Genomic DNA, 43012 nt, shown 5'->3' on the forward strand with positions numbered 1-43012 from the left:
CAGCGGACGCAACGCCGAAGAATTATACGATTACCGCTACTTCGAATTTTGATGGCAGCAAGACGGGAGAAGCCGTCATTACAGTTACCGAAGCTCCTGTCTATTCCATCGCAGCAATCGGGAATCAGACGCTAACGGCGCTTACTCAAGGTTACGTTTCAGGCACGCAGGATAGTAAATCTATCACGATTTTGAATACAGGTAACGTCGGCTTGAACAACCTGTCCGTAATGGTGAGCGGTACGAATGCCAATGATTTCATGATGACCCAGTTAGACTCTAATTCTTTAACAAGTGGCGCATCGACAAGCTTTGATATCCATGCAAGAGACGGCTTGACGGCAGGAACCTACACGGCAACGGTTACGGTAGCGGCGGATCAGATGACGCCTGTCACCTTTACCGTCACGCAATCCGTCAACTTGCCGAACGCTCCTGCCAATCCGCAAAACCTGGTTGCTGTCGGAGCCGATCGCCAGGTTAATCTCAATTGGAATACGGTAACGGGTGCGACGTATTACAATCTCTATATTGCGACGGCACCAGGCCAATATAACGAGAGCGAAGCGGTGACGGTCACGTCTGCTACCTACAGCGTTCAGAACTTGATTAACGGTACGACCTATTACTTTACGGTGAAGGCCGGCAACGCAGGCGGTTTGAGCGCAATGTCGAATGAGGCAAGCGCGACTCCGGCCAAAGTTCCGCAAGCGCCGACGAATGTGACGGCAGTTGCGGGGGACGGAAGAGCTACCGTTACGTTTACGCCTCCGACTGACGACGGCGGAAATCCGATTACAGGATACGAGGTGACGGCAGCTCCGGGAAATGTGGTCGTATACGGTTCGTCAAGTCCGATTGTCGTAACGGGTTTAAGCAACGGGACGAGCTACACCTTCACGGTAAAGGCGATTACGACAGCAGGTAAAAGCTCCTCCTCTGTAGAATCGAATTCCGTCGTACCGAGGTCGTCGTCAAGCGGAGAGAGCGGTACTTCTTCTCCCCCTGCTTCCGCGACACCGGAGACAACCAATAAGGGAGTAGACATACTGGTAAACGGTAAAGTAGAAAATGCCGGAACCGCCGCAACAAGCAAACGAAACAATCAGAGCGTCACGACGATTCTCGTCGACCAGAAGAAGCTGGAGGATAAACTTGCGGCGGAAGGGCAAGGAGCCGTTGTTACGATTCCGGTCCATACGAAGTCGGATGTCGTGATTGGCGAGCTCAACGGTCAGATGGTTAAAAGCATGGAAAATAAGCAGGCTATCGTTGCGATCAAGACGAATGAAGCGACGTATACGATTCCTGCACAACAAATTCAAATTGGCGATATCGCGGATAAACTGGGCAAATCGATCGCCCTGCAAGACATCAAGGTGCAGATCGAAATCGCCGCGCCTACCGCGGATACATCGAAGATTGTGGAGAATGCGGCAGTTAAAGGCACGTTCACGATTATGGTTCCGCCGCTGGATTTTACGATTAGAGCCATATACGGAAATACGAGCGTTGAAGTATCGAAGTTTAACGCCTATGTGGAGAGAACGATCGCCATCCCGGCCGGAGTCGACCCGAACAAGATTACGACAGGCGTCGTGGTCGATCCGGATGGAACGGTTCGCCACGTACCGACCAAGATTACGGTCATCGATGGCCAGTATTACGCGCAGATCAACAGCTTGACCAACAGCACTTACTCCGTCGTCTGGCATCCGCTCGAGTTCCTGGATGTCGCCAATCACTGGGCGAAAGCTGCCGTTAACGATATGGGATCGCGGATGGTCATTGACGGTACGGGCGGCAATCTGTTCAGTCCCGATCGCGATATCACCCGAGCCGAGTTTGCAGCCATCGTCGTACGCGGATTGGGATTGAAGCTGGAAAAGGGGCCAACGGCGTTCTCTGACGTGACAACGTCGGATTGGTTCAGCAGCGCGATTAACACGGCCTATGCGTATCAACTGATTGGAGGGTTTGAGGACGGCACGTTCCGACCGAACGACAAGCTTACTCGAGAACAGGCCATGACGATTCTCGCCAGAGCGATGACGATTACCGGACTGAAGGCCAAGCTGTCCGCTCAAGCCGAAGAGGCAACGCTTCGTCCGTTTGAAGATTCGTCCAACGTATCCGCCTGGGCACTCAGCAGCGTTGCAGACAGCGTGCAGGCCGGCCTTGTATCTGGACGAAGCGCAGCCAAGCTTGCGCCGAAAGCGCACATCACCCGTGCTGAAGTTGCAACTATTATTCAAAGACTTTTGCAAACATCGGATTTGATTTAAAAAATTTAAGATCCCTTCCTAACAAGAGCTTCGATGTTGGGAAGGGTTTTTTATTGTTAAATCGGTGTATCGGACAGAGGGATTGAAGAATCGTGGCAAGGAGGGGGCAGAGTGCCGCATCTTCTATGATTTTCGGCAAATTCCACCTATCCGTTGTTATTTAGATCGCAGATTAGCATTGCAAGATCCCGTCGACTTTCTAACAATAAGCTTTGTTGGAAGTAAAACCATCCTGCGCTCCTGTTTGGGGTTCTTAATAATCGATTGAAGCAGCTTGACGGCTTCTCCTCCCAACTCTTCTTCTTGCTGGCTAACGCATGTGGGGGGGATTCTTGATAGTGCCGATAATTCGAAATTATCAAAGAACACAACTGACAGGTCCTCAGGTACCCGAATTCCCATCTCGGTTGCGGTTTCGATAATCGACAGCCCAACAGCAGAATTTATTGCGAACAGGGCTGTCATTTCACGATTTTTTTGCAGGAACTCTTTAATTTCCAGCTTAATGGCCTCATCCACAATCCCTTGGTTGAGTATATGGTTCATTTGTTTGTTGTCGAAATGATCAAGCTGAAGTCCGCGGTCAATCGCAATTTGATGGTCGGCCAATGCCTTCTCATAGCCGCTCAGGCGGTCTTCAATGCTGGTTGTTCCGTGATAAACCGTTGAAACGAAGCCGATTCTCGTATGTCCTAAAGAAATGAGGTGGGATGTCGCTTCATGGGCACCCTCTATATTGTTTGAACAAACACAGTTTGTTTCAATTCCTCTCAAATAGCGATCAACCACGACAAGAGGGAATTCACTTAAGGTGAGTCGCAAAATCTCTTCGTTATAGGTCTCCCCCTCAACCGGAAAAATAATAATGCCTTTAACATCTTGTTGAATGACCTCTCGCAGCGTCTCCTTCTCCATTTTCAGCGAATCTTCCGTCCGGCAAAATAAAAGTCGGTAACCTTGTTTTGTAATTTCCTTCTCAACGCCGCTTAGTAATTGCGCTGTAAATAAATTGTCTAGTCGGGGCATGAGAAAAGCAATAAGTGGTTTTTTCTTATTCGTTTTCGCTGGGGAAAGATAAATGGATGGTTCACCGGAAACATCCTTAGAGACGAAGGAGCCTCTACCTTGCACTCGAAAAATCAAGCCTTCTTCAATAAGCTCCGATAAGGCATTTTTTACCGTAATTCGACTAACGCCGAATTGATTAACCAGTTCGCTTTCCGATGGGATTCTTTCACCAGGGAGCCACAGCTTTTGCTGAATCTGATCCTGGATGTATTTTCTAATTTGTGTATATAAGGGGACTCTTGGAGATGGCCTGGACATACTAAGTTCACTCCTAGTAGATATAAAGTTTATTACAAATATACAACTTTTGTCCGTTTGTGTACATAATTAATTGCAATTTTATTCGGAATTTCTTATATAAATAGCAGTTTACAAGTTGTTATAAGGATGTTATAAATATATCATGCATTTAATACCAGTTTGAATAATTAACTAGGGGGTGGTTCTAGCAACATAGAAAACGCTTTCGAATATGGATTGGGGAGTTAGAAGTAAAATAAATTTAGAGGAGCATGACAATGATTGCAAAAAAACGACAAGTAAAATGGGTCAATTTCGTATTAGTCTCGCTTTTGCTAGTTGTATTGGCTGCTTGCAGCAGCAATAATTCGAATGGCAGTCCGTCTACACAAACGCCTGAAGGAAGTGTTTCTAGCTCTGCGAACAACGACGAGCCTATTGTCATTACTTATTCAACGTATCGGGCTGAGGATGAACAGATATTTGCGGAATTAATCGCGAAGTTTCAAGACGAAAATCCTTTAATAACGGTAAAGTTTGAAACGAACAAGGATACGAACGCCTATTACCAGACGCTTAAGGCTAATCTTTCATCCGGGAAAGCGCCGGATGTGTTCGATGTACACCCCAATACAGACTACATAACCTTTGTTAAAGAGGGAATGTTAGCGGATCTTTCTAATGAAATCTTTGTAAAAAATTACCAGGAAGGCCCGAAGGCGTTAACGACAGTTGACGGAAAAATATATGGTTTTAATCATGCGATTAATTTAATCAGCATGATCTATAACAAAGAAATATTTGCGAAATATAGCCTGGAAGCACCGAAAGACTGGAACGATTTTATCCGAATTATGAAAACGCTTAAAGAGGGCGGCGAGGGCGGAATCGCCTACGCAGGAGGAGACTTGAAAGGGGTATGGATTTTCAACGCGATTGCTAATGAGCTTATGGGTCCGGAAGCTTACAAGAGCTTTATAGAAGGAATTGATAGCGGCGCGCTTACCACGATCAAGGAAGTTGACGGCGTTTATACCGCCCTCAAAACTCTTTCCGAATACAATAAACAGCAATTGTTGTTTACCAATTCCGACGGCATAGGTTATCCGCAATCACTATCGCTGCTGGCACAGGGCAAAGCACCGATGGTACTGATGGGGACATGGACATTCGGCACGAAGGAAGCGGATTACCCAGGTATCGATGTTGGCATCTTCCCAGTACCAACGCTTGATGGAACGGATATAGGCTATGCTGAGCCCGCCCAAATCTCTACCGTATTCGCAAAGTCCAAGCACATCGAAGCAGCGAAGAAATGGGTTAACTTCCTAGCATCTGCTGAGAATGCCGAGATCTATGCGAACAAGGCTAAGATGACCACCTCCGTAAAAAATGTGAATGCTGCATTTACTGGCGCAGACATCTTAGCTGCCCAAATGGAGAAGGGCGTAAATGTAATACCGATTGTTAACACGCCTAATGTAGAGATTTACCAGAAGGCCTTTGATGACTTGAAGGTCAACATCTTGTTTAAGGGCGCGGATGTTGATGCGGAAATTGCAAAATTCGAGGAAGTGTTGAAGAAGGCTGACCTGAAGAATGTGAAATAACTGCTGCCGTGTGGTGCAGGCTAATCTTATGGCCTGCATCATGCGTTTGTTGAAAGGAGTGTTGAATCTGTGCGAAGCAGGTTGAGAGGAACATTATCTGCGACTAAGTATGTGCTGATAATGCTTCCGGGGCTTATCTGTTGGTTTGTCTTGGCCGTATGGCCGCATCTTGAAGTTATTCCTATGGCCTTCTACAAGTGGAACGGTTATTCGTCCAATAAATTGTTTGTCGGGTGGCAGAACTTCGAGATGTTCTTTAACAGTACCGGGTTTAGCGAGGGGCTTAAAAACACGGTGCTTTACGTCTTCTTCCTACTGGCGGTGCAGACAGTCCTTGCCGTGCTGCTTGCGATCGCATTGAAACGAAACACGGGCCAAAATCGGTTTTTCAGGACTTTCTTTTTTCTGCCGCTGGTCTTTTCATCGGTAATGGTGGGTTTGACTTGGGGTTATATCTTCGACCCCAATCTAGGTATGCTAAACCAACTGCTAGGGGCGATGGGATTCGGCGGTTTCGAATCGTATTACTGGCTAGGAGAACCTGCAAGGGCTGTCTTCCTGGTCGTATTGGTGCACATTTGGGCAAATATCGGGTATCCTCTGACCTTGCTGACTGCTGCTTTGCAGGGCATTCCGCAGCAATTATACGAAGCTGCCCAAGTGGAAGGCGCAACTGCTGCGAAGCAGTTTAAGAGAATCACTTTTCCTTTACTTATGCCGACTTTGCTAAGGATTGGGCTGCTTACTATTCTTACCGGAGCTATGACATTTGATTATATCTTTCTTCTGGGCTCCAGTGGTTATGCAAATGATTACGACACTTGGGCAGTGAGCATATACAGAGGGCTTGCAGGTTCAAACATGGGGATTCCGTCTGCGATCGGCGTTCTTCTTGGAGCAGTCCTATTCGTGATTTTCCTGATACAGTTTGTCGTCACCAAGAAAGTGGAAGATTCGATTAGTTAAGGAGAGAACCGGGTTGAGAAAGAGACGAGTTCAAGCCAATTGGGGTTCGATAAGCGTATATATCTACGCGTTATTTCTAATTGCGCCCCTTTATTTTGTCGTTGTAACTTCTTTAAAGGGAGTCGGAGAGATATCGGTCAATCCGTTGGGATTGCCTGCAGTACCGGTGTTCAACAATTTCGTCGAAGCTTTTATACGGGGAAATATCGCTCAATACAGCTTGAACAGCATCATTGTAACAGGTTCAGCTGTTTTCCTGTCTTTACTTAATACCGTTATTGTATCATTTTGCCTCTATAAGCTGACGAATCGGTTGATCGGCACAGTCTTATATGCCGTAATTATTAGTAGCATGCTGATTCCAGGTGTAGGACTTGTAACTTTAATTCAGTTGTATCAGAAGCTTGATATTTATAACACCCTCTTGGGACCCATCCTTATGGGAGCGACGGCAAGTCTTCCATTTAACGTGTTTATCCTGCTAGGCTTTCTGAAGACGCTACCCAAGGAAATTAATGAAGCCGCGACAATAGATGGATGCAATGACAGACAGCACTTGCTCCACATCCTGCTTCCGCTAGTCAAGCCCGCTTTAGCGAGTTTGGGAATATTTGCATTTGTGAGCAATTGGAATAGCTTGCTTGGGCCGTTGATTTTACTCAAAAACAAAGAATTATATACGATCCCTATCGGGTTGTTGGAATTCCGCGGGTCTTATTCTGTGGAGTACAATTACATGTTTGCTGCTATCCTAATGACTTCAGTCCCGATTATTATCATATATCTCAAATTTCAGAAGTTCTTTGTTGAGGCATTGGCAGGAAGCGTTAAGGGGTAGAAGAGATTTATTATACCAAAGGATGTGAATAAATTGGCGAAACGGAAAAAATTTATCAGCATCGTGATTGTGGCGCTTATCTCCGGAACTTTGCAAGGCTTACTGACGCAACCCGAAAAGGCACTTGCTTCCGATTCGGACGCGATTAAAATTACTGTAAACAATTCGGTTAAAGCGGTTATTGCTGAGGGAATTGGCTGGAATGCGGAAAATATATGGTCGGGTGAAAATAAGATAGATGGGGAGGTAATTTGGAGCACTTCAGAGTGGAACCGTTATAACAATATCGTTAAATTTCTTAAACCGCAAATTATTCGATACGGAGCGGCTCTCCCTCAGTGGTCACCAAGCTATGGCACCTATGATTTTGATACAAATTGGATGAAGAACCATTATAAACAGTTAGATGCTTTTCAGGCTATGGGCGCGAATGTTATTTGGGCGAACTGGTGGGCGGCTAGCCAGAGCCCGGATAATTTTTGGTGGTCTGAGGTTACGCGTAACGGGGGAACAGATCCGGATAGTACGGAGTTTAACGACCATCCCTATGACACTGCCAAATTTGCAGAAGCTGTGGCTCATGCCATTTCTTATTTAAGGAATACAAAGAACTACACGAACATCAAGTATGTATCCTTGTGGAATGAACCGGATTGGAATTATGTTTCACCTACAGCCCGTTATCCGGAAGATGCCACAACGGGCACGAATTCGTTTTGGCCTATGTACGCGGAAACTGCGGCAGCTCTAACGAACGCGGGGGTGCGGGACGACGTAGGCATCGTAGGTCCGGAGACGAGCTGGATTGAACGGTTCGGCAATAATACTAAAACGTATGTCCTTGATCCAGTGCCGGGTACCCAGCGGTTCGGACAAGTCGTAGATCAGGTAGCTTTTCATGACTATGAAGATTGGTTCGATTACGATACGAGAACCTTCGATGACAGTAGGAATTACAATAAGTTGAGCACGGTTTTGGATACCATTAAAGATATTCGGTCGTCTGTAGAATCGACTTACAATTCTAAGGGAAAAACGGCTCCCCCTTTTTTCCTGACCGAAGTCGCTAATACGGGGTATGGCGCCGCCTATGTCGAAGATGCCTCTGCTGTGGTTGATGGTGGGCTCTATAGCGCGGAGATGACTGTAAGGGCACTGTCAGAAGGTGTGGATGGGATCATGAGGTGGAACTTAACTTCAACAACGCAGGCAACCCTGCCTTTCAACACCGTATTCAGGCCTATTATTTATGATCCGTCGGATTCTAACTTTAAAATTAATGGGGCTTCATACTATTCGGGAGCTGTGCTTTCTAGATATCTTACCCGGGGCTCCAACGTTTATGACTTTAGCGTATCGGGTGCAGGGAGCCAGCCGAGGGTATTTACGGCCCCGCTAAAAGGAACAGATGGGTTATGGACAATTTACCTGGTCAACGACGACTTTGAGGAGAAGCAGGTCGACCTTGATCTAAGCAGTCTGGGTATTGCCGACGGTACGATATTTCATGAATTTCAATGGAGTGCCTCCAACCCGGAAGGCATCCATGCAAATCAAGCGCTTGCGTATCGCGGAAGGGATCTTAATATTCCCTTGCTCCCCAGGAGTGTCATGGCATTGACGATGCGCGGGGCCGACGAGTTTACTCCTAATTCCATGTTGACGGTTAATCAGGAGACAGGCGGAATAACGACGACAACGATAGTCAACCCAATCGACAACGGTGGATTTGAGGACGGGAGCGCCACTGGCTGGACAACAAGCGGTAATGTCACCATTGACCATACGCCTTTATGGTCCAACACAGGGGACTATCTGGTCTCGTTAAACACAGCTTTTGTTGATAGCGAGATTACCCAAACGGTGTCCGGGCTATCGCCGGGAAACTATTTACTCAGGGCGCATGTGCGGACGTCAGGCAGCAATTCAGCTTATGTTGGGGTCAAGAATTTCGATGGCTTTAAGGATTACTCCCAGGAAGTCAAATCTGCAGATTATAGAACGGCATCCGTAACGTTCACGATACCGGCAGGAGTTTCAAGTGCAACGATATACTTAAAAGGGGCACATATGACGGGCACATGGGTGAATGCAGATGATTTTGAAATTGTGCGAACCCCTACTTTATTGAATGGCAGTTTTGAAGGCGAAGTTCCCGAGCACTGGGTCGGATCTGGTAGTGTAACGCGCGAAGCAACATCTACTGCGCATAGCGGCGAGCATGTAGCGACCATTAATTCATGGAATGGTGGCGGAAGCTTCTCTCAGACTCTGGCCGGACTTCTTCCAGGTAGATACAGCTTCACTGGATATGTACGCGCTGGAGGAGGAGCCGCAGGATCAATTCGGGCTTCGGGATTCGGTGGACCCGATGTCTCGGTCTCCACTTCCAATACGTATTGGACCAGATTAAAAATTGATTTTACAATACCTTCAGGAATGAGCAGCGCTACGCTGTCTTTCGAATCTGCCGCTGCAGGCTCAGGCGCATTTAGCAACGGCGATGACTTTGAGTTGCGACCGTCGGATGGTATCAATGTGCGTTTTGACATCGATTCGCTTGATAATGATACCAAGATCTTTAGCCGCAGCAGCAATTTATTTTTGGATACCACGAATACTTCTTTTTTTAGCGGAGACTGGTCGAGATTAACAAGAACAACCAATTTGCAGGAGCAACTCATCTATCACCTAGCTGGCGGCATCAATCGCTTTGTGGCATGGGGCTGGAGTTGGCCGGGCGAAGCGACGTTGAACTTCACCTTCTATACCTCGCCGGATAATGTTGTCTATACAGCTTTTACGCCTGCGAGCGAGGTTACTGCCGGGGGGACTTTTAATTGGGACAAAATCGTTTATGATAGCAGAGCCTTGCCTGCAGGAACCAAATATCTAAAGATTGTATTCCCGCTTTCATCGACTTATAGCTGGAATCCCCAGCTAGGGTTCGTTACTTTATATGATTAGACAGCTTGAATGGCCAAGGAGATGACCTTATACATGAATAATCCGGCCCAGCCGCAAAGTCCGCGAATTGAAATTAACTCAAGAGGAGAGATCGCTTTCCTCGCCGATCCAACGACCCCCAACGGCTCGAGCTATGTAGCCGGCCCATCTGAGCTCCCTTTAATTGACTCAGGCGAGAGCAATCAGGTTAACGGATATACGGCGGTTTTCATCGCATATAAGGTAATGGGAAATGACGCCTCCTACAGGGATTGGATCAGCTTTCAACCCGCTGGTATGGAAGGGGAATTTATCCATGAAGGAGAGCATCTTCGAATAGTTAAGCAAATCAAGTCCGATCGGGAACGGATTACCGTTTCAATCGAAATTCTGCATAAGGTAGAAGTATCCGAAATCGAGATAGAGGAACTCGCTCTGTCGCTGCCGGTGAACAACGATTACTCTCCATGGCGGTTTAACCAGCGCTATCTGTACGATCACAAAGTCTACGAGCATCTGTATCCAGGCGGCACGAACGGTTACCAATTAGTGGAGAAGCTGAATGGCGCGTCTCCTGTACTGTATTGCATTCCACTAGCGGGGACGAGATTTGAACATGCTTCCCGATATCCAGGGACAATTGATCTGGTTAGACCCGGAATCAAAAATCATTCTTGGCCGGGAAGCAGCTATCTGTTCCTACATGCTAAAGGTTACTTGACCCGTAACGGATTTAAGCCATTGTGGGAGAACCAGGAGATTACATCGGCTGTGCTCGCTGGCGGGCAATCTGCGTCCTATCAGATTGGACTTGGGTTTATCCCGAATAAGGAAGCCATTCGAGAAATTATGCTAGATAATAGAGAAATACTTATGGCTGCATTACCGGCCTTATCCGGACCTGCAGCTATGAGGTTCGAATTATCGGCCGTCGGGACAGGCGAACTTACGCTCACCGATCATCCGATGGTGGAAGTCTACAAGGAAGAGTCGACAGCGGATGGGAAAACTTGGAGCATATCATTCCTTGAGGCGGGAACCCATACGCTTAGAGTGGTTAACGATAACGGCAAGTCGGCTCAAATTGTATTTCGGATAACGGAAGATTTGGAAGGGCTGCTGGAGATAAGGGCAAGCTTCATTATGGATAAGCAGGTCCTGCAGCAGGACGGCCATGTCTTGAATGGAGCTATACTCCCTTATACGATTAACGGTTTTGACGATATGGCCGGAGAAGGTTTGTATGTAAAGGAAGAGAGCATCTGGGGGAACGGCTCTTATGAAGGGGGGATTACAGACGCCATATTCGCAGCAGAGAAAAACGTCAGATTTCCAAACGAGCGACAGATTCGGCAGCTAGAGGACTATATCGATCGTTATGTAAGAAGATACCTGCAAAATCCCGAAACGAACGAGGTCATATGGTGGTGTGATGGCTTTAGCACCACAAGGGCCTACAATTATATGCATGTTGCCAACCTTTATTATTCGATGTATCAGATTGGCAAGCTGTATGAACTGACCCGCAAGGCATCAGCCGAGTATTTGAAGCTTGCCTATGAAACGCTTATAAAGATGTATGAGGTTTCCCGCCCGCTGGACCTAATCGCAGGGTTAATGGGGGGGCAGCGTATCTTTGAAATCATGAACGCTCTGGGGCGTGAAGATTGGGCCGAGCCTTTTTATACGCTAATGATGAAGGTCAGGCAGCAGGGAAGCTTGCTGTTTCAGGGCGATGTTCCGTATGGTTCGGAATGTGCTTATGATAACACCGGCTATGAATGCGTGGCTTATTTTTCTCACTTTTTCAATGAAGCGACATGCTCACGGGAAATAGTCGATGTAATGTTGGCAGCACGCGGAAATCAACCGATCTGGTGGTGGAATGGAAGCGATATTCGCTGGTGGGATGCGGGAGTTGATTTTGCTGAAACCTGCCACCACTACACCAGCTCGCTAAATTCAACTGCTCTGATGCTGCACATTCGCCAGGGTACGCTGCAGCCAACACCTGCTATTTTGTCAGCGATATATGGAGGCCTTCTAGGAGCTGCCGCCAAAATTCACCCGGATGGAAGGGCGAGCATGAGTTATTGCTGGCAACAGGAGTCATCAAATTATGGAGATCATACTTGTACAGGAGATGCGGGGCTGAGTCTGTTCGGAATGCTGCTCGGCTTACGATCCTTCGCATACCTCCAATCTGATGCGCAAAATATAGGCTTCCTGTGTGAGATTGAAGGCTTAGATAGTAAGACAGTCTGGGTCATAACGCCGTATCAAGCTGTAGGACGAAATGTATCTTGGTATTGCGGCTGGAATTCAAAAATTTGCGACCTCGACCTCAACGCTGGATTTATCCGTCAAGTAAAGATCAGCCATTCGAATAAGTTGCAGATGTTGATCGTTCCTATGACTGGACTGAAGTGCGGAACGGAGCTTACCCTTCGTCTCCCAAAACGGGTAAAACAAGTGTTGGTAGACGGCTTGAGTACGAGATTTGCTAATGTCTCTGATAAAGAGTGGAGGGTTACATTGCCCACCGAAGAAAATCAACGCGAGATTTGTGTAGAGATTGAGATGGATGAATAATATGTGTACGGATAGGAAACTAGGTGGAAAAGACGGTAGTTCGAGTTCACATCATGCTAATGTCAAGACTTGAAAAGAGACCTGGAATCCAGAGATTCCAGGTCTCTTTTGCGTAGTACGCTCAGCACGGGCGCCCATTTACGAACGATTACCTGCTAATATTCGTGGCGATATACCAATGGTTTCCGAAAGGGTCCTCCACGCCTCCCGAGCGTTCCCCATAATCATGATCTTGCGGTTCGTACAAGGAACGCGCTCCCGCTTGCAAAGCCCGGTTGTACACTTCGTCCGCATCTTCCACAAAGAGATGGATCGCACTTTTCATCGGCGGAAAATCCTTATTCGTTCCTCCGCCGATCTCTATGATGGAGTCTCCGATGCGAAGCGCGGCATGTTGAATGCTTCCGTCGGGCCGGGTATGCTTCTCCAGCTCCTCGGCATCAAAGCAATTTTTAAGAAATTCAATAAATCGATCTGCTCCTGCGACGATGAAATACGGTGTAACAGTGGAATATCCTTGCGGTCTATAAGTTGTTGTCATTGCCTGTCCTCCTCAATTTTAATGAATTATCGTTTCCTAATCAGTATAGCCCTGTCCAAATCGGAACGTATTGTACAAAGTTGATCTTCATTTCGTAGAATTAGCTGGTATAATCTTGGCATCGGTATTCTTTTAAGTCTAGGAGGGGATTGCTTGAAATTTTATGCTCGCAAACCCGGACCTATTTTAGCAAAATGGATTGATAAGTTGTGGATATGCGAAGGCTACCACCCCAGCCATCGATTTGAATTGAAACTTCCCGATGCCTCTTTGGCATGGATTATTAATCTTAAAGAGGATCGGATCCGAGTGTTTGAGAGTAATCGGATGGATCGTCCTATGTTTCTGCCCGGCAGTATTATCGCTGGTCCGCGGTCGTCCTACTACTACCTGGACACGGTATGCCAAGAATCCTGTATGGGCATTCAATTCAAACCGGGAGGGGCGCAGCCTTTTCTCGGTAATCTGGTAGGCTCGCTACGGGATGTCGACATGCCTCTTGAGTATGGTTTGGGCCGATCTTCCCGAGTGGCGGACTTACGGGAAAGGCTGCAAGAGACTTCTAGGGCGGAGGAACGGTTTCAAATCGTTGAGCAATACTTGCTGCAAGGTCTGGAGAAGAAAATGAGGGATCCGAAAGGACATCCAGCCGTAGCTTATGCGCTGCAAATGTTCGAGCGTTCCCCCACGACCGCGCCTTCCATTGCCGAGATCGCCGACATGGCCAATCTGAGTACGGAACGATTTATTCGTGTGTTCAAGGAAGAGGTAGGACTGACGCCTAAAAATTATGGAAGCATTGCGCGATTCCGGCTTGCATTTCGAATGATTAGGCAAGAGCAGGTAAACCCGAGTGTGGATATGGCTCTCTCCAGCGGATACTATGATCAATCCCATATGTACCGGGAGTTCCGCAAGTATGCCAATATGACCCCGGTAGAACTGTTTCGTAATTCGGATATTTTTGAGAATCATGTTCCCCTGTTACAATAACGTGATAAGTGGCAAAACACGCCACGTTATTCCTTCCATTATGGACGGAACAACGCCGAACCGACAATCCGCCGATAATATCCTGCGGTGAGGGCGGCGAACGTGAAGTAGATGAGCGTGTAGACGGCCATGGCGACGGCGGCTGGAAAAGCGATATTTGACAATGTCAGCGCCGCGGCTGTCTTGACGGCAAAGATGGAATGGACAAGTCCGATTGCCAGCGGAATCGCGAACACGAACAGCTGCTTGCGGAGAATGCCGCCCATAATTTCACGTTCGCCGAACCCGAGCTGCCGCAGAATCGTAAAGCTTTGCTTCTCCTGCTCCGCCTCCGTCATCTGCTTGAAGTACAAGATACTGCCTGTCGCGATCAGGAAAATAAGGCCGAGAAAGCCCGCCGTAAAAATCATCAGTCCGAATTTTCGGAGCGATGCCTGGGAATAGACGTAAAAGTCGGACCCGGATTTCTCTGCCTTTATGTGCTTGGCATACAGCTCCGATGCCGCTGCGAGATCGCCCTTCTCCGCAATCCGGTACGCGTCCAGAGTGACGAATGCATCCGAGTTTAGGGGCAGTTGGCTGCGAATACTTTGCAAAGTCGCCGTCGGCACAACCAACTGACGGCCGCTCACGCTAAAGTTCATGGCATAACGATCCACGCTGCTCGCAACTTGAATGCCAAGGCCGTCTTCCAATTCGACCGTGAGCGGGAAAGCCGACTCGTCCGTCTTCTCGTCCAGCGCTTTCCGCTGTCCTTTGTACCAGATCGCTTCGCCTTGCTGCGGCATGACAACATCGACTCCGCTCTGCTGCAATCGTTCTGCTGGAAGCAGCAGGAGGCTGCTGCTTCCAGCCGCTTTCTCGTTGCCGATAACGCCTTCCAGCCGGAGCGCCTCAAGCGGGTTTTGAAGAAAGGCAATCCCCGCCTTCTCCAGATCGGCATGGAACGCACCGGCTGCTTGCACGTTATTTTCGAAGATGAAATCGTACGGCAGCATAGCTCGGGATTCTTTCTCCGCTGAATAGTAAAGCGAGTAGGCGATAGAGACCATCGTCAGCGTCATGGCGGACAGGACGGTAATCAGGGTAAGCGAATTCGCGTTCGCTTTCAACCGATGCATAATCGGGGCCAGCGCTAAGCTGTTTTTCAATCCGAGCTGTCCGTTTTTGCTCCGTCTATATCGGTCGAACAACCAGCCAATCGTCACGCGAAACAGCAAATAGGTTCCAAGAATGGTGGAGGAGAGTACGATCGCGATTTGCAGGAGCAGGCGGTCGCCGGACGGCTTGCCGGACAACCAGTAACCGGCCGCGATTAACGCTAGGCCGAGCAGTCCCATCGCGGCGGACAACGCCTGGCTTTGCTGTCGCGGATGGTCGCTTTGCCGATCCGCATTGAACAGTTCGAGCAGCGTCGCGCGATACACATGGTACAGCATTTGAAGGAGGGTAAGTCCGATCAGCGCGGCGAACACGTAGACGGTTTGAAGGGCAGCCGAGAGGGAGAAGGTAAGCGAAACAACGCCCTGGATCCCGATCAGCTTCATCAGAATGAGCAAGAAAAGCCGCGACATCAGCGCGCCGACGACTATCCCGAGCGACAGCGCCCCCAGCCCGAGTAGGATGTTCTCGCTCATAAGCAGCAGCGAGACCTTGTTGCGAGTTAAGCCTATGAGTTGGTAAAGGCCGATTTCCCTGCTGCGCCTGTTCAGAAAAATGCGGCTGGCATAGAGCATGAAGATGGCGACGATCGCAAGCAGCAACACTCCCGACGCCTGGAATAGCGAGGCAAATTGGACGTCTCCGAAGGTTGCGGCCAGGACGGACGTATCGTTCTGCAAGGCGGCAAACACGAAGTACAGAGTCGTGCTCATCATAAGCGCAAAAAAGTACAAATAGTACTGCTTCATATTTTTGCGCATGCTGCGAATGACCAGTTCAAACAACGTCAATGTGGTCACCTCCGAGCACGGCTTGAACATTCATGATGTCGTTAAAAAAAGCTTGCCGCGTTTTGCTGCCGCGATACAGCTCGGAATAAAGCAAGCCGTCCTTCAAAAATACGACGCGGCTGCAGTAGCTTGACGCGACCGGGTCATGCGTTACCATCATGATCGTAATGCGGCGATTCCGATTCAATTGCTCCATCGTGCCGAGCAGCGAGGAGGCGGCCTTCGAATCGAGCGCGCCTGTCGGCTCGTCCGCGAAGACGATAGCCGGCTTATGGATCAACGCCCGCGCCGCGGACGTTCGCTGCCGCTGGCCGCCGGAAATTTCATGCGGATACCGATGAGCGATGTCCAGAATGCCGAGCTGCGAGGCCATCTCCTGAAATGCGCCCTCCGCTGCCGCTCGGTTCGACTTGCCGAGCGAGACGGGGAGCATGACGTTTTCTTTGACTGTCAGGGTGTCCAGCAAATTGTAATCCTGAAAGATAAACCCGAGTCTGTTGCGTCGAAACCCGGCTAATTCGGTACTCTTTATCTTCGAGATATCGGAATTCTCGACGACGATTTTTCCTTCCGTCGCCTTATCGATCGTCGCCAGCACATTGATTAACGTCGATTTCCCCGAGCCGGAAGGGCCCATAATTCCGACGAATTCCCCTTCCATCACCCTTAGGTCAATGCCCTTCAGCACCTGCTGGACATTGCCTCGGTATCCGTACGATTTACGGACTTGCTGCGCATGCAGCACGGTTTTTTGAATATCGTTAGCACTCATAGATGATAACCTCCCGCTCTGATCTATCCTTCATTGTAGGGAATCGGATTGCGCCCGTCGCTCGGAACAGATGACAAGCGGGAGAGTTAAGGTGACAATCTTGTCATAATGGAGGCCGTCATGTCCGAATTTCTCCGAAGGCATGGGGCGAAGCGAAGACCATGTCCATCTCCGTACCTTCATGCAGCGCGGACCGCACCGCCAAATGAATCCCGAGCTTGCTCGCCACCGTCTGCGCCAAGTAGAGTCCGAGTCCGGTCGCGGCATTCTGCAGTCTTCCATTGTCTCCGGTAAACCCTCTATCGAAAATGCGCGGCAAGTCATGGTCGGCCATGCCCGGACCTTCGTCTTTGATCGTTAAACGAACGTGGCCGTTCGGCGAGACGGTTGTCGTCACCAGGATTATTCCCCCCTGAGGACTGTATTTAACCGCGTTGGTAAGCAATTGCCGAATGACGAACCGGCACCACTTGCGGTCGGTTGCTACGTAAGCCTCGTCTCCTTCAAACTCGACGGCTATGTTCTTTTCCATACACCAGGAGGTTAGCTCGCGGACCTCCAGGGCGACAAGCTGCTGGATGCCCGCTTTCTCCAGTACGAAATCCGTCTCCAGCGTCGGCAAGCGCGAAATATAGAGCTGCTGGTCGATGAGCAGATGAATCCGCAGCCATTCCGATTCGACGGTGCGGATGACCGGAAGGCTTCGGTTAGCGTCAATCGTTAATTTCATGGCGGTCAACGGCGCTTTCGCTTCATGCACCCAGGCGGCGACATACTCCTGTTCCAACCTACGCGCCGTGCGGCTGTCCGCAAGCTGCTGCCGATGCAATTGCCCTGCGGCGAGCAGCAGCCGATGAGTTGCCGCTTCGTGATGAAAGCGGGCAGGTGGCAGCGCGTCCGTCCAATCTTCCGCCATCTCGTCGGCCAGTTTCTCCAGCGACCGCGCATAGGCCGTTTCTTTACGATAACGCCATCCAAGAAAGACGATCATGGACAACAGGAGCAGCAGGTTCAAATAAAGCAGCGACTCGGCCCGAATTGCAATGCCGTTGTCCAGCCAGATCAACAAATCTGCGAAGAGCAAGCTAAGCAGGTAATAAACAATCCAGCTGATTCTGTCAGCTATATAACGGAGTAACAAGTCGCTCTCCCTCATAGCGTAGCCGCCATGTAGCCAAGCCCTTTCTTCGTTACGATGGCATCCTCCAGATGGATAGCCGCCAACTTCTGGCGAAGTCGGGTCATATTCGCCGTCAGCGTGTTGTCATTGACAAAACGTTCGTCATCCCACAGCTTGCGAATCAAGTCATGACGGGAGATAATCGTATCCTTCGCTTTGACGAGCACGGCGAGGATGAAGAACTCATTCTTGGTTAGCATGACCTCGTGACCGTCCTTGCGGATCAGACCGCGGTTCATCTCGAGGATGGCGCCGTTCCATTCAAGCAGATCGGCCGCTTCGTCCCCGTAGGCGTACGTTCTGCGCAGAATCGCCTGAATCCGGGCCATCAGCACGTCCATGTGAAACGGCTTCTGAATGTAATCGTCCGCTCCCATATTCATCGCCATCACCATATCCAGAGGATGATCGCGCGAGGACAGGAACAGAATCGGCACTGTCGATATCGTTCGAATTTCGCGGCACCAGTGAAAGCCGTCGTACATCGGAAGCTGAATATCGATGATGACCAATTGGGGCTGTGCGGCAATCAACGCGCTCATCACATCGTCAAACCGGTCCGGCCCCGAGACGCGAAAGGACCATTGCTCCAATCGTTCTTTCAACGACCGAAAAATGGCGGCATCGTCCTCGATAATAAAGATGTTCATATCCATTATGACCCCAGCTCCTTCCCGACTGCCAGCGGCATCGACATTCCTATATTATCAATGATTCGCACGAAAAAAAATAAGGAAACCACTCCCGTGGCTTCCCTGTATTCCGGTTCGGTCTATTCGCTGGGCAGCAGCATCGCGAATAGGAGCGCCGCCATCTCCTGCTTGTTCAATGCCCGCTTCGAGCCATAATCGGTCGTCCCCTTCGATTCGACCGTTTCCGGTCCGTGCAGCTTCCAGCTTACGACGGAACTGACCGCCTCGACCGCCCATTCCGACGTACCGGGTGCAAGCGGGACGCTGGCGTTCGGCACCCGAATTCCATTGCCCGCCAGCAAACGGAAGGAGATCACGGCTGCTTCTTCGCGGCGAATCGGGCGGTTCGGTTCGAACAAGCCGTTGCTCGTTCCGCTCACCAGACCGGACTCCAAGGCGGCTTGCACATCTCCTCGATAAGGTGAGCCGTCTATGTCTGTGAACGACGACGGATGAGAGGACGGTTGAATGCCCCATATGGCGTTAAACGCATGGATAAAGGCTCCCCGCGTGACGAATTGCTGCGGCTCGAAAGACTTGGTCGGATCGTCTTGCAGCAAGCCGAGCGATTGCAGAGCAGAAATGTAGGGGGCGTAAGGATGATCGGCCGCGATGTCCGGAAAGCTTCGGCGAACCTCCGGCAATTTAGCCGCGTAGCTGAACAAATTCAAGTATTTCAGGTCTGTGATGCGGCCGTCGACCGCTTGCTTAAAGGCAAGCGGATTCCCCAGCTCGTCCACGAACAACAGCTTGCTCGCCTGCTTCAACGAATGGCTGCCGGTGATGTCGCTTACTGTCAGGCTGCCGTCGCCCGCCGCTTCGACCCGGGTCAGAAACTTGACCCGCAAATCGGAGTACAAGCCTTCGAACCTGGCAAGAGCCGCCTTCGATTGAGGTTTGAAGCCTTCCTGTTTGAAGGTCGTTTGACGGTCGGCGTAATAATGATCCATGAACGCGGCGAACAGCTCGCTGCGTAAATCGTCGTTGGCGTTGTACGTGACGAAGACGCCCGTTCTGCGGTCGGGCAGCAGCCATAGCAGCGAACTGAAGCCGAGAATATCGCCGCCTTTGGAGATGACTCGTTCGCCGATGGCTTTGGCCGGTTCGACAGGCGATTCAAAGCCGTAGGTCATGTCCGGCATAGCCGGATGGATGGACACCCGATAGGTCGACATGGCCTTCACCGATTCCGGCGAAAGGATCGTCTTGCCGTCGGCCGTGCGCCCGCCGTTCAGGAAGACTCGCATAAACAAGGCCATATCGGAGGCTGTCGATAGCATGCTTCCCTCGGGCCACTCGCGCGGCGATAAGTCGTACAGCGGGAGCGCATCGTTCGCCGGGTCGTAGGAAACCGCCATTCGGTCGGCCAGCTCTTTCGTCAAGGCGAAGCTGCTGGAGGTCATGCCGAGCGGCTCGAATATATGCTGCTGCACATAACTTCCGAAGGGCTGCCCGCTTGCTTGCTGGACGATGTAGCCAAGCAGTCTCGACGCAAAATTATCGTACATATACGATGTGCCGGGCTCGCGTACGACAGGAGGGAATACCTCGAAGATGCTTTCTTTTAACGAAACGGGCTTGAGGGAAGGATCGGTCACATAGCTGGCATCGGAAGGCTCTCGCGCCTCGAAGCCCGTTGTATGGGTGAGCAAATGTTCGATTGTGACGGGCTTGCCGAACGGATTGGTTATTTTGTATCCGTCCAAGTATGGTTCAATATTGTCCTTGAGCGCAATTTTTCCTTGTTCGACGAGCTGCAGGGCGGCGACTGCCGTAAAGACTTTGGAAACGGAGGCTATTCGAAAAACGGTGCGGTCGGCGTCTACCGGCGATTGCGAGGCCTGGTCGACAATGCCGTAGCCTTTGGAGACGAGCGTTTTTCCGTCTTGGACGACGGATACTGCGACGGCTCCGGCTCTTTGTTTGACGGCATCCCGAGCGAAGAAAGCATCGAGAAACGCCTCGACTTCCCCGGCATCCCGCGGTCCGTTCGCATAGGCTCCCGCGACGGCTCCGCCCGGGATAGCAGATTGGCTCGCGGCGGCAGATGTATTCGCAGCTGGCTGCGTCTGCGCCTGCACGCCGGTTTCCCCGGCAAGACTCAGCGCCAGAAGAGCGGCGAGGAGGCCATACGTGCGGCGGGTCCTTGTTTTATTTTGGTTCAATCTAATCCTCTCCCTCGAAGTTGGAATGCCTGTATGAGGTACAAGCCGTTCGTACAGACCCATTGTAAAGGATCGTTCGGAGAGGGTCGCTTGATTGTGATGACAATCGGGCGATGGAAGGTTACATTCCTGTCACGTTGGCGAGCCGATGTGCTGCCAAGAAGCAGAGGATTGATCACAAAATGCGGAGGAGCCGTCATGGGGAACGATGCCCCGTCCTTCTATACTGAGAGAAGGAGTGATGACGATGAGAGATCAGCAACAATACGAAGAAATTCGAGCTGCCGCCGCATCTGTTTACAATAGGATGACTACGGATGGATCCGGGGATTGGGGAATGGCGATCGACTGCTGGGATTGGGTGCCGGGGGTCGGTTTGATCGCGATTATGTACTATGGAGAGCAGTTGGAGCAAACGGAAGCAGTACAGTATGTTCACCATTGGATGGAACGCAATGAGCGCTTGGCCGGAGGAGAGCTTGTTATTAACGCCGTCGCACCTTATACCGTTTTGCCGGCATTGTATGAGCTTACCGGAGAGAAGCGGTACTTGGACAAGGCCGCCGCGGTAGGAGATTGGCTGTTGCGGGAAGCGCCAAGAACGAGAGAAGGCGCCTTGGAGCATACGGTGACGGAAGCCGCCGCGTTTCCAGAGCAAGTATGGGCTGACACCCTCTTTATGTCGGTACTGTTTATGGCTAAGCTCGCTAGAGTGACTGGGCAGGTGAAATATGCCGAAGAAGCGGCGAAGCAATTGGAGCTTCATTTGCGCCTGCTTCAGGATGAGGCTACGGGCTTGTTATTTCACGGCTGGAATTGCGGTGAAGGCCATCATATGTCCGCCGCCCGTTGGGCCAGAGCGAATGCATGGGTTATGCTGGCTACGTCATGGATCGCTAAGGAAATCGATCAACTCATCGCTCTACCTGCCTCAATAACGGAGAGATACACCAAACTTGCCCAGGGCTTGGTCGAAAACCAAGGAGCGGACGGTCTATGGCCGACGGTATTGGATCGCCCTGACTACTATAGCGAAACCTCGGGCAGTGCCGGCATAGCAGCGGGATTGCTGTCGGGTATACAACTGGGATGGCTGAAGGATGTGTATCTTCAAGCTGTCGAACAGGCTTTGCAAGGCATAATAAGCCATATTGCCGCTGACGGGACCGTATTGCAGGTATCCGGAGGTACGCCTGTACTGGAGAGTATAGCTGCCTATAATAGCGTTCCGTGCTATCCATCGCAATACGGTCAAGGTTTGACCTTAATTTTACTGACAATGGCGGCGGCCATGTACGAAGGGGGCGGCTGCGATGCGACAGCAGAATAATGCCCGAACTTCCCGGTCAACCGTTAGCTCATGGCGCAGAGCGCTGCAGGAATACGGATGGGGGCTTATCTTCTTACTTCCGGCGATTGCCGTATTTTGCGTGTTTTTGTGGACGCCGATCGCTAAAGGGATTTTTTACAGCTTTATGAATGTCGACTTTGTTAGAGGCAACAGCTTTGTCGGTTTGGCCAATTACCGTGAAATTTTTGCGAGCAGCGTGCTGGCCAAGTCGGTTCTTAATACGCTTTACTACATGCTGTTGTGCGTGCTGATAGGCTTCTGGGTGCCAAGCATCGTATCTATTGCGATCTCGGAGCTGCGATGGTTTAAAGGGACTATGCGTTTAGTGGTCTACTTGCCCAATATTGTGCCTGCCGTTGTTTTATACGGAATGTGGCAATGGCTGTATGATCCACTAGGACCGGCTAATCAGATCGTGTCATGGTTTGGCGGGCACCAGATCATGTGGCTTACGGACAAAAGCATGGCTATGATTTCGATTGTCATTGCGGAGACGTGGCAGTCCTTTGGAACAGCCGCGCTCATCTATTTGGCCGGGATTGTGAGCATTCCGAAAGACCTGTACGAAGCGGCCGAAATGGATGGCGCAGGCGTCATGCAGCGCATTCGCTACATTACGATTCCAAGCATTCGTCATCTTTATGTTTTATTGTTTATTTTGCAGCTTATCGGGACTTCGCAAGGCTTCCTGACGCATATGGCTTTAACCGGAGGCGGACCGAACAATACGACGCTGACCTATATGTATCAGATTATTAATGAAGCGTTCACGAATCTCAACTATGGCAGAGCTTCCGCGATGGGCGTCCTGATGTTCATTGTATTGGCGACTTTATCGATTGTCATGTATTCCATTCAAGGAAGGAGCAAGCAGGCATGAGAGGCGAAGAACGGAGCATTCTGTCCTCCTTTGATTACACCAAGAAAAGCGTGCGGATCGGCTACGCGATTATGCTGCTTGCACTTGCTGTTCTAGCGGTTATGATGCTGTACCCCTTTGGCACGACCATTTTCTCCTCCTTTAAAACCAGAGCGGAAATTTTCACCTTTCCGCCTAGCTTCTTGCCGCAGCAGTTGGAATGGAGCAATTATAAGGAAGGGCTGCAATTTGTAAATTTAACCCGGGGCTTTGCGAATACGCTGCTGTTATTTGCAGGGAACGCGATCTTTTCGCTAATTGTGATCGGACTGGCTTCCTTCAGCCTCTCCCAGATGAAGCTGCCGTTTCGCAAAGGCCTTATTTTGTTTTTTATGAGCACGCTGATGATTCCAAGCGCTACCTATTTAATCCCGAATTTTTTGAACCTGAAAAGCTTGGGGCTGATCGATTCCTATTGGGCGTTTTGGCTGCCGGCCGCCGCGAATGCCTTTCATATTATGCTGCTCAAGAGCTTTTTTGACGGAATTCACAAAGAGCTGTTCGATGCGGCGCGAATCGACGGAGCTTCGGAGGTGCGTTGCTTTTTCCAAATGGCCGTCCCGTTGTCCATTCCCGTGTTCTCGACGCTGCTTATTTTTGCTTTTACATCGACCTGGAATGATTGGTATTGGCCTTCGTTAGTGCTGACTACACAAGCGAAATATCCGATTGCCTCCATGGTTTACCGCAACATCATCGAGTCTAGCATTATTCCTTGGAATATTAAGTTCAGCGTGTTGACGATCATTATGATTCCGCCGCTTCTGTTCTTTTTGATCTTCCAAAAAAACATTATGCACGGCTTGAATCTATCGGGTATAAAAGGTTAAGCACGGAGAATTGATCATCACAATCATTGAATAAATCATCGTTCGTCAAAGCCGATGAGGATATGCTTGGTTTGCAGTAAATACTAAAGCATAGAGGAAGGGGCAAGGAAAGTGAGAAAGAATGCAAAGGCAATGGGCATACTGGCTATTGCCGCTATGATGACAGTGATCTCTGCTTGCGGCGGCAATAACGACAAAGGAACGAATGGCAATGAGGGGCAACCCACGCAATCTTCCGCGAGCGCGAGCCCGTCGCCGGTTGTCGAAAAGGAGAAAGACGAGATTACGCTGACGGTTCAATTTCCGAAGTCCGATAATGTAGTGGAAATTCCGATCTACGAGGATAAAATGAAACGCTTTGGCGAGAAATATCCCCATGTCAAAATGGTTAAAAACGACTGGTGGTACAAGTCCGACGAGATCGGCATCAAAATGGCGGCTCACCAAGCGCCATCCGGCTTCTATGTCCCGGCGACGGAAGGCGGTACGTTAGTCGGTCACGGGTGGGCGGCAGATTTGAATCCGTTCCTGGAGAAATACGAGTTTGCCAATGACTTTAATGAAAAGCTGACCTCGCAGTTTACGGTGGACGGCAAGTTATATGCCGTACCTAAAAATGCCTACATTTCCTCCATCATCATTAACAAGAAGCTGTTTGAAGAGAATAATGTGCCTATTCCTTCCTTGGATTGGACATGGGACGAGTTCTATGAGGCGGCGAAAGCGACCGCCGATCCGGCCAAAGGAATCGCCGGCTTCGCGATCATGGCCAAAGGGAACGAGGGCGGATGGAACTGGACGAACTTTCTGTATCAAGCGGGCGGCGCTGCGCAGGAGGTACAAGCCGATAAGGTCGTGTCCACGTTTAACTCCGACGCAGGCGTGAAAGCGATGACGTTTATGAAAAAGCTGAGATGGGAAGGCAATGCATTGCCGCAAAACTGGGCGTTAAATTATGGCGATGTATACAACTTGTTCAAGCAAGGACGCGCGGCAATCGTGCTTGGCGAAAGCGGGCAAATTGAGGATGCCGTCAATAACGGCGGCATGAACAAAGAGGATCTGATGATTCTTCCTATGCCGTCGATGGAACAAGGCGGCCCGCATGTTGGGGTGCTGGGCGGCAATTATATGATCGTAAATCCGCAAGAATCGTTAGAAGTGCAGCAGGCCGCTTTTGACTTCATCACCTTCGATATGTTCAAGGACAGCGAAATCGATGTGTTAAAAACAGTGCTGGAGGACCGCAAAGCCAAAGGCCAGATTAAAGCGTACGGCAGTGCCGCTTACTACTACAAAGCCAATTCCGAATTCGGCCAAAAGTTTGAAGCTCTGCTTAACGAGTATCCGGACAACGTATACAAGCTCGACCCTAAGGTCATTGAAGCCATGGTCGGCATTCCCGAGCCGGCGTATAACGGGCAGGAGTTTTACGGAGCAATTACGAACGTGATGCAAGAAGTGTTCACGAATGAGAAGGCGGATGTAAAAGCTTTGCTGGACGAGGCCGCCGCAAACTTCGATAATGAAGTGCTTTCCAAGGTGACCATTCAAAAATAAGCAACAGCAGCTATCTCTCTTGCAGGAACGTTCTGCAGGGAGATAGCTTTGCTATTTGTTGTGGGGGGCGGAAAGGAATGCTGGAAATACGCGCAGTAACGGACTTGGAAACGGGACTTGTCTATACCGGGTTTGGACGGAAGGGCAGCAACACGGTTCATTCCTATTTTACTGTGATGTCCTGGCGTGCAGATAGCCGCTTTATCCTGATCGGAGCGGATGTGGATCCTGCGACTATGGCCGGTAAGATAATGGAAATCGATTCCGCGACCGGCTCTGCAAGAGTGATCCAGGAAGACATGCTATGCTATAACGGATTAGTGTCGGCTAACGACGTTTTCTGCTACAGTACAGGTGCAGAGCTTATGGCGCTGGATTTGAGGACGGGTGTGCGACAGCTTATCGCGAAGCAACCGAAGGGGTGTCCCTTTCTGGAGCCGCTATCGATTACAAACGAGGGTAAACGCCTCGGGGTTTATTGGGAAGAAGCGGGGAGGTATGCGATCGGTACGGTAGATACGGCGACAGGGGAGGTTCAAACCGTTATATGCCCGGATTTTGCAAAGCCTTATACTATCGCTAATCATGCGATGATTAACCCTGTTTATCCGGAGCAGCTGTTTTATGCCCACGAGGGCAATACCGAGCACATCGTCGACCGCATTTGGTCTGTTGCTACAGAGACCGGCGAAGCTTGCAATCTCTATGAGCAGCGGAGGCTGCCTGGAGGAGAGAACGGCGAATATGTCGGACATGAGATGTGGTCCTACGACGGCGAGTGGCTTTATTTTGTGAAATATTCGCATAGCCCAACGGCGCCCGTAGGCATTTGCCGCGTAAGTCGCGACGGCCGTTCGGTTGAATTCATTAACGGGGAACATCGCTATTGGCATGCTTGTCCGAGCCCGGACGGTCGTTACGTGGTCGCGGATACGCTGCTTGATGAGGGGGAGGGCAGCGAGATTGTGCTTGTCGATCTTGCAACGCGCAAGTCGCGGCTGCTCTGCCGCGTCAACCGCTGGAACCGCCATCCGGGCCATCCGCATCCGTCCTTCAGTCCCGACAGTCGTAAAATCGTCTTTACCTTCGCAGATGAACACCGTGATTTACGTGTCGGAATCATGGAGCTAGCTCCATCATGTAGGGAGGAACAGCATGCATACGATCCTGGTTGTAGACGATGAAGCGATCGTTTGTCAGGGTATCAGAGAATTTCTAGAGAAGTCCGACCTGCCTATTGAGCAAGTGTTAACGGCATCCAACGGCTATGAAGCGCTTGATTATTTGCGGATGGAAAATGTGGATTTAGTGCTAACCGATATTCAGATGGACGGGATGAACGGAATTACGCTGATGGAATCTATTTTATCGGAAAATCCGGATGTGCCCGTCGTCGTTATCTCCGCGCATGACGAGTTTGATTACGCGCAGAAATGTATTCGTCTTGGAGCACGCGATTATTTGATTAAACCGGTATTACTGAGTCAACTGATAGAAGTTGTGAATAAGGAGCTAACGAGACGATCGGAAAAATACAAGCTGCGAGCGGAGGACTCGCTTAAGCTGAAGTTTTCGATGACCGGCGTTTCTTCCCTGCGTACTTATTTTTTGAATGAGATGATCTCGGGCTCGCTCGCGCATGCGGATGATTATCGATTTATTTGCGAGCAAATTGACGTTACGTTAAGCGGGCCGTATTACTCCGTATTCGTAACAGAGCTGCAATGGGAAAGAGCGGGCATCGAAGGAGAAGCGATTATGCTGCTGCGCGATCGCAATTTATTGAAGTATGCGGCAGTCAATATCATTGAAGAAACGCTAACGAATTGGGATGCGATTTCATTTTATAGTTATGGCAATAAAGTGGTGACGATTCTGCAACTGGAATGGGATGACTATGAGATCAACAAAGCGGACAATATTTCAAAGCTGAACATGGTTGGCAAAACCATCGTTCAAAATATCGGGCAGTACTTGAATATGGAAGCCATTGTGGGGATCAGTCCGATTCAAATGGGGCTGCAGGCTCTTCCGGATAGCTATCGCAAGGCCTCCGAAGCGACGAAATGGCACGGGCTTTACGAAACGCGATCGATATTTTTTGCGGAAGATTACCAATCCAAAGAAGCTTCGGTGCAAGTTAACTGGCAGCGAAAGACGGATGAACTGCTGGAAGAGATTAAAACGGGTCGGAAGCTTGAGGATATTCGGCAAGTCGTGGACGGCTTCATTAGCCAGATTTCACCCGTATTCGATCAGGAGGATACGACGGCCGGCATCCCTCTAAGCATTGCTTACCGCGCTTATGCCGTCATGCTGGAGATGAAGGAGACGGTGGGGGAGCGATATAAGGCGCTGGATCCTATTCACTACTTCAAGTTTCCTTTGCAGACGATCGGCATGCGCCAGCGTCTGGCTTCGTTTCTGCTGGAATGCGCCGAGCTGATTCACTCCTCGATGATCGATCATGACCGTGCGATCGTACAGCAAACCATTGCTTATATAAGAGCGGAATTCCGGAATCAAGAATTGAAGATCCAGGATATTGCAGATCATGTCTATCTAAGCCCGAACTATTTGAGCTTTTTGTTTAAACGCATTGCTAACGAGACCGTGTGGGAATACGTCACCCGCTTGCGAATGGAAGAGGCCAAACATTTGCTGCTGAATACATCGAAGAAAAGATACGAAATCGCAGACGAGGTCGGGTACGAATCCCCCGAGCATTTCAGCAGAGTCTTCAAACGTTATTACGGAGAAAGTCCGAATGCGGTCCGCGGATAATGGGGTGTTGGATGTGTTGGGCAAATTAAAATCTAAATCGATGACCCTGACGGGGAAGGGGATTCTATTCGTTCTCGTATTTATTTTGCTCCCCGCGCTCCTTATTTTTTGGGTGGCCTCCAATCAGGCTACTCTAGCGATTAAACAGCAGGTAAGCAATGCGCTGGTGGAACTGAATATCCAGAATCACGCGACCATCGATCGGGTGATGGATGCCATAGATCAGAACATCGTAAACATGATGAGCTCAAGCCTGATTCAACAATGGAATACGCCTCGTCCAATTTCGGAAAGGCAGCGCGTTAAGCAATATGTAGCTACGGAGAACTTGCTGGCGAATTATTCGGTCAAAGAAAAGTATTCTTTATTTCTATTGGAGCATGACGCGGCGGATTATTATTTTGTTCCGCCTCCCGATATTTCGGATTCAGGCGTGTTCTTTTTAGATCGGGAAGGCGGAAAGTGGCTGGATAATGCCCTGAACGCCGGCGGGGCGGGAATTGTTCAGCCGATTAATCAGCTTGGTTTTGCTATCTCTCCCAAGCAGACCTTTGCTTATTTAAGGGCGGTATCGGACTTGACCACCGGCAAGAGAACCCGGAATGTCCTTGTGGCCACAGGAATTGAGACGGTTATTCAAGAAGCGCTTAACGCGATCAATCTTCCCGAGCAGTCGCGGAAGTTCCTGGTCGATCAAGACGGAGTGGTGCTGGCAGGGGGGAACTCCGAATTTCGCAGCTTTGCTTTTCCCGAGCAAGGAGAGGAACTTCGGCCCAATGTATGGATGACGAACGACTCGATGTACGTTTATCATGATAGTCCAATGTACATGAACCGACTCGTGTACGAAATTCCGTTAAAATCGGTACTGGGTTCGCATACAGTTGTGCAGGACATTATTAAAATTACGGCGCTGTGCTATTTCGCGGTTATTTTGCTGTTTATTTTTTATTTCAGTAAATCGATTGTTCGTCCAATGGCTCGGCTTGCCGCCTTCACGCGCATGTATGAGCCGGGCAAAAAGATGGCCAGGTTCAAGGAGGGGGAGCGCAAGGATGAAATCGGTTTGTTCTACAGCTCCTTCTTTGCCATGACAGAACGCTTGAATCAATTGGTGAAAGAAAAATATGTGATGGAGATCAAACAAAAAGAATCGGAGCTGATTCTGCTGCATTCGCAGATAACCCCGCATTTGCTGTACAACACGTTGGACTCCGTATATTGGTACGGCATTCGAGGCGGAGTGCCGGAGGTAGCCGAGATGGTAAGGGATTTATCTACCGTCCTGCGGATTGGGTTAAGCCGCGGCAAGGAATTGATTCATGTTCGCGAGGAGCGGGAGCATGTAGAGGCCTACTTGCATTTGCAGGAAAAGAGATACGAGCATTCCTTTCAGTTTCGACTGGAGGTCGATCCCGCTGTCGAAAATTGTTTGCTGCCCAAAGTAATTATTCAGCCGCTGGTGGAAAACAGCATCTTGCACGGCATTGGCAAAATGGATGGAGAAGGGGAAGTCTATATTCGGATTAAAGAGGCTGCCGACGAGGTGCGAATTACGGTGGAGGACAATGGCTTTCGATCTGTGAACTTGTCGAAGCTGAGCGATATTCTAACCGGCAAGGCCGATCCGGACCAAGGCTTTGGCATTCGCAATGTGAATAAGCGAATTCAATTGAGATTCGGCTTATCGTACGGTTTATCCTATGATCTGCGAGAGGAAGGCGGATTAAGGGCGCTCATAAGATTGCCCAGAAGGTTCGGAGAATAGATCATAGAATGCGGAGAAGTCATCATCGGTAGGAAAAAAGTTAGCGCTTACAATAAGGGGGGATAAAATAAACGAGAGGGTGTGAATGAAATGATGGCAAACAGGTGGATAGCAAGCACTCTGATCGTATTTCTGCTATGTGCGTTTCCAACGCCAAAACTTCTATTCGAAGCGGGAGCGACCGCCTATGCGGCCGAGCTGCTGGAAGAGACTGCGATTAGCGATTTTGAGAGCGAGGAGGAGGTATGGCAATTCGGACTAGGCGATGGGGTAGGCGCACAAGGGGGCTATTCCAGGGACGAGACGGCTTCGTTTACAGGTACTTTCTCCGGTCGGCTAATCGGCAATTTCGACACGGGAGGCAAATTTGTCGTTCTTGGGAGAAGCTTTATCCCCCTAGACATGAAGAGCTTTTCCTTTCAAATCAAAACTTCGGATATTAATAAAATAACGATCCGCTTAAGGGACGCTAAGGGGCAAGTCCATCAGCAGACGATCGAACTGCAAGCTACGGAAGATTGGCAGAAGGTCGAAGTAACGGCATTTGATCGCGGCTTAGGCTATCTGTCCTTCGGCTCGGGAACCCCGGGCGTCTGGAACGGTCCTGCGGACCGGATCGAGTTTCTATTGGAGAAATCTCGTTTAACGGGAGGGAAAACGAGCGGCACCGTGTGGATCGATGAGATTAAGGCTATGGCCGTTCCGCAACAGGAGCTATGGAAGACCGAGATCGGAAGCTTCGAGCAGGCAATCGATTTATGGGAGCTTGCCTTTGGCATGGAGTTTCCGGGGGCGAGCGGCGATTTCATTCGCGATACTGCGGAGGTCAAGTCCGGCGCCTATTCCGGCAAGCTTTCCGGCAATTTCAGCAATGGAGGCAAATACCTTTCGCTCGGGAGAGACCTGCCGCCGGTTTCTATGAAGAAGCTGGAGTTTTGGGCTAAAACGTCGGATGCACAGTGGGTAACGCTGCGTATTAAGGACGGCTCAGGCCAGGTGCATCAACAGAAGGTTCCCCTTACGCCAAACGGACAATGGTCCAAGGTGGAACTATTGAAATTCAACGGAGGCAAGGATTACTTCTCCTTCGGCGGCGCGAACGATCAGAAGTGGCATGATCCGGTGCAGCGCGTCGAGGTGCTAATGGATCAGCCCAGCTTAATAGGCGGCAAGTTGAGCGGGGATATTTGGCTGGATCAAGTCGAGATGACTTCTGAATTTCCAGAGCTGACTGTCCAACAGAAGCAGCTGGGCAATATTTATCTGGATTATGAGCCGGTAGCCTTGCAGATCGCGACACAGGGGACGACCGTTCAGTGGAGCGTATACGATCATCTGGAGCAGAAGGTGCTGGACGGCAGCGAGACCGTTGCTAATCATTTGCTGGATTTGACGATTCCGCTTCACAGCTATGGCTATTATACCGTCACGATCGACGCGGAGAAGGATGGACAAACGATTGCCGAGACGGAACTGTCTCTGGCGCGTTTGTCCGCGGAGGACCCGACTTTGGCGGAGGATTCGCCTTTTGGCATTTCCACGCATCTGGCATGGGCGAAGGAAGGCTGGAGCACGGAGCTAAGCAAGCTGATTCGGCGCGCAGGGGCGAAAAGCTTCCGAGATGAGATCACGTGGGAGTCGCTCGAGTATGAGAAGGGAAAATATCGCAAGCCGGCTAATCGAGATGCATTTATGAAGCGAACGCAAGAGGATGATTTGAATCCGTTTATTATATTGAATTATACGAATCCTTTCTATGATCAGAACAGTACGCCATACACGGCTGAAGGCCGCGAAGGCTTTGCCGACTATGGCGTTGCTCTCTTGGATTTGTACGGCGATCGGATTAAATCTATCGAAGTGTACAATGAATTTAACGGCAGCTTTGGCTCCAGAGGCAACGGCATTGCCGGCTCAAGACCGGATAGCTATTATGAACTGCTTAAAACGACTCACGAGAAAATAAAGGCGGCCAATCCCGATGTGACGGTAGTCGGTATGGCGACAGCGGGAACGCCTCTAGATTGGATTGAAGAAGTGTTTAAGCTGGGCGGCTTGAACTATATGGATGCGATGTCGATCCATCCTTATCAGAGTCAGCGTCCGCCGGATGGAATGGTTCAAGCTGTGCGCAGCACGCAGGAGCTTATGCGCCAATACAATAATGGTCGGGAAATTCCCATATGGTATACGGAGATTGGCTGGCCGACCAAAGCAAGCATAGGCATTCCGGAAAATACGCAAGCGAATTATGTCGTCCGCACTTATGTTCAAGCTCTTGCGGAAGGCGTAGAAAAGGTATTCTGGTACGATCTCATGAATGACGGCATGCAAGAGGACTATTATGAGCATCACCTTGGCATGCTTCGCAATCGGGCGGATGAGAAAGGGGCATTTACGCCAAAGCCGTCTTACGCCTCCTATGCGACGATGACAAGACAATTAATCGGTGCGGATTTTGTAGAACAGGAATATGCCGGAACCGATATTTTCAGCTATAAATTCAATAAGTCCGGAGAAGAGCTGCGCGTCGTCTGGTCCAATGAACCGCTTCAGGCAGCAATCGATACGGACGTTCCCATTCAAATTACGGATATGATGGGCAATACCGAGACCTATTCGCCTTACCAGGGAAAAGTGTTTTTAACATTGTCCGGTGAGCCTCATTATATTAAAGGCTCGATTCGGGGGATTGTCGAATCGTCTATGTTTTCTATCTATGGCGATTCTGTAGTTGCCGGGGAACCGGTTGCCTTAACGCTGCAGATGAACAATGCGGGCGCAGCTCCCGCTAAAGTCGGCTTTGAATTTGAAGGGAATCGCTATGAGTTGGAGGCGGCCAGCGGCCAGTCTAAGGTAATGCCGCTGCAGCAATCGGCAATTATGAAGAGCGGTTCTCGGGTTCTGACGGGCTTCCTGCTGGACGGGGGCCAAAAAATAGGCAAGCTGCAATATGTCGCGCAATCTCTTCACCCCTATGAGGCAAAGGTTTATCCCGTTTTGAAGGCCGCGAACTTGGAGAATAAAGCGGTCGCGCTGCAAATTAAAAATTTCTCCAAGCAGAAGCCGTTAGTTATTAACGGGGTTGAATGGCAGCTAGGGAGCCAGCAAGGATTGCAGGGCGACAGGGTTCAGATCCCGCCGGACAGCACCGCTGTCGTAGAAATTGAGTTAGAGGATCTGAATATGGAGGTAAGCTACCCTGTCCAGATGAAGGTTATTTTCGAAGAGGCGGAGCCTTATGAATATCAAGGCAATTTTGATTTCAACCCTATCCACATACGCACCGTTGAAGTCGACGGCAAACCGGATGAAGGTATAGTGGCTGGCGTGCCAACTATTCATTTGTCTAATGGCACAGTCAAAATGACGGATTATAAGGGAACAACGGATCTGGATGGGCAATTCTGGTTTCATTTCGATCGGGATCATTTCTATTTGACTGCAAAAGTGACGGATGATGTGCATGCTTATCAGGCAGCAGGGGCAGATATTTGGAAAAACGACAGCATTCAATTTGCTATTGCACAAGGCGTACCGGGAAGCGCTTCGGAATGGTATGAGTACGGCGTATCCGATACGGCGAATGGGCCGCAAATCTATCGCTGGAATGCTCCGACAGGGGTAGCGAGAGGGCCGGTATCCAACGGGCAATTACAGATTACGCGCGAGGAGCAGCAGAAGCTGACGGTGTATGAACTGGCGCTGCCATGGTCCGAGCTTGCTCCAATTCAGTATAAACAGCCTGACGGTATCCATTTTTCTTTGCTGGTTAATGACAATGACGGCAGCGGCAGAAAAGGCTGGATCGAGTGGGCATCCGGCATCGGGCTTGAGAAAAAACCAAGCTTGTACAGAACGATGCAGTGGATGGCCGATGAAGCGACGTGGACGGCTCCGATGGCCCAATCGGCGTCCTATCAAACTGTAGCAGGTACTGTTCTTCAAGGATTCCTACAAGCGGAGCATGATGAAGGCACGACTCTTCGTTATGAGATCATAGATGCTGCCGCGCAAGGAAGCGTGACGATGATAGATAGCCTGACGGGCGAATTCGAATACAGGCCGAATGCTTCGGCATCCGGGGAGGATACGTTCACCTTCCGCGTCAACGACGGTTATGAATATTCCCATACAGCTGTAGTGACGATTTCCATTGAAGCTAAGGCAACTAATAATCCGCCTGCATCAACTGGAGGTTCTGCGGCGGGCGCCTACATTTCCACGACAGGCGAACTGTATTTGCCTGCAGGCGAGTCGGGTAAGATTAGCTTGGGAAATCGGATTCAGCTTGTACTTCCCTCAGGTTCAACGAAAACAGGAACGCAGCTGACGATAACCGAAGGGAAGGCCGATGCGACGCTGAAGTCGTTGAGTCCCGTTTTTGAATTGAGCAGCAAGCCGGTCGTTCAACTGCAGAAGCCGGCTGTCGTCAGCTTCGCCTTTGATTCGGAGAAGCTGGGTAAGGGCCAGACTGCGGCAATTTGGCGCTTGGATAACGAGAAAAAGCAGTGGATACAGGTAGGCGGCACAGTAAAGGACGGCCTCATTTCAACTGAACTGGAGCAGCTTGGCCTATACGCTGTATTGGCTGTCGACGGAGAAAGGGAGGGGACTGAGCCGAATCAGCCGATAATGCCGGAGTTTGCCGATGTACAGGGACACTGGGCGCAGGCTGAGATCAAACGGGCCGTACAGCTCGGAATTATACAAGGATACTCCGATCAGACCTTCCGACCCGATCAATCGGTCAGCCGTCAAGAGCTTATTGCGATGCTGGATAGAGCGCTGCAGCCGCAAGGCCATGGGGAGGCGATCAGTTTTATCGATCAAGCGAGCATTGGAGTATGGGCTAAGTCCAGTATAGCCAAAGCCGTTCAAGCCGGGTGGCTCACGGGCTATGCGGATGGCAGCTTCCGTCCGACTGCAGGAATCTCGCGTGCCGAGATGGCAGCCGTGTTAGCGAAAGCGGCAAAATTGTCTGTCGGAGGTCGCGAAAATACCGGATTTGCGGATGATGACAGCATACCGCCATGGGCCAAGAGCTATATCTCGGCGGCAGTCGAGGGGGGCCTACTGCAAGGTCGCGGCGACAATCGCTTCGCCGCTTCAGGAGTTGTTACCCGTGCAGAGGCTGCGGCAATAACAGTACGGTTAATAGCTCGTATAGCCGATTAGTACGGATTTCGAATACAAATTTGATCGAGTATGTTTCGATCTGCTTCAAAGAAGCCGACCGCCTGATGGAATATTCAGTGCGGTCGGCTTTAAATTTTAAAACCTATCGCCTATATGGACCTAACGAACGATATTATGAAGATATTTTTTTCATAAAAACAAAAAATAGGCTAACTTTCACCTAATATAATGATTGAAAGCGCTTGAATTATTAAAAACTTGATGCTATAATCCGTTTTGTAAGCAAACGTTTTTGCTAACAAATAGATTTGAAGCGTTTGCTGATACTTTTAGGTAGGTGGGGGATAGGATGGTCAGGAAGTTAAAGGTAGGCATTCTAGGAGCCGGGGGCATATTCGAGGCTCATGCTTCGGGATTTAGTAGGCTTAGGGATCGGTGTGAGGTCGTCGTAGCGGACACGAACGTCGATGGACATCCCCGCATTCGGAAGCAGCTTGGCAACGAGATGGAAATCGTGAGCGATTATCGCATGGAGGGCTCGGCATGAAGGTCGGAATCGACTCGTTCACCATCCGGGAGCTGAAGCTGGATCCTTACCGAATGATGGATTATGTCAAGGACGGTATTTTATTTTTTTCTCCTAAAGGCGTAAGCCGACAAAGTAAAGCTCCCGGGCAGGGAGTCGTTCCTTTCAAGGAAATCATCGCCACTCTGGGCGAGTACAACCCTCAATTGCCGCTTTCGATCGAGGATCACAAATGGATATTTGAGTTCGACGCACATGGAAGAGCGTCTGTTATTCGGGACCCGGTACTTGAACGACTTGCTTAACCGGCTCCATTTATACGGGTAAGGAGGGCATAATTTGCTGCGTACCATTTACAACCAACGTTTCCTCCTACTTATGCTGCTGCCGACAATCCTTGTGCTGACGGTTTTTACATACAAACCGATGATCGGCTGGATCATTGCATTCAAGGATTACCGACCGGGCATGAGCATATGGGAGGGGGAGTGGACGGGCCTTGAAACGTTCCGCGAGTTTTTTGTGGATTCTACAGACGCCATGGACGTGTTCCGCAATACGCTGGTAATCAATATTTCCGCGCTTGTCATCAATTTGTCGGTGGCGTTGGTGTTCGCGATATTGCTGAACGAAATTCGAAACAAGCGTGTGAAGTCTATCGTGCAGACGTTTTCTCTCTTTCCGTTTTTCATCTCCTGGGTTATCGTTTATGCGCTTCTAACCATCTTCTTGTCCGTCAATTCCGGGCTGGTCAACATGTTGCTTGTAAAATATCACATCGTCGAGGAAGGCATTAATTTGCTGGGCGATCCGAAATACGCATGGGGACTTGTTATCGCGATCAATCTGTGGAAATCGCTCGGTTACAATGCCATCATTTTTCTGGCTGCGATTGCCGGCATCGATTCCGGGCAATACGAGGCGGCGGAGATTGACGGAGCGGGACGTTGGAGCAAAATCATTCATATTACCGTCCCTAATGTAATGCCTGCGCTGGTGGTGCTGATTATTCTTAACAGCGGGACGCTATTAAACAGCAATTTTGACCAATTCTTTTTGCTTACCAATCCGACCAACCTTCCGAGGATGGAAGTATTTGATATGTATGTTTACAAATTCGGCTTGAAAATGGGCGATTACTCCTACTCCACTGCGGTAAGCATCCTGAAAACCGGTATCAGTATCTTGATGTTGCTTTTCGTAAACACGTTGTGCAAGCGGCTTGCCAACAGGTCCTTGTTCTGATAAGAGTTGCCGCCGGTAATGGAGGATAGTGTATGAGAAAAGCAGGTTCGACGAATATCGCTTTTGACGTTTTTAACTATTTGCTTATGGCCGTAGTGGTCATGTTAACCTTCTATCCGTTCGTTTATATGGTCATGCTGTCGCTGAGCTCCGAAAATACGTATGCAAAAGCATTGTTCTATCCGGAAGGATTATCGATGGATGCCTACAGATTTCTTGTAACGGAGGTCGACTTTTTCAGCGGGCTTTCCATATCGATCGCACGGAGCACGGTTGGACCGCTATGCACGATTGCCGTCATCTACATGGGGGCTTATGCGCTTTCGCGTAAAGAGCTCGTTTTTCGAAAATTTTTTACCCGGTATGTCATTTTCGCCATGTACTTTACTGCAGGAATTTTACCGGTATATATGAATATTTCCGGTCTGCACCTGACCGGCACGTTCTGGGTCTATATTTTGCCGAACCTAGTGAGCGTATTCGGATTGATCCTGATCCGAACCTTTATTCAGGAGCTGCCGCGAAGCCTGGAAGAATCGGCTTTCATTGACGGCGCCAACGATTTGCAGGTCGCTTTCCGTATCATTTTCCCGCTTTGCGTTCCCGTTCTGGCTGCCATGCTGTTATTCGAGTTTATTTTTCAATGGAATTCATTTACGGATACGCTGCTCTATAACACAACGCGAAGCGATCTGTTCACCCTTCAATATATTTTGACAAACTATGTAAAAAATGAAGCGCTGTCCGCAACCGTCGATATTTCGGATATGAATCGGACCGGAGGGAGCTACTCTCTGGAATCGATCAAAATGGCGATGACGGTTATCGTGTGTATTCCGATTATTATCGTTTATCCGTTCCTTCAGCGGTACTTCATCCAGGGACTGCTGTTAGGAGCTGTTAAAGAATAGCTTTGCCAAAAAAAGAGGAGGGTTTAAATGAAAACAAAAAAATCAATGAGCAAGTTGATTCTCATCCTGACCGTTGCTGCGCTGGCGGCAGCCGGATGCACAAGCGGTAACAAGAACGGCACGCCAACTGCCGCTCCATCCGGGAGCGGAGGAAGTATGGTTGGGGAAAATGCAGAAAAACCGCTAGTCAAATACAAATATCTGATCCGCGGCATTACGAAACCGACAAGCAGCACGGAAGACGAAATCGGTCAGTTGATCAAAGAAAAATTCAATGTAGAGTTTGAATTTATTCCTTATAACGAATCCAATTATGAAAAAGCGCAATTAATGCTGGCAGCAAATGATTGGGGCGATATCGACATCGTCACGACCGGATTGGACGACATTACCAAGAAGTATATTCAAGCAGGTGTTTTTCTTAAACTGGACGATTACAAGGATTTGCTCCCGAACTTCTTCGATTATGAGAAGGACGTCATCCCGTATTGGAGAACGTTCGACGAGAACAACGGCGATTTGTATGTGTGGCAGGCAGGACCCGACCAACAGCAGTTGACATCGGAACCTTTGGATATCGTTACCCGAGTAGATGTATTGGAAGGTTTGGGATGGCCGCAGTTGGATACAACCGACGATTACATTGAGTTCCTTCGGAATGCGATGAAGAAATTCCCGGAAAGCTTAGGCAAAAAATCGATCGGGATGATCAATTTCTGGGGGGAGCCGATCGGACCGCTTCTTGCAACCTATCTTCCAAGACACAGCGGTTATCAGCATGTATACAAAACGACCGGTCTGGTCGATGTCGAAGCGAAAAAATTCGTCAGCCTTCCGGGACATCCGTATACGAAGGAAACGTTCAAGTTCTGGAACACATTGTATCGTGAAGGCTTGATGGATAAGGAGGCGTGGACGGATAAATTCCCCGAATTCCAGAAAAAGTGGGAATCCGGCGTCGCTCTGACGGCTAACTTCGCGAAGTGGATGGTACCGGACAAAAACGCGAAAATGGAGCAATTGGGACATCCGGAAATGCAGTACATCGTGACGCCGATCCGGTTATCCATCGCCAAGAATGAAGGAAAAAACGTGCGCTACGAATTAACTAACAGCCTGAGACCCGACGAGACGACAGGCATCCTGAAGACTGCGAAGAACCCGGAACGATTGCTTGAGGTCATCAATTTTATGGCTTCCAAAGAAATGACGATCCGGCTGGGCTGGGGAGTAGAGGGCAGAGATTATGTTGTTAAAGACGGCGTGCGCGTGCCGACGGAGGAGTATGTTCAAATCGTCAAGAGCGGCGATCCAGATAAAGTTTTGCAAAAAAGGTTCGGAATCGGTTATGCGACGATGTTCCCTATCCGTTATATCGCCGTGGGCGATGATGGTCAGCATAATATGGCGTCCAGCGATTCGCGGTATTTAATGGCGGTGGCGACCGAGACGCAAAAAAAAGCATATCAAGCGTACGGATGGGACACGATGCTGGATGCCTGGCACAACAACCCGAATTTCAAGTTAGAGTCGTTTGATATAACCCCTTATATCGTGGCCTCGAATATCGCTCCATCGCAGAGCGAAGCGAAAATAGAAGAAAAAATTATTCAATTAATGAATAAGCAAATTCCGCTGATTATAACGGCTAAAAACGATGCGGAATTCGAAAATCATTACAACGAAACGGTTAGTAAGGCGGATGAGCTGGGTCTGCAGAAGATTATCGACAAGTATAACGAGCAACTGCAGAACTTCAGTTCGAGAATAGAGGAGCTTTCGAACCGCTAACATTGATTTGAAACGGAATCCCGAATCGCGAGATTCGGGACTCCGATCAAAAATGGAAAACAAGGAGACGATGAATTTGCGGAAATTGGTTTGTCTGCTTGCCGTATTGTTAACCTTGGGGTGTCTGTCGCTCCAACCTCCCCGTGCCGCTGCCGATTCCATAACCCCGGATGCCATTCAGGATCTTGGGGTGACTCGGCAATCGGCCACCTCGGTTGAATTGACTTGGCCGTTGCCCGATAATCACGCGGCGATCGAATCCTCTCTTACCTACGATATTCGGTATTCCACAACGAATGTCATTCGGGAAGCAACATGGCCTTTGGCCACTCAGCTATCGGCAACATTGGACCCTCAGCTTGACAACGGAATCATGAGCGTCGTTCTATCGGATTTGGATCCGGATCAACGGTACTGGTTCGCGATTAAAGCTTCCTACGGAGCGAATGAATCCGGTATATCCAACTCGCCGGCTACCTTGATTACGGATTTAAGTCAAGTCGACGTATGGATGTTTAATCAATCCTCCTATGATTCAAGGGATCGCGACTTGGTTCGAGTCATTCAGCCGGATCTCATCCATCGTGCAGCCTACGAGTGGATCGGGACGGAGTTCCAAGACCGAAACTTTGACGGTGTGTTGCAAAGTTTGGACAGGCTGGTTAAGGACGGCACGTCCATTGGATCGGGCATATCGGCCAAATACTTCCTGCCGACGATTGAAACGATCGGTCCGGGCGTAGATTTGAATCAGGCGGATGGAGGCAATGTCGGATGGGATCCGATTATTAATTTGGTCAATTACTGGAATCCGCATGGCAGTGCCCATCTGCAGTATAAAGCAAAAAAACATATCGATTTCGGCTTTCACGATTTTGAGTTCGATGAGCTTTTCGTTCCGCAGGGACTCGGCACATCGGGTCTTGAGACGATGATCAATAACGTTCGCGATTATGCACAGACGCAATATGGCCGTAAAGTGTTTATTTCAGCTAATGCCGATTACGGAGGAATGGAATATTCTTTTACCAACTATACGGTGGATGGAACGGAAGCGGTCGACTACTATAAAAACAACTATCCGATCACTAAAGACACCAACGGCAACTATGAAGGAAATTTCAATCATATTCCAAGATTGAGGGATCTGGCGGATCGGGTGAACAAGCCGTTCTATTATTTTATCGATTTCGCTTCCCCGACAGTTTATGGAGGACCAGCTTTGAATCAATGGGAGAACTTTACAAGAATAGGGAATGCCCAAGTGTTGGCCGCCGGATCGTTCCCCGGAATGGGGCGGGCTTTCTACAATGCTTTAGATGTTTATGAACTGAACGTATTTACGCAGCAAGCCAATTTATTTAAGTTCATGAGGGAGAACCGGAAGCTGTGGCACGATTTGACATGGATCACCCCCGCAACGTTAACTACGAGTGTCTCGAACGTATGGACGAGCGCATTCGAGCAAACCGGAAGAACGATTCTCCATCTTGTCAACGGAAATTATAACAATACGACACAAACGATGGCGAGCAAGGAAAATATTACGGTTACGATTTCTCTGGCATCGGAGCCAACCCGCGTATGGTTAACGACGCCGGATAAATTATCGAATCAACGCAAGCAAACGCTATCTTTTACTTACAATAACGGTATTGCAACTATTCAGGTTCCCAAACTGGAGTTCCACGACGTCATTGTCATGGATCAGGGGGATTCGTATGATCCGGTGTACAATCCGATGGAAATCGTATTCCCTTATCCAAACCCGGACGAACTGGCCGCAGGGGATACGTTCCATGTGACGGCTGTGCAGACGGAAGGCTTCAGGCAAGATTTCGATTGGTACGTTAACGGTGTTGCAGGCGGCAACGCGTCTGTAGGAACGATCGATGGGGAAGGGAATTATAAGGCGCCAAGCACGGTTCCTCTATCGGGACCGGTTACGATTAAAGCGGCAAGTAAAGAAGACCCCGCCGTATCGGGCGAATTTAAACTTGAGATCGTAAGCGCTCGCAGCCTTCCTTGGCAAGAAACGTTCGCTGCAGATGCAATCGGTAAAGTTCCAGAAAATTGGGCCATCGTCGACGGAAAAGGCGATTGGAGAATCAGTCAGGATGCGGGTGACAAAGTTCTGCATAATTTTAATTTGTCCGATGGCGCGGTGCAAAGAGGCGAGGCGATGTACTCCCCCTTAATTGTGAGCGGCAACCAGTCGTGGACGGACTACAACTACAAGTTTGCGGTAAAAACTATGAAGACGCCGCTTGTGTGGTACGGCGCTCCCGGGTTAAAAGAAGATTCATACATCGGTTCGGTGTTCAGATTCCAGGACCGAAAAAATTATTATGAATACAGACTGTGTTACGACAACAAATTACGATTATTTAAAACGGTTAACGGCACGACGACACAGCTCGGTTCACCGGTGTCTGCAGCATTTCCGAGCGTCGGTACCTATAGTACGATGGAAGTGAAAGTGTTTGGATCGAACTTTATGGCATTCGTGAACGGGGAACTGATTCGCTACGATTCCGACTCTTCGATTGCTGCCGGGGGCATCGGATTCACAACGGATTTTACGGAAAATTATTTTAAGGACATCGGTGTGGCTCCCTTCGCTGACGATACAGCCTATATCGACGAAGCCAACGACGATTCAAAGCTGTTCGGGAACAGCGCCAACATAGGAACGGATACCAGCAATGCTGCTTATCTGGGCGGCGACGGTTCTAGATTCAACAAGCTGGGCACAGCGGAGGAATGGATTTCGTACGAGGTAGAAAACCGGACGGATGCCCGAATTACGACCTATCATTGGAACGGTGCGGCCATCAATCATTTAAAAGTGTACACATCGGATAACGGTACCGCGTGGACGGAGTATACGCCGCAGATCAATACGGTCATGTCGCAAAATCAGAACGACTGGCATAAGGTGACCTACAGCGTGTCTGAATTTCCGTCGGGGACAAAATATATGAAGATCGTATGGCCCAGTATAACGGGTCAGCTCTATGCGCCGCAGGTTGGCAGAGTCGTACTGAGCGACCGCCCGTTTATCGACGAAGCGGCGGATGGCGCGAAGCTGTATGGGCACAGCAGCAACGTAGGAATTGACACGAACAATGCCGCATCGATGGGCGGCGACGGATCCAGATTCAACAAGCTGGGCACGGCAGAGGAATGGATTTCGTACGAGACGCTAACCCGATTGGGGGCTCGAATCACGACCTATCATTGGAACGGTGCGGCCATCAATCATTTAAAAGTGTACACATCGGATAACGGTACCGCGTGGACGGAGTATACGCCGCAGATCAATACGGTCATGTCGCAAAATCAGTA

The 43012-nt window shown here is 49.6% G+C and carries 28 protein-coding genes; 21 read left to right on the forward strand and 7 right to left on the reverse strand.

Features of this window, described 5'->3' with window-relative positions; translation table 11 throughout:
* Positions 1-2285 (forward strand): S-layer homology domain-containing protein (locus tag DFP98_RS39065; RefSeq protein ID WP_116061362.1); only part of this gene is annotated, 2285 nt, incomplete at its 5' end.
* A 156-nt stretch (positions 2286-2441) separates the two neighbouring features.
* Here the strand turns inward: DFP98_RS39065 and DFP98_RS14700 are convergent.
* Positions 2442-3611: a GntR family transcriptional regulator gene (locus tag DFP98_RS14700; protein ID WP_116061363.1), complete on the reverse strand. Its 1170-nt coding sequence runs from the start codon at positions 3609-3611 to the stop codon at positions 2442-2444.
* Between the two features lie 260 nt (positions 3612-3871).
* Here DFP98_RS14700 and DFP98_RS14705 point away from each other — a divergent pair, with 260 nt between their 5' ends.
* From DFP98_RS14705 to DFP98_RS14725, 5 genes are all read left to right on the forward strand, one after another.
* On the forward strand, positions 3872-5203 hold the full coding sequence (locus tag DFP98_RS14705) for an ABC transporter substrate-binding protein (protein ID WP_181917700.1): 1332 nt from the start codon (positions 3872-3874) through the stop codon (positions 5201-5203).
* Between the two features lie 69 nt (positions 5204-5272).
* Complete coding sequence (locus tag DFP98_RS14710; RefSeq protein WP_220377106.1) at positions 5273-6169, forward strand: carbohydrate ABC transporter permease; 897 nt, start codon at positions 5273-5275, stop codon at positions 6167-6169.
* Positions 6170-6182: 13 nt separating this feature from the next.
* Complete coding sequence (locus DFP98_RS14715; RefSeq protein WP_116061366.1) at positions 6183-7007, forward strand: carbohydrate ABC transporter permease; 825 nt, start codon at positions 6183-6185, stop codon at positions 7005-7007.
* Positions 7008-7040: 33 nt separating this feature from the next.
* Positions 7041-9974: a hypothetical protein gene (locus DFP98_RS14720; RefSeq protein WP_116061367.1), complete on the forward strand. Its 2934-nt coding sequence runs from the start codon at positions 7041-7043 to the stop codon at positions 9972-9974.
* 33 nt (positions 9975-10007) lie between these two features.
* Entirely contained in the window at positions 10008-12545 is a 2538-nt protein-coding gene (locus DFP98_RS14725; RefSeq protein WP_116061368.1) for a DUF5695 domain-containing protein, read from the forward strand.
* A 148-nt stretch (positions 12546-12693) separates the two neighbouring features.
* Here DFP98_RS14725 and DFP98_RS14730 read toward each other — a convergent pair whose 3' ends face one another.
* Positions 12694-13086 (reverse strand): VOC family protein, encoded by a 393-nt coding sequence (locus DFP98_RS14730; protein ID WP_116061369.1) that lies wholly within the window; start codon positions 13084-13086, stop codon positions 12694-12696.
* 153 nt (positions 13087-13239) lie between these two features.
* On the opposite strand from DFP98_RS14730, the gene DFP98_RS14735 reads away from it, so the two are divergent.
* Positions 13240-14079 carry a helix-turn-helix domain-containing protein gene (locus DFP98_RS14735; protein WP_116061370.1) on the forward strand — a complete coding sequence of 280 codons (840 nt, stop codon included), beginning with the start codon at positions 13240-13242 and terminating at the stop codon, positions 14077-14079.
* A 38-nt stretch (positions 14080-14117) separates the two neighbouring features.
* Here DFP98_RS14735 and DFP98_RS14740 read toward each other — a convergent pair whose 3' ends face one another.
* From DFP98_RS14740 to DFP98_RS14760, 5 genes are all read right to left on the reverse strand, one after another.
* Positions 14118-16031, reverse strand: a complete 1914-nt coding sequence (locus DFP98_RS14740) for an ABC transporter permease (protein ID WP_116061371.1) — start codon at positions 16029-16031, stop codon at positions 14118-14120.
* Complete coding sequence (locus tag DFP98_RS14745; protein WP_116061372.1) at positions 16018-16803, reverse strand: ABC transporter ATP-binding protein; 786 nt, start codon at positions 16801-16803, stop codon at positions 16018-16020. Before DFP98_RS14745 ends, DFP98_RS14740 begins: the two co-directional genes overlap by 14 nt.
* 118 nt (positions 16804-16921) lie before the next feature.
* Positions 16922-17944: a sensor histidine kinase gene (locus tag DFP98_RS14750; protein ID WP_246016537.1), complete on the reverse strand. Its 1023-nt coding sequence runs from the start codon at positions 17942-17944 to the stop codon at positions 16922-16924.
* Between the two features lie 11 nt (positions 17945-17955).
* A complete protein-coding gene (locus tag DFP98_RS14755) occupies positions 17956-18639 on the reverse strand; it encodes a response regulator transcription factor (protein ID WP_116061374.1) in 684 nt (227 codons plus the stop codon).
* 116 nt (positions 18640-18755) lie between these two features.
* Entirely contained in the window at positions 18756-20840 is a 2085-nt protein-coding gene (locus DFP98_RS14760) for a serine hydrolase domain-containing protein (protein WP_181917701.1), read from the reverse strand.
* Between the two features lie 247 nt (positions 20841-21087).
* Between DFP98_RS14760 and DFP98_RS14765 the strand changes: the two genes are divergently transcribed.
* The 14 genes from DFP98_RS14765 to DFP98_RS14830 form a co-directional block, all read left to right on the forward strand.
* A complete protein-coding gene (locus tag DFP98_RS14765; RefSeq protein WP_181917702.1) occupies positions 21088-22170 on the forward strand; it encodes a glycoside hydrolase family 88 protein in 1083 nt (360 codons plus the stop codon).
* On the forward strand, positions 22154-23071 hold the full coding sequence (locus DFP98_RS14770) for a carbohydrate ABC transporter permease (protein ID WP_116061376.1): 918 nt from the start codon (positions 22154-22156) through the stop codon (positions 23069-23071). The genes DFP98_RS14765 and DFP98_RS14770 overlap by 17 nt, the downstream gene beginning before the upstream one ends.
* On the forward strand, positions 23068-23940 hold the full coding sequence (locus DFP98_RS14775; RefSeq protein WP_116061377.1) for a carbohydrate ABC transporter permease: 873 nt from the start codon (positions 23068-23070) through the stop codon (positions 23938-23940). The genes DFP98_RS14770 and DFP98_RS14775 overlap by 4 nt, the downstream gene beginning before the upstream one ends.
* Before the next feature lie 111 nt (positions 23941-24051).
* Entirely contained in the window at positions 24052-25500 is a 1449-nt protein-coding gene (locus tag DFP98_RS14780; RefSeq protein WP_147310192.1) for an ABC transporter substrate-binding protein, read from the forward strand.
* Between the two features lie 77 nt (positions 25501-25577).
* The gene (locus DFP98_RS14785; RefSeq protein ID WP_116061379.1) at positions 25578-26684 is read left to right on the forward strand and encodes a TolB family protein; all 1107 of its coding nucleotides are present in this window, start codon (positions 25578-25580) and stop codon (positions 26682-26684) included.
* Positions 26656-28284, forward strand: coding sequence for a response regulator (locus tag DFP98_RS14790; RefSeq protein WP_116061380.1), 1629 nt, complete (start codon positions 26656-26658; stop codon positions 28282-28284). Before DFP98_RS14785 ends, DFP98_RS14790 begins: the two co-directional genes overlap by 29 nt.
* Positions 28268-30052, forward strand: a complete 1785-nt coding sequence (locus tag DFP98_RS14795; RefSeq protein ID WP_116061381.1) for a cache domain-containing sensor histidine kinase — start codon at positions 28268-28270, stop codon at positions 30050-30052. The genes DFP98_RS14790 and DFP98_RS14795 overlap by 17 nt, the downstream gene beginning before the upstream one ends.
* Positions 30053-30142: 90 nt before the next feature.
* A complete protein-coding gene (locus DFP98_RS14800) occupies positions 30143-35230 on the forward strand; it encodes an S-layer homology domain-containing protein (RefSeq protein WP_116061382.1) in 5088 nt (1695 codons plus the stop codon).
* A gap of 310 nt (positions 35231-35540) precedes the next feature.
* Entirely contained in the window at positions 35541-35738 is a 198-nt protein-coding gene (locus DFP98_RS14805) for a hypothetical protein (RefSeq protein WP_116061383.1), read from the forward strand.
* A complete protein-coding gene (locus tag DFP98_RS14810; protein WP_116061384.1) occupies positions 35735-36022 on the forward strand; it encodes a hypothetical protein in 288 nt (95 codons plus the stop codon). Before DFP98_RS14805 ends, DFP98_RS14810 begins: the two co-directional genes overlap by 4 nt.
* A 34-nt stretch (positions 36023-36056) precedes the next feature.
* Positions 36057-36962, forward strand: a complete 906-nt coding sequence (locus DFP98_RS14815; RefSeq protein ID WP_116061385.1) for an ABC transporter permease — start codon at positions 36057-36059, stop codon at positions 36960-36962.
* A gap of 32 nt (positions 36963-36994) precedes the next feature.
* Positions 36995-37873, forward strand: coding sequence for a carbohydrate ABC transporter permease (locus tag DFP98_RS14820; protein ID WP_116061386.1), 879 nt, complete (start codon positions 36995-36997; stop codon positions 37871-37873).
* Between the two features lie 27 nt (positions 37874-37900).
* Complete coding sequence (locus tag DFP98_RS14825) at positions 37901-39664, forward strand: type 2 periplasmic-binding domain-containing protein (protein WP_116061387.1); 1764 nt, start codon at positions 37901-37903, stop codon at positions 39662-39664.
* A 76-nt stretch (positions 39665-39740) separates the two neighbouring features.
* Positions 39741-43012 (forward strand): fibronectin type III domain-containing protein (locus DFP98_RS14830; RefSeq protein WP_220377107.1); only part of this gene is annotated, 3272 nt, incomplete at its 3' end.

This window comes from Cohnella phaseoli, assembly GCF_003386235.1.
Lineage (GTDB): Bacteria > Bacillota > Bacilli > Paenibacillales > Paenibacillaceae > Cohnella > Cohnella phaseoli.

Bases quoted from the DNA above. Each gene is read 5' to 3' on its own strand.
- DFP98_RS14725 (WP_116061368.1), top strand. From the start codon at position 10,008: ATGAATAATCCGGCCCAGCCGCAAAGTCCGCGAATTGAAATTAACTCA.
- DFP98_RS14800 (WP_116061382.1), top strand. From the start codon at position 30,143: ATGATGGCAAACAGGTGGATAGCAAGCACTCTGATCGTATTTCTGCTA.
- DFP98_RS14805 (WP_116061383.1), top strand. From the start codon at position 35,541: ATGGTCAGGAAGTTAAAGGTAGGCATTCTAGGAGCCGGGGGCATATTC.
- DFP98_RS14790 (WP_116061380.1), top strand. From the start codon at position 26,656: ATGCATACGATCCTGGTTGTAGACGATGAAGCGATCGTTTGTCAGGGT.
- DFP98_RS14705 (WP_181917700.1), top strand. From the start codon at position 3,872: ATGATTGCAAAAAAACGACAAGTAAAATGGGTCAATTTCGTATTAGTC.
- DFP98_RS14755 (WP_116061374.1), bottom strand. From the start codon at position 18,639: ATGGATATGAACATCTTTATTATCGAGGACGATGCCGCCATTTTTCGG.
- DFP98_RS14775 (WP_116061377.1), top strand. From the start codon at position 23,068: ATGAGAGGCGAAGAACGGAGCATTCTGTCCTCCTTTGATTACACCAAG.
- DFP98_RS14795 (WP_116061381.1), top strand. From the start codon at position 28,268: ATGCGGTCCGCGGATAATGGGGTGTTGGATGTGTTGGGCAAATTAAAA.
- DFP98_RS14825 (WP_116061387.1), top strand. From the start codon at position 37,901: ATGAAAACAAAAAAATCAATGAGCAAGTTGATTCTCATCCTGACCGTT.
- DFP98_RS14700 (WP_116061363.1), bottom strand. From the start codon at position 3,611: ATGTCCAGGCCATCTCCAAGAGTCCCCTTATATACACAAATTAGAAAA.
- DFP98_RS14730 (WP_116061369.1), bottom strand. From the start codon at position 13,086: ATGACAACAACTTATAGACCGCAAGGATATTCCACTGTTACACCGTAT.
- DFP98_RS14765 (WP_181917702.1), top strand. From the start codon at position 21,088: ATGAGAGATCAGCAACAATACGAAGAAATTCGAGCTGCCGCCGCATCT.
- DFP98_RS14810 (WP_116061384.1), top strand. From the start codon at position 35,735: ATGAAGGTCGGAATCGACTCGTTCACCATCCGGGAGCTGAAGCTGGAT.
- DFP98_RS14770 (WP_116061376.1), top strand. From the start codon at position 22,154: ATGCGACAGCAGAATAATGCCCGAACTTCCCGGTCAACCGTTAGCTCA.
- DFP98_RS14785 (WP_116061379.1), top strand. From the start codon at position 25,578: ATGCTGGAAATACGCGCAGTAACGGACTTGGAAACGGGACTTGTCTAT.
- DFP98_RS14820 (WP_116061386.1), top strand. From the start codon at position 36,995: ATGAGAAAAGCAGGTTCGACGAATATCGCTTTTGACGTTTTTAACTAT.
- DFP98_RS14745 (WP_116061372.1), bottom strand. From the start codon at position 16,803: ATGAGTGCTAACGATATTCAAAAAACCGTGCTGCATGCGCAGCAAGTC.